The organism is Metabacillus lacus (genome assembly GCF_009674805.1).
Lineage (GTDB): Bacteria > Bacillota > Bacilli > Bacillales > Bacillaceae > Metabacillus_C > Metabacillus_C lacus.
Genome location: NZ_WKKI01000032.1, coordinates 1 through 44,907, shown reverse-complemented (window position 1 = coordinate 44,907; position 44,907 = coordinate 1). Strand labels below are relative to the sequence as shown.

Annotated in this window: 42 protein-coding genes and 1 other annotated feature; of the genes, 3 read left to right on the top strand and 39 right to left on the bottom strand. The window is 43.4% G+C overall.

Going from position 1 to position 44,907, the window contains the following annotated elements:
- The 16 genes from GJU40_RS14665 to GJU40_RS14590 form a co-directional block, all read right to left on the bottom strand.
- Positions 1-72: helix-turn-helix domain-containing protein (locus GJU40_RS14665; protein WP_154306416.1), on the bottom strand; the 72-nt coding region annotated here is incomplete at its 3' end.
- A 481-nt stretch (positions 73-553) separates the two neighbouring features.
- Positions 554-1,198, bottom strand: a complete 645-nt coding sequence (gene rpe, locus GJU40_RS14660) for a ribulose-phosphate 3-epimerase (RefSeq protein ID WP_154308820.1) — start codon at positions 1,196-1,198, stop codon at positions 554-556.
- A gap of 2 nt (positions 1,199-1,200) precedes the next feature.
- Complete coding sequence (gene rsgA, locus GJU40_RS14655) at positions 1,201-2,085, bottom strand: ribosome small subunit-dependent GTPase A (RefSeq protein ID WP_154308819.1); 885 nt, start codon at positions 2,083-2,085, stop codon at positions 1,201-1,203.
- Positions 2,086-2,096: 11 nt separating this feature from the next.
- Positions 2,097-4,070 carry a Stk1 family PASTA domain-containing Ser/Thr kinase gene (pknB, locus tag GJU40_RS14650; protein WP_343031567.1) on the bottom strand — a complete coding sequence of 658 codons (1,974 nt, stop codon included), beginning with the start codon at positions 4,068-4,070 and terminating at the stop codon, positions 2,097-2,099.
- Positions 4,064-4,825, bottom strand: coding sequence for a Stp1/IreP family PP2C-type Ser/Thr phosphatase (locus GJU40_RS14645; RefSeq protein ID WP_343031566.1), 762 nt, complete (start codon positions 4,823-4,825; stop codon positions 4,064-4,066). Before GJU40_RS14645 ends, pknB begins: the two co-directional genes overlap by 7 nt.
- A gap of 4 nt (positions 4,826-4,829) precedes the next feature.
- Positions 4,830-5,927, bottom strand: a complete 1,098-nt coding sequence (gene rlmN / locus GJU40_RS14640; RefSeq protein ID WP_154308818.1) for a dual-specificity RNA methyltransferase RlmN — start codon at positions 5,925-5,927, stop codon at positions 4,830-4,832.
- Positions 5,928-5,934: 7 nt separating this feature from the next.
- A complete protein-coding gene (rsmB, locus tag GJU40_RS14635) occupies positions 5,935-7,281 on the bottom strand; it encodes a 16S rRNA (cytosine(967)-C(5))-methyltransferase RsmB (protein ID WP_154308817.1) in 1,347 nt (448 codons plus the stop codon).
- Complete coding sequence (gene fmt, locus GJU40_RS14630; protein ID WP_154308824.1) at positions 7,274-8,221, bottom strand: methionyl-tRNA formyltransferase; 948 nt, start codon at positions 8,219-8,221, stop codon at positions 7,274-7,276. The genes rsmB and fmt overlap by 8 nt, the downstream gene beginning before the upstream one ends.
- Positions 8,221-8,709, bottom strand: a complete 489-nt coding sequence (gene def, locus GJU40_RS14625) for a peptide deformylase (RefSeq protein WP_154308816.1) — start codon at positions 8,707-8,709, stop codon at positions 8,221-8,223. The genes fmt and def overlap by 1 nt, the downstream gene beginning before the upstream one ends.
- 61 nt (positions 8,710-8,770) lie before the next feature.
- On the bottom strand, positions 8,771-11,188 hold the full coding sequence (gene priA, locus GJU40_RS14620) for a primosomal protein N' (protein ID WP_154308815.1): 2,418 nt from the start codon (positions 11,186-11,188) through the stop codon (positions 8,771-8,773).
- Positions 11,185-12,399: a bifunctional phosphopantothenoylcysteine decarboxylase/phosphopantothenate--cysteine ligase CoaBC gene (coaBC, locus tag GJU40_RS14615; protein ID WP_154308814.1), complete on the bottom strand. Its 1,215-nt coding sequence runs from the start codon at positions 12,397-12,399 to the stop codon at positions 11,185-11,187. The genes priA and coaBC overlap by 4 nt, the downstream gene beginning before the upstream one ends.
- Before the next feature lie 1,226 nt (positions 12,400-13,625).
- Positions 13,626-13,829 carry a DNA-directed RNA polymerase subunit omega gene (gene rpoZ, locus GJU40_RS14610; protein ID WP_154308813.1) on the bottom strand — a complete coding sequence of 68 codons (204 nt, stop codon included), beginning with the start codon at positions 13,827-13,829 and terminating at the stop codon, positions 13,626-13,628.
- Position 13,830: 1 nt separating this feature from the next.
- Complete coding sequence (gene gmk / locus GJU40_RS14605; RefSeq protein WP_154308823.1) at positions 13,831-14,445, bottom strand: guanylate kinase; 615 nt, start codon at positions 14,443-14,445, stop codon at positions 13,831-13,833.
- A gap of 13 nt (positions 14,446-14,458) precedes the next feature.
- Entirely contained in the window at positions 14,459-14,722 is a 264-nt protein-coding gene (gene remA / locus GJU40_RS14600) for an extracellular matrix/biofilm regulator RemA (protein ID WP_154308812.1), read from the bottom strand.
- A 74-nt stretch (positions 14,723-14,796) separates the two neighbouring features.
- A complete protein-coding gene (locus GJU40_RS14595) occupies positions 14,797-15,672 on the bottom strand; it encodes a YicC/YloC family endoribonuclease (RefSeq protein ID WP_154308811.1) in 876 nt (291 codons plus the stop codon).
- Between the two features lie 201 nt (positions 15,673-15,873).
- A complete protein-coding gene (locus GJU40_RS14590) occupies positions 15,874-18,546 on the bottom strand; it encodes a calcium-translocating P-type ATPase, SERCA-type (protein ID WP_343031565.1) in 2,673 nt (890 codons plus the stop codon).
- A gap of 159 nt (positions 18,547-18,705) precedes the next feature.
- Between GJU40_RS14590 and GJU40_RS14585 the strand changes: the two genes are divergently transcribed.
- Together GJU40_RS14585 and GJU40_RS14580 are read left to right on the top strand one after the other, a co-directional pair.
- A complete protein-coding gene (locus tag GJU40_RS14585; protein ID WP_154308810.1) occupies positions 18,706-20,424 on the top strand; it encodes an Rqc2 family fibronectin-binding protein in 1,719 nt (572 codons plus the stop codon).
- Positions 20,424-20,600 (top strand): hypothetical protein, encoded by a 177-nt coding sequence (locus tag GJU40_RS14580; protein ID WP_154308809.1) that lies wholly within the window; start codon positions 20,424-20,426, stop codon positions 20,598-20,600. Before GJU40_RS14585 ends, GJU40_RS14580 begins: the two co-directional genes overlap by 1 nt.
- Positions 20,601-20,631: 31 nt before the next feature.
- Here the strand turns inward: GJU40_RS14580 and GJU40_RS14575 are convergent, their stop codons facing one another.
- On the bottom strand, positions 20,632-20,829 hold the full coding sequence (locus GJU40_RS14575; RefSeq protein WP_154308808.1) for a cold-shock protein: 198 nt from the start codon (positions 20,827-20,829) through the stop codon (positions 20,632-20,634).
- 307 nt (positions 20,830-21,136) lie between these two features.
- Between GJU40_RS14575 and GJU40_RS14570 the strand changes: the two genes are divergently transcribed.
- Positions 21,137-21,811, top strand: coding sequence for a Dph6-related ATP pyrophosphatase (locus tag GJU40_RS14570; protein ID WP_154308807.1), 675 nt, complete (start codon positions 21,137-21,139; stop codon positions 21,809-21,811).
- Positions 21,812-22,105: 294 nt separating this feature from the next.
- Here GJU40_RS14570 and pyrE read toward each other — a convergent pair whose 3' ends face one another.
- The 22 genes from pyrE to sigG form a co-directional block, all read right to left on the bottom strand.
- Complete coding sequence (gene pyrE, locus GJU40_RS14565) at positions 22,106-22,741, bottom strand: orotate phosphoribosyltransferase (protein WP_154308806.1); 636 nt, start codon at positions 22,739-22,741, stop codon at positions 22,106-22,108.
- A complete protein-coding gene (gene pyrF, locus GJU40_RS14560) occupies positions 22,704-23,456 on the bottom strand; it encodes an orotidine-5'-phosphate decarboxylase (RefSeq protein WP_154308805.1) in 753 nt (250 codons plus the stop codon). Before pyrF ends, pyrE begins: the two co-directional genes overlap by 38 nt.
- On the bottom strand, positions 23,425-24,360 hold the full coding sequence (locus GJU40_RS14555; protein WP_154308804.1) for a dihydroorotate dehydrogenase: 936 nt from the start codon (positions 24,358-24,360) through the stop codon (positions 23,425-23,427). Before GJU40_RS14555 ends, pyrF begins: the two co-directional genes overlap by 32 nt.
- The gene (locus GJU40_RS14550; RefSeq protein ID WP_154308803.1) at positions 24,354-25,124 is read right to left on the bottom strand and encodes a dihydroorotate dehydrogenase electron transfer subunit; all 771 of its coding nucleotides are present in this window, start codon (positions 25,122-25,124) and stop codon (positions 24,354-24,356) included. Before GJU40_RS14550 ends, GJU40_RS14555 begins: the two co-directional genes overlap by 7 nt.
- On the bottom strand, positions 25,121-28,333 hold the full coding sequence (carB, locus tag GJU40_RS14545; RefSeq protein ID WP_154308802.1) for a carbamoyl-phosphate synthase large subunit: 3,213 nt from the start codon (positions 28,331-28,333) through the stop codon (positions 25,121-25,123). Before carB ends, GJU40_RS14550 begins: the two co-directional genes overlap by 4 nt.
- On the bottom strand, positions 28,318-29,424 hold the full coding sequence (locus GJU40_RS14540; RefSeq protein ID WP_154308801.1) for a carbamoyl phosphate synthase small subunit: 1,107 nt from the start codon (positions 29,422-29,424) through the stop codon (positions 28,318-28,320). The genes carB and GJU40_RS14540 overlap by 16 nt, the downstream gene beginning before the upstream one ends.
- Positions 29,421-30,707, bottom strand: a complete 1,287-nt coding sequence (locus tag GJU40_RS14535; RefSeq protein ID WP_154308800.1) for a dihydroorotase — start codon at positions 30,705-30,707, stop codon at positions 29,421-29,423. Before GJU40_RS14535 ends, GJU40_RS14540 begins: the two co-directional genes overlap by 4 nt.
- Entirely contained in the window at positions 30,691-31,608 is a 918-nt protein-coding gene (locus tag GJU40_RS14530) for an aspartate carbamoyltransferase catalytic subunit (RefSeq protein ID WP_154308799.1), read from the bottom strand. The genes GJU40_RS14535 and GJU40_RS14530 overlap by 17 nt, the downstream gene beginning before the upstream one ends.
- Positions 31,609-31,792: 184 nt before the next feature.
- Positions 31,793-33,106 carry a solute carrier family 23 protein gene (locus GJU40_RS14525; protein WP_154308798.1) on the bottom strand — a complete coding sequence of 438 codons (1,314 nt, stop codon included), beginning with the start codon at positions 33,104-33,106 and terminating at the stop codon, positions 31,793-31,795.
- Positions 33,107-33,309: 203 nt separating this feature from the next.
- Positions 33,310-33,852 (bottom strand): bifunctional pyr operon transcriptional regulator/uracil phosphoribosyltransferase PyrR, encoded by a 543-nt coding sequence (pyrR, locus tag GJU40_RS14520; RefSeq protein ID WP_154308797.1) that lies wholly within the window; start codon positions 33,850-33,852, stop codon positions 33,310-33,312.
- A 197-nt stretch (positions 33,853-34,049) separates the two neighbouring features.
- Positions 34,050-34,961, bottom strand: coding sequence for an RluA family pseudouridine synthase (locus tag GJU40_RS14515; RefSeq protein WP_154308796.1), 912 nt, complete (start codon positions 34,959-34,961; stop codon positions 34,050-34,052).
- Positions 34,948-35,421, bottom strand: a complete 474-nt coding sequence (lspA, locus tag GJU40_RS14510; protein WP_154308821.1) for a signal peptidase II — start codon at positions 35,419-35,421, stop codon at positions 34,948-34,950. The genes GJU40_RS14515 and lspA overlap by 14 nt, the downstream gene beginning before the upstream one ends.
- A gap of 120 nt (positions 35,422-35,541) precedes the next feature.
- Positions 35,542-35,916, bottom strand: coding sequence for a TraR/DksA family transcriptional regulator (locus GJU40_RS14505; RefSeq protein WP_154308795.1), 375 nt, complete (start codon positions 35,914-35,916; stop codon positions 35,542-35,544).
- Positions 35,917-36,151: 235 nt separating this feature from the next.
- A complete protein-coding gene (ileS, locus tag GJU40_RS14500; RefSeq protein WP_154308794.1) occupies positions 36,152-38,920 on the bottom strand; it encodes an isoleucine--tRNA ligase in 2,769 nt (922 codons plus the stop codon).
- 64 nt (positions 38,921-38,984) lie between these two features.
- Positions 38,985-39,215 (bottom strand) — a binding site (T-box leader).
- A gap of 62 nt (positions 39,216-39,277) precedes the next feature.
- Entirely contained in the window at positions 39,278-39,787 is a 510-nt protein-coding gene (locus GJU40_RS14495; protein WP_343031564.1) for a DivIVA domain-containing protein, read from the bottom strand.
- Positions 39,788-39,882: 95 nt separating this feature from the next.
- On the bottom strand, positions 39,883-40,659 hold the full coding sequence (locus GJU40_RS14490; protein ID WP_154308792.1) for a YlmH family RNA-binding protein: 777 nt from the start codon (positions 40,657-40,659) through the stop codon (positions 39,883-39,885).
- 499 nt (positions 40,660-41,158) lie between these two features.
- Positions 41,159-41,422 (bottom strand): YggT family protein, encoded by a 264-nt coding sequence (locus GJU40_RS14485; protein WP_154308791.1) that lies wholly within the window; start codon positions 41,420-41,422, stop codon positions 41,159-41,161.
- A 6-nt stretch (positions 41,423-41,428) separates the two neighbouring features.
- Positions 41,429-41,866: a cell division protein SepF gene (locus GJU40_RS14480; RefSeq protein WP_154308790.1), complete on the bottom strand. Its 438-nt coding sequence runs from the start codon at positions 41,864-41,866 to the stop codon at positions 41,429-41,431.
- Positions 41,867-41,871: 5 nt separating this feature from the next.
- Entirely contained in the window at positions 41,872-42,558 is a 687-nt protein-coding gene (locus GJU40_RS14475; RefSeq protein ID WP_154308789.1) for a YggS family pyridoxal phosphate-dependent enzyme, read from the bottom strand.
- Entirely contained in the window at positions 42,555-43,406 is an 852-nt protein-coding gene (gene pgeF / locus GJU40_RS14470; RefSeq protein WP_154308788.1) for a peptidoglycan editing factor PgeF, read from the bottom strand. Before pgeF ends, GJU40_RS14475 begins: the two co-directional genes overlap by 4 nt.
- A gap of 96 nt (positions 43,407-43,502) precedes the next feature.
- Positions 43,503-43,760 carry a YlmC/YmxH family sporulation protein gene (locus tag GJU40_RS14465; protein WP_154308787.1) on the bottom strand — a complete coding sequence of 86 codons (258 nt, stop codon included), beginning with the start codon at positions 43,758-43,760 and terminating at the stop codon, positions 43,503-43,505.
- 196 nt (positions 43,761-43,956) lie between these two features.
- On the bottom strand, positions 43,957-44,736 hold the full coding sequence (gene sigG, locus GJU40_RS14460) for an RNA polymerase sporulation sigma factor SigG (RefSeq protein ID WP_154308786.1): 780 nt from the start codon (positions 44,734-44,736) through the stop codon (positions 43,957-43,959).
- Positions 44,737-44,907 lie beyond the last annotated feature (171 nt).

Here is a 44,907-nt window from a genome sequence, read left to right as displayed (position 1 = left end):
CGTCTTATTGATTAACTCCATTTGTTTTTGATTAGGGAAGATACGAAACTTAAACGCCTTTTTAACTAACATGATTTCACCTCGCTTTATAGGAACGCACGTTCTGATTTTACCATGACAGTGAGTGTTTTGGCTATCGCCAACCGCCATTCATCTCCCCCTTATCGCTGAGCTAAAGCTCATCACCCGCTTGAAGAGGGAGTCTTCTGTCGGATAAAGATAAATAATGGGAATAAAATAAGGTAAGCGTTTCCGTTTATCTCATCAACCCCTCATTTTGTGCTGCTTATGGGTCTGAAGACGAAATACCTCAGGTTAATTAGCGCTTTTTTAAGATTTATCCAATATGCGGAATTGTTAAGCCTATTATTTGAGAAAGTGCTTAACCAGGTTTATCGGGTTCTATGCTGTATACAGAAACTGTATGATAAGCATTGGTGCAAGTGAAACATCCCTCCCAGAATTTCATCTTTTGCTCAAAAATGCAACAGAAACTTTCACAACTAAAAGAACCGCCATCATATCGGCGGTTCTTGACTTTACAACTAAAATACTATCCTCTGATTGCTCTTATGGCAGCTGCACGGTCGTTTTGCTGATAAATGGCTGAACCAGCAACCAACACATCAGCTCCGGCTTCTTTGCAGAGTTTAGCTGTTTCCTCATTTACCCCGCCGTCTACTTCTATTTCATAAGACAGATTTCTTTCTTTTTTCCATTGAGACAGAGTGCGCATTTTCTTTAGAGACGACTGAATAAATGTCTGCCCGCCAAATCCGGGATTTACTGACATAATCAGAATAAGATCTACTTCTTCCAAAATACCCTCAATCGTTTCCACAGGTGTGTGTGGATTCAGCACGACACCAGCTTTAATGCCCTTTTGCTTAATCTGCTCAATGGTTCTATGCAAATGTGGAGAAGCTTCCACATGTACAGAGATTATATCAGCCCCTGCTTCCACAAAGGCGTCAATATATGCTTCCGGCTTTTCAATCATCAAATGTACATCTAAAGGAAGCTTTGTAATCGGCCTGACAGCATCTACTACAAGCGGCCCAATTGTGATATTCGGTACAAAGTGCCCGTCCATCACGTCAATATGGATATAATCTGCGCCTCCTGCTTCAACACTTTGTATTTCTTCTTCCAATCTTGCGAAGTTGGCTGCTAATATGGAAGGTGCGATCTTTACCATGTTTAATACCTCGGCTTTCTGTCTTTAATTTCTTCTAAAAAACTAAGGTAGTTTTTATAGCGGTGTTCGGTAATGCCTCCAGTTTCAACAGCTGCTTTTACAGCACATTTAGGTTCAGCTGTATGAGTACAGGCCCGGAATTTGCAATCTGCACTTTTCTTTCTCATTTCAGGAAAGCAATATGAAAGTTCTTCTACTTCAATATCCGTAAAATCCAGCGAACTGAATCCTGGTGTGTCAGCAACCAGGCCATCACCAACGTGAATCAGCTCTACGTGCCTTGTTGTATGTTTTCCCCTGCCAAGATGATTAGAAATATCATTTGTTTTTAACTCCAGTTCAGGTTTCAGTGCGTTCAAAAGGCTTGATTTACCTACACCGGACTGACCTGCAAATACAGATATTCGTTCTTGGAAAAAAGGCAGAAGCGGCTGCAGGCTTTCTTCTTCGAGTGCGGAAGTCAGCACAACATGATAGCCAATGTCCCTGTAATCCCTTATGTAGGATTCCAGGCGGCTTTTTCCCCCCTTATCCTCAAGGAGATCCATTTTGCTGATGCAAATGATCGGTTCTATTTCATTGGCTTCAATTAAAACAAGGAATCGGTCAAGCAGGACAGGACTAAATTCGGGTTCTAATGCAGAAAATACGAGAATCGCCTGATCGACGTTGGAAATGGGCGGTCTAATCAATTCATTTTTCCGATCCTTTACTTCCAATATATAGCCCTCAAGATCATTCTCCGCCTGATAGACTACTTCGTCGCCTACAAGGGGAGTAATCTTATTTTTTCTAAATATTCCCCTGCCTCTGCACTGTACTTTCCTGTTACCGTCCAATACATAATAAAACCCGCTCAATGCTTTCACAATTTTGCCTTCAGGCATAAACTTCCTCCTTATTCCGGGTATGGGATTGTATCAGATTGAATGACCTTATCATTGATCATGACCTGATAGTACGCTTTTTGGTCTGCTCCTATTTTAAACTCAATTGTTCTGCTTGTTGACTCAGTGATTGTAAACTCTTCGAAAGGATCAGAAATGGAATGCTCAGCATCATCGATGGAAATCCTAACTCCAGCTTCCTCCCCGTATTCTTCGTCAAAAGGTATATCAATTGTTTTCACAACGGATTTCACAGGCCGTTCTTGAGGCCCAAGGGAAAAAACAACATTTACCCTGTCTCCAGGCATAACACTTTCTCCAGCTGCAGGGTTTTGGGAAATCACTTGTCCTCTTGGAACAGTATCAGAATACTCTTCACTTTCAATCATGCTGATTCCTTTATCTTCTTCATAAGCATAAACAGCTTCTTTGGAGTATCCTGCAAGATTTCTCAAAGTAACAGCTTCCGGACCTTTACTGACTGTAAACATGATTTCTTCTTCTGAAGGGACAATTTCCGTTCCGCCCGCAGGATCCTGGTCAAGGATGGTTCCCGGTGAGGATTCATCAAAAACCTCTTCTACTTCAATATTGGCAAAACCGCGCCTGTCCAGAATACTTCTGACTCTGTCTATATTCTGTCCCTCATAATCCTCAATCACAGATCTTTTCTTGCCTGAGCTTTTATAAATCTTCACGAGCGAACCTTCTTTAGCCATTGCTCCCCTGACTGGATCAGTTCTTATCACATCTCCTTCAGGGACTTCTTCATCATCAGAAAGGATGGGATCCTCCACGAGAAAACCTGATTCAACGAGCATAGATACAGCCGTTTCATATTGCTGACCTGAGACATCAGGCACCTCAATATCTTTAGGAAGCAATACAGACGGGAGCACGGTGAATGCAGATACTGCTGCAAGAACAAGGATTAAAAAGATAGAAACAAGAATTTTAGCTGTTTTCCCTTTTTTCTTTTTCTTCTTTTTGGATTTCTTCTTTGTTGTGATTTCACTGCTGTTATGAACGGCCTCTTCTTTATCAGGGCTGTGTATTAATGTATCATCGGTAACCTTGTTGGAAAATTTATCATCGGTAATCACAGGAATTGCTTTCGTCACATCGTCATCAACTGGGATCACGAGCTTTTTTTCATCTACCCTGTCTGCTCGAAAAGCAGTGGTTAAATCCTCTTCCAATGCTTCGGCAGACTCATACCGGTAAAAGGGATCTTTTGCTGTTGCCTTCAGTATAATATTCTCTACACTTTGGGGAACAGCACTATTCCATCGTTTGGGAGAAGGCGTTTCAGACTGTAGATGTTTCAGGGCAATGCTGATTGCTGATTCCCCGTCAAATGGGAGCCTTCCTGTAAGCAGCTCAAATAAAACGATTCCCAGTGAGTATATGTCAGATTTCTTTGTCGCAAGCCCGCCTCTCGCCTGCTCGGGTGATAGGTAGTGGACAGTTCCCAGCACTGAATTTGTCTGTGTAATGGTTGTGGAACTTAGCGCCATAGCAATACCAAAATCTGTGACTTTCACATTTCCATGCCCGTCTATCAAAATATTATGAGGTTTAATATCCCGATGGACAATCTGGTTGTCATGGGCATGGGCGATTGCAGAAACAATCTGCTCCATAATGTTGACAGCCTCTCTTGGATGCAAAGGCGCTTTTTGCTGTATGTATTGCTTCAGCGTAGTGCCGTCTACATATTCCATCACGATATAATAAATATCTTTTTCTTCTCCTACATCGTAAATGCTGACAATGTTAGGGTGAGCCAGGCTTGTTGCAGATTGAGCTTCCCGTCTGAACCTTCTGATAAACTCATCATCATTAGCAAAATCAAACCTTAAGACTTTAAGAGCTACTTCTCTTTCAAGTATCACATCTTTGGCCAGATATACATTAGCCATTCCACCGCCGCCGATTACTTCCTTAATCTTGTAACGGCCGTTTATTCTTTTGCCGATTAACACGTCTGCTCACCCTTTTCGGAAGCAGCCGTCTGCTCTGCTATGACAATAGTAATATTATCTTCTCCGCCGTTTTCGTTCGCATGACTGATCAGAGTTTCTGCTTTTTCCTCCAATGGCTGATCTCTTTTTAAAATGGCTGCAATATCTTCATCGCTCACTTTATTTGAGAGTCCGTCTGAACAAAGCAGGAGTGTCTCTGACTCTTCCAGACTTAGTGAGGACACCTCGAGTTCAACATGATCTTCTGTACCCAGTGCTCTAAGCAGGACATTTTTGCGAGGATGCTGTTCGGCAGCTTCTTTTGTAATCTGTCCTGATCTTACTAGCTCATTGACAAGCGAATGATCCTCAGTGATTTGTTTGAACCCGCTGGAATTGAGCAGGTAGCACCTGCTGTCGCCTATATGCCCTATGGTGGCAAATGCTTCCGTACATACAGCAGCTACCAGAGTTGTTCCCATACCCTGGCACTCTGGGTTTTCAAGTGCATGCCTGTATAAGTGTTTATTCACTTTCAGAACATTTTCTTTCAGCCACTCTTCAGCTTGTTCAGGCGTGCTGATGCTGTTTTCCTGCTCCCACAAAGCCTGCAGCTGCTTCACAGCCATTTCACTCGCTACATCTCCTGCAAGGTGGCCTCCCATCCCGTCTGCCACAAGGGCCAGAACAATGCCGGCCTCGTTGAGAAATACACCTGCATTGTCCTCGTTTATCTTTCTTACTCTACCCCTATCTGTTAAAAAGACCGTCTTCACCTTGTCACCTCGTCTCCTCTTTACGCTCCTTCGCTCTCAACTGTCCGCATGCTGCATCTATGTCGTGACCTTGTTCGCGTCGAATAGTAACATTTACTCCGCGTTTTTTTAATGTTTTTTCAAATTCAAAGATCTTCTCTTTCGGTGTTCTTACATAATCCCGCTCAGGAACATAGTTAACAGGAATCAGGTTGATATGGCATTTTACTCCTTTAACAAGCTCCGCAAGTTCTTCTGCATGCTCTACACCGTCATTCACTCCCCCGAACAACCCATATTCAAAGCTGATTCGGCGGCCTGTTTTTTCAATATAATACTTTACAGCTTCCATTAAATCTGTAAGTTTGTAAGCTTTATTAATCGGCATCAGTCTGCTTCTGATTTCATTATTAGGTGCATGGAGGGAAATGGCAAAATTGATTTGCGTTTTTTCATCGGCAAATTTATAGATTTTCGGGATGATGCCGCTTGTGGATACAGTAATGTGGCGGGCTCCTATATTCAGCCCTTTGTCATGGTTGATAATTGTCAAAAATGACATCATAGCATCGTAATTATCAAATGGCTCCCCGATTCCCATAATCACAACACTGCTGACACGCTCGTCCAGTTCATCCAGTGCCTGCTGTACTTTTACAACCTGTGCAACAATTTCTCCTGCTTCCAGATTCCTCTTTAAGCCGCCAAGTGTTGATGCGCAGAAGGTACAGCCGATTCTGCAGCCTACCTGAGTTGTGACACATACAGAGTTTCCATACTCGTGCCTCATTAATACGGTTTCAATAGAATAGCCATCATGCAATTCAAATAAAAACTTCATCGTACCATCAGCGGAGGTTTGCTGTATGAGTGTTTTTAAAGTGGTTAATACGAAATGTTCCTGGAGCAGATCTCTTAAATTCTTAGAAAGATTAGACATTTCTTCAAAAGAAGCCGCCCTTTTTACATACAGCCAGTCAAATACCTGCTCTGCCCTAAAACTCTTCTCTCCGTTGGCAGTAAGCCACTTTTTCAGCTCTTCCAATTTTAGAGAATAGATGGAGGGCTTTTCAGGAGATTTATTTTTCTTTTTTTCAGCTGTTTGTTCTTCTTGTTGTTTCATAGTGGTATTACACCTTCCTTTTTAAACTTGCTATAAAAAATCCGTCCGTGCCAAAGTAGTGGGGCAAAAGCTGAAGCTGACCGTTTTTCACAAAGGGCCTTGCCTTTTCAGGCATTCTTTCAGCGAGATCTGTATCTGCTTCAAACTGCGGATGACTTTCCAGAAATTTGTTAACTACGTCTTTGTTTTCCTCACGTTCAATTGTACAAGTACTATATACAAGTGTACCACCTTTTTTTACAAGTGGTGCTACTGAATTCAAAATCTCCAGCTGAATAGAGGCAAGCTTGCTGATGTCACCAGGCTTTTTTGTATACTTTATATCAGGCTTTCTTCTGATTACCCCGAATCCAGAGCATGGTGCGTCCACCAGAACTTTAGAGAACTCTTCTTTTTGAAAAGCTTCTCCGGCAAGTCTTGCATCCATCGCTTTTGCATCGACGTTTTGTAATCCGAGCCTCTCAGCCTGCTCCTTAATTAGCTTGACTTTGTGTTCATGCAGATCTAAAGAAACGACCTTGCCCTGTCCGTCCATCAATTCCGCAATATGAGAGGTTTTTCCGCCGGGAGCAGCACATGCATCCAGAACCTTATCCTCTTGGGAAGCATTCAAGGCTCTTGCTGTAAGCATTGAGCTTTCATCCTGAATTGTTAATAACCCGTTTTTGAATGCGGCTGTTCTGGCAAGATTTCCTTTTAGTATTTTGATGGAATCCTGAGATAAATCACCTTTTTCTGCGGAAATCCCTTCCTGTTCCAGCAGTACAAGCAAATCAGCCATGGTGGTTCTCATTCTGTTGATTCTGGCTGTCTGAATCGGAGGCTGCAGATTGATTTCACACATTCTTCTGGCTTCCTCAATCCCAGCTTCATCAGCCCATTGTTTAACCAGCCAGTAAGGATGGCTTGTCTCAACCGATATTTTTTCAAGGGGATCTTTTATTGAATCAAAATTTGGAAGACCATTGCGCTGAATTCCGCGAAGAATGCCGTTAACCAAAGAGGATATACCCTTATGGCCTCTTTTTTTGGCAATTTCAACCGCTTCAAAAATAACGGCCCTGTCTGGTATTCTTTCCAAATAAACCATCTGGTAAATAGATAATTTCAATAATGTTTCAACCCACTTTTCCAGCTTTTTATTTTTTGCCGTAAAAGCTGATAAATAATAGGAAAGTGTATCTCTCCGCTGGAGGGTTCCGTATACGAGCTCTGTCAGCAGACCGACATCCTTTTCGTTCAAATGATGCTTATTGATTACAGAATTCAGCAGAAGATTGCTGTAGGCCTGATTTTTTTCTATCGATATAAGTGCATCCAATGCAACTTCTCTTACATTGCTGCTTTTACTCATGGTCATCTCCAAGCTTCGTGCCCGCTGCAAGGGAGGTACCCCTCAGATAATCCTTGCCTGACATTCGTTTTTTCCCTGCAGGCTGAAGGTCGACAACCTTGATGGCAGTACTATCCCCTGTGGCGACAACAAAGCCGTCTGAATCCTGGCCAATGACTGTTCCAGGCTCAGCTTTATTGGAGCTTTCCATTTTTTCTCCCCACCAAATTTTCATCACATCACCATTTAGTTTTGTAAAAGCTACCGGCCATGGGTGCATTCCCCTGATGTGGTTGTAGATGCTCTCTCCATCACGTGTCCAGTCAATCTCTTCCTGTTCTCTTTTAATGTTGGAGGCAAAGGTAACTTTTCCCTCATCCTGCTTTTCTGCCTGCAATCTGCCCTCAATCAGGTCTGGAAGCGTTTTTGACAGTAGATCTGCACCTGCTGTGCTCAGTTTATCGAACATGGAACCGACGTGATCTCTTTCGTCAATTTCAACTTCTGTCTGAGTAAGAATATCTCCAGCATCCAGCTTTTCAGCCATATACATAATGGTGACACCGGTCTTTTTCTTGCCTTCCATAATTGCATAATGAATGGGAGCCCCTCCGCGGAGCTCAGGCAGAAGCGACGCGTGAACATTAATACAGCCGAGCCTAGGTGCATCAAGCAGTTCTTTGGGAAGTATTTGTCCAAAAGCAGCAGTAATTACGAGATCAGGCTCCAGCGCCAGGATCTCTTCCAGTTCACTCGAATTTCTAATCTTTTCCGGCTGATAAACAGGAAGTCCGTGCTTTTCAGCTTCCACCTTTACAGGAGGAGGAGTCAGCACCTTTTTTCTTCCCTTAGGCCTGTCAGGCTGCGTTGCTACGGCTGCCACATCATAGCCTTCTTCTATCAACTGGCGCAGCACCGGTACTGCAAAGTCCGGTGTACCCATAAACACTATTTTTGTCATCATTCTTCACCTTCCATCTCTTCAAGCTCATCTTCCTCAAAATAGCGGGAAACCTTTGAAGTAAATAAAACACCATTCAAATGGTCGATTTCATGCTGAAGAGCTCTAGCCAGGAAACCTGTTGCTTCTATAACAAAAGGTTTTCCCTTCCGGTTCATTGCTGAGACTTTAACAAATTGAGAACGCGCTACTTCTCCAAATAATCCAGGAAAGCTCAAGCAGCCTTCTGGTCCGGTCTGGGTGCCTTTCTCTTCTATTACTTCAGGATTGATTAGTTCTATCGTTCCCGTCTCGTCTCCTATATCAACAATGGCGACCCTTTTGCAAATTCCTACCTGAGGAGCTGCAAGGCCGACTCCATCCTCTTCAATCATCGTGTCATACATATTATTTAAAAGCCGTGCAAGATTTCGATCAAACTCTGTAACCGGCTCACATTTTCTTTCGAGCACTTCAGCCGGATACGTAACAATCTTTAAAATAGACAAAACTGTACCTCCAAAAAAAAATTCAGTAAATCTAGCTTTCCTCAATCAAATTTCTTTTAAACTACATGAGCTGATAAGGGTTCAAATCTATGCTGATGCCAAGGCCATTCTGCTGCATTTCCTGTTGAAACCGTTCATTTACAGCTTTTAAAGCTGCAGCAAGGTTATTTTCCCGTTTGTATTTTATCATGCATTGATAACGATATCTATTGTTAATCCGGGGAATTGGAGATGCAGCAGGACCTAATATCTGAGTAGAAACCTGTAGCTGGGCCTGCAGAAATGACACGATTTTCTCACTTGCAGAGACCGCTCCGAGAAGATCGGGATGAGACACTGTCACGAGAGCCAGGTAATAAAAAGGAGGATAAGCGTATTGTTTTCTGAGCTGCATTTCCTGCTCGTAAAAAGCCAGATAGTTATGCTGCTTTGTCAGTTGAATACTGTAATGTTCAGGCGTATATGTCTGAATGATGACTTCACCCGATAAAAGATGCCGTCCCGCCCTTCCGCTCACCTGGGTCAAGAGCTGAAATGTCTTTTCGGAAGCCCTGAAATCAGGAAGGTGCAGCATCGTATCTGCAGCAAGCACACCTACGAGGGTAACTTTCGGAAAATCCAGCCCCTTGGCAATCATTTGCGTACCAAGGAGAATATCGGCTTCACCAGTTCCAAAGGCAGAAAGAAGTTTTTCATGAGCTCCTTTTCTTCCGGTCGTATCCACGTCCATTCTAATCACACGGGCTTCAGGAAGGACTTTCGCAAGCTCTTCCTCCACTTTTTGAGTCCCTGTTCCAAAAAAGCGTATATGCTCACTGCTGCATTCCGGGCAAACACTCGGCATTGGCTCTTCATGTCCGCAGTAATGGCACTTCAGCTGCTGACCTGAGCGATGATAAGTCAGCGAAATGTCACAATGAGGACATTGAATTGCATAGCCGCAATCCCTGCACATGACAAAAGAAGAATATCCTCTTTTATTTAAAAACAATACAGACTGCTGGCCTTTTTCCACTCTGTTTCTCAACTGCTCTAAAAGCTCCGTGGAAAACATTGTTCTGTTTCCTTTTCGCAGCTCTTCCCGCATATCAACAATGGAGACTTCCGGCATTGGCCTGCTGTTAACCCTTCCCTGCAATGACAGCAGCTCATAATTTCCTTTTTTTGCTCTTGCAAAAGATTCTAGTGTCGGAGTGGCACTTCCAAGAACGACAGGACAATTGTGTTTTCTGGCCCTGAAAATAGCCGCGTCCCTTGCATGATATCTTGGGTTTTCTTCCTGTTTATAGCTGGTTTCATGCTCTTCGTCTATAATAATCATGCCAAGATTTTCAAAAGGAGCAAATATTGCTGATCGGGCTCCTACGACAAGCTTGACTTCTTTTCTTTGAATTTTGCGCCATTCATCATACTTTTCGCCTGTTGACAGGCCGCTGTGCAAAACAGCGACAAGAGAGCCGAATCTCCCCTTGAATCTTTCAACCATCTGGGGTGTCAAAGCTATTTCAGGCACCAGAACGATTGCTTCTTTTCCTTTTTGCAGCACTGCCTCAATTGATTGAAGGTAAACCTCCGTTTTTCCGCTTCCAGTAACACCATACATTAAAAACACATGATGCTGCCCGTCTTCCACCTTTTGAAGGATAGGTTTTATGGCCCCTTCCTGTTCTTCTGTTAAAGAAAGAGGCTCTGTTTGTTCAAAACGTCTATCTGCATAAGGATCACGGTAGCTTTCCACCCACTCTTCTTGAAGAAAGCCCTTTTTCACAAGGCTTCTGATTGTGGAATCTGACGCTGCTGCTGCTGCCTGAAGCTCCTGAGAAGTAAAGGCAGCATCTTCTGTTTCTGAAAAAAACTCCAGCAATTCCTTTTGTTTGCGGGCTTGGGCCGGCATTTCCTCTGCTGCTTCCAACAGCTGCTTTTGGTTTAATGCAGCCTTGATGTACCTGGTGGTTTTCCTGTTTCCTTTTTGGCTTACTTTATAATAGACCTCAAGCAGCCCTTTTTCAATTTCTTTTTGAAGGTTTGGCAGGATACCTGCTTTTTCAGCTTCACTCCAGGCAAAGCTATTGCTGTTAATAAAATAGGGCTGTACGTCTTGAGAAAGAGAGTCTCTGAACTCTTCTTTCACAAGAAGGATTTCCTTTTCATATTTCGCCTTCATGGCTGCCGGCAGCATTGCTCCAAACGCTGTAATTTTAAAGCACAGAGTCGTTTCAGTCAGCCAGTGCCCCACTTCCAGAAGTTCCGGCGTTAATGAAGGTGTCAAATCCAGCACTTCGACTATTTTACGGGTTTTCGGGTAATCAGCTTCTTCCTTGATATCGATAACAAACCCCTGTACTTTTCGAGGCCCAAAAGGCACGACTACCCTCATTCCCGGCTTGATAAGGTTTTTCCAGGCAGCAGGTATTTCATAATCAAACGGCTTATCTGTTTGTTTCGCTGGGACATCCACAATGACACTAGCAAAATTCATTTAGTTTCACTTCCTGAGACTGCCGCAACGGCTGCAAGGAGTCTGTCAGCCACTTCTTTTTTCTGCAGCAGAGGTAGTTCAATGTGTTCGCCGTCTCTCCTATAGATGGTCACAATATTGGTGTCTGTGCCAAAACCCGCGCCTTCTTCTGAAACATTGTTTGCTACTATAAAATCAAGATTTTTCTCCTGTAACTTTCTTTTCGCGTACTCTTCTACCGAATTTGTCTCTGCAGCAAAACCGACCAGGATCTGATTACGTTTTCTCCGACCGAGTTCCTTCAGGATATCCGGTGTTCTTTCCATCTCAATAACCAATGTTCCTTCGCTTTTTTTCATCTTCTGGCTGCTGGAGAATTTAGGTCGGTAATCTGCGACTGCTGCAGTTTTAATGACAATATCTGCTTCATCATACCGCTGCAGCACTCGTTCAAACATTTGTTCCGCTGATTCCACCTGGATGAGTTCTGCTCCTGTTGGTGCTTCTAAAGAAACCGGGCCGGAAATTAACGTAACTCTGGCTCCCATCGCAACTGCTTGTGATGCGATGCTGTACCCCATCTTCCCGGTAGAAGCATTGGAAAAGAACCTGACAGGATCCAGTTCTTCCCTGGTCGGGCCTGCTGTAATCAGCACATGCTTGCCCTTTAAAGGTAATGAATGTACTTCAGCTGAAAAGTAATCATGAACCAACGCTGTAATTTTTTCAGGCTCTTCCAATCTGCCTTTTCCAATATAACCGCATGCCAAATAACCTTCACTTGGCTCAATAAACTGATAGCCGGTGCCGGCAAGGGTACTGATGTTTTTTTGAACAGCGGGGTGGTTGTACATATTCACATTCATCGCAGGAGCCAGCCATACAGGAGCTTGTGACGCCAAAAGAGTCGTTGTAATCATATTATCGGCAATGCCATGCGCAAGCTTTCCGATTACATTGGCGGTTGCAGGTGCTATGATAATCAAATCAGCCCAGTCTGCCAGATCGATATGTGCGATCACTTCGGAATTTTTTTCATCAAAAGTATCAATATAAACATCATTTCTTGAGATAGCCTGAAAGGTAAGCGGCGACACAAACTTTATAGCGGAATCACTCATCATCACCTTTACCTGATAGCCTGCCTGAACCAGCTTGCTGGTAAGAGCAGCTGCTTTATATACTGCAATCCCTCCGCTGACCCCCAGCAGAATCTTCTTCCCGTTTCCCATGATTTCCCTCCGCTCAAACTAGATATGCTTCTATTTTATCAGTGTTTTACATATAAAGAAAACTTGCCGATTGGCAAGCCGCAGGCGCAGACAGAGGCCTAGTTGCACTTATACTCGCTTCCAAAAAATATAATAAAGCGAAGTATAAAGAAAACTTGCCGATTGGCAAGCCGCAGGCGCAGACAGAGGCCTAGTTGCACTTATACTCGCTTCCAAAAAATATAATAAAGCGAAGTATAAAGAAAACTTGCCGATTGGCAAGCCGCAGGCGCAGACAGAGGCCTAGTTGCACTTATACTCGCTTCCAATTAAATATTATAAGCGACGTATAAAGAAAACTTGCCGATTGGCAAGCCGCAGGCGCAGACAGAGGCCTAGTTGCACTTATACTCGCTTCGTTAAATTATTTTCTATAGCGATGTATAAAGAAAACTTGCCGATTGGCAAGCCGTAAGGCGAAGACAGAGGCCTAGTTGCACTTATACTCGCTTCGTTAAATTGGCTTCTGCGTCGATCTTCCCCTTGCTGCCAATTTATCATAGGCGACGTATAAAGAAAACTTGCCGATTGGCAAGCCGCAGGCGAAGACAGAGGCCTAGTTGCACTTATACTCGCTTCGTTAAATTGGCTTCTGCGTCGATCTTCCCCTTGCTGCCAATTTATCATAGGCGAGTATAAAGAAAACTTGCCGATTGGCAAGCCGTAAGGCGAAGACAGAGGCTTAGTTGCACTTATACTCGTTTCCAAAAAATATAATAAAGCGAAGTATAAAGAAAACTTGCCGATTGGCGCAGACAGAGGCTTAGTTGCACTTATACTCGCTTCATTAAATTGGCCTCTGCGTCGATCTTCTCCCTGCTGCCAATTTATTATAAGCGAGTATAAAGAAAACTTGCCGATTGGCAAGCCGTAAGGCGTTAGACAGAGGCTTAGTTGCACTTATACTCGCTTCTTCAAATTGGCCTCTGCAAGAATCTTCTCCCTGCTGCCAATTTATCTACCCAATTCTGTCCTTCATCACCCTTATGAAGGACATTTCACCGGCTTTTCCTCTCAGTCTTGTCCTTCATCGCGCCCCTATTTTTGGAGTTTCATATAAATCCTACCATTCACCCTAATTTAACCCGATACCCCCGACAAAGTCGCTTGAGCAGCTCACACTTTTATTCCATTTCCAATATATTTAGAAAAAAATAACAACCTATATCTAGGTTGTTAAAAGAAAATTAATTATCCTCAACTTTTTCGAACTTCAGCATACCTGCTTCAATTTCCTCCAAAGCCTTTCCAACAAACTTGTGGGATTTGGGCTTAACGATCTGCTGATCTTGCTTGATCTGCATCTCCCTTGCGCGCTTGGCTGCTACGCTTACCAGTGTATATTTTGAATCAAGCTTGTTCATTAGTGAGTCAATTGACGGATCTAACATATTATTCGACCTCCAGCATCTTTTTGTATCTTGGTGACACTCTTTCTCTACGGCAGTGTTCCGCCGTTACAATGGATTTAATACGCTCGCAAGCATGAAGGACAGTATCATTCTCCACAACATAATCATAAGCATCCATCAGCTCTATTTCAGCTTTGGCTGCTTTCATTCTATTTGCGATAACATCATCAGTTTCTGTTCCTCGGGTTACAATTCTGTTCTTCAGCTCTCCAAGGCTTGGCGGTGCGAGAAAAATAAACAATCCTTCCGGGAAAATCTCACGTACCTGAATGGCTCCCTGCACTTCAATTTCAAGGAATACATCTTTGCCTTCGCTTAATGTTTTTTCAACATAATCCACAGGTGTTCCATAATAGTTGCCGACAAATTCGGCCCATTCGAGAAGCTTTTTGTTCTCAATCATTTCTTCAAACTCTTCTCTAGTTCTGAAGAAATAATCAATTCCATCCACCTCGCCTTCCCGTGGTTTTCTTGTGGTAACTGAAATGGAATATTCAAACTTAGTATCAGTCTGTGAAAAAATTTCTTTTCTCACGGTTCCTTTTCCGACTCCTGACGGACCGGAAAGTACAATTAACAATCCTCTTTCCTTCATACTGCTCTGTACCCTACCCTTCATCCGTTAACTCCTCTTTAATTGACAGCCTTTGCGCCACTGTCTCGGGCTGAACCGCAGACAATATAATATGGTCGCTGTCCATTACCACCACAGCTCTGGTTCTGCGGCCGTATGTAGCATCAATCAGCATTCCTCTGTCCCTGGCATCCTGGATCATCCTCTTAATAGGAGCAGACTCAGGGCTGATAATAGATATAATTCTATTTGCGGAGACAATGTTGCCAAAGCCGATATTGATTAGTTTAATTGCCATCCCTTGCTCCCCCTGTATGTATCATGTCTAGTCTAACCCTAAGGCGAACTGCCTAAACAAGGCTGCCTTAAAGTTTATTCAATATTTTGAACTTGTTCCTTTACTTTTTCGATGATGCTTTTCAGATGGACAACCAGGCTTGAAATGCTATTATCATTTGCCTTGGAGCCGATGGTGTTAGCCTCCCTGTTCATTTCTTGAACAATAAAATCAAGCTTTCTGCCGACCGGTTCACTCCAATGCAGAGTTTCTTGAAACTGCTGAACATGGCTCTGCAGCCTGATCAGTTCCTCCGTGATGTCTGCTCTGTCTGCAAAAATTGCCGCCTCTGTAAGCAGCCTGTTCTCATCCACAGCATTTCCCAGGAACTCTTCCAGCCTCCTGCTGAGTCTTTCCCGATAGGCTTCTACTACACGCGGTGCCAGCTCTGCAATGTCTTTGGTGCTTTGTTCCATCTCCGAAAGCCTCAACAGCAAATCTTTTTGAAGCTGTGCTCCTTCTGTTCTCCTCATCAGGACTACAGAGTCTGCTGCCTGTGAAACTGCATTTAAAGTAAGAACTTCAAGTCCTTCATGAACGTCTGCTGCTTCCTTAAATTCAATAATCTGCGGAAACTGAAGAATGTGACTCAGATCCAGAGGAGACTGTATGCCGTATCTCTGTTTCATTTCCTTTAAGGTATCGATATATGAATCTGCCAGCTCCCAGTCTGTTGATACTTTTCTGCTGGCAGGCTGCTCGCCCTCTACGGTTATGTATACTTCTATTCTGCCTCTTTGGATTTTCCCGGCAATTACTTTTTTGATTTTATCCTCAATAGGCATCAATTGTCTAGGTATTCTTAAGCTAATTTCTGAAAATCGGTGATTTACTGTCTTTATTTCTGCAAAAACAGAGATATGATCAGCAGATATATCCGATCTACCGTAGCCTGTCATACTTGAAATCATTCCATCACTTCCATTTCATGTATCCTTTTACTAAGAAAACCGCTGTCTGCATCTCAAAATACAGTCATAGATGCATTGCTGCGAAATGACGTTTTCTGAGGTAAGCAGCATCTTTAGGTCAGCATGCTGATGTTTTCAAAGTGCAGAAAAAGAAAAGGTAATAGACGAATTCTATTACCTTCTGAATTATAGCATAATACATTATGATTTTCTTGTTAAAAGTGAGCCGGCGAGTAAAAAAGTGGGAATGGAAGCCATTCCGAGCACAAGCAGCCAGTCACGGAGTTCAATAGCTACCGTATGAAAGATCGGCTGTAAAGGCGGATAATAAATGACAACAGCCATTAAAACAATTGATGAGGCAACTGCGCCAATCAAATATGGATTGCCAAAGGGGTTCCGTTCAAATATAGAACGCTCGCTCCGGCAGTCGAAAACATGAATCAGCTGGGCCATTACAAGGGTCGCAAAGGCAATTGTTTGTGCATACGCCAATTGTTCGGGCTCTCTATTATAAACAACCAAAAAGGCAATCAGGGTGGCTGCACCAATTAGAAAGCCCCGGGATAACACTTTCCAGGCCAGCCCTCGCGCGAAAACGCCTTCGTTTGGATGGCGCGGCTTTCGGTTCATCAGGTCATCCTCTGGTTTATCCAGTCCCAAGGCCATTGCCGGCAGTCCATCTGTCACAAGATTCACCCAGAGAATTTGAATCGGTACAAGCGGCAGCGGCAGTCCCATAATCATCGCAAACAGCATGACTAGTATCTCTCCAACATTTGATGCAAGCAAATATCTGATGAACTTTCTGATGTTTTCGTAAATATTCCGACCTTCTCTAATTGCCGATTTTATAGTGGCAAAATTATCATCCACCAAAATTAATGCTGAAGCCTCTTTCGCCACATCAGTACCTGTTATTCCCATGGATATACCTATGTCAGCAGCTTTGATGGCCGGGGCATCATTCACCCCGTCTCCCGTCATGGCAACTATATGGCCCTTGCTTTGAAGAGCTTTCACTATTTTCAGTTTATGTTCCGGTGACACCCTTGCGAACACATATACATCGTCTGCAGCATCTTTCAGTTCTTCTTCAGAAAGGGTGGAAAGCTCCTGCCCGTCCATTACCCTTCCTCCGGCTGGAATGAGATCAAGCTGTTTAGCAATAGCTTTTGCTGTAATCACATGATCTCCGGTAATCATAACCGTTTTTATTCCCGCCTGACGACATTCCCTGATGGCCTTTTTCACTTCTGGTCTCGGAGGATCGATCATTGCCTGAAGACCAATGAATATCAAATCACGCTCAGCCTCAAACTGTGTAATCCCTCCCTGCGAAGGCAGCGGTTTAAAGGCGATGGCGATTGTTCTGAGCGCTTGTGAGGCCAGTGAATGAACAGCTTGTGTAATGCTGTTTCTTATAAAAGGCGACAGAATTTGCTGTTTTTGTTCCCAGAGTGCAGCTTTAGACTGCCCAATCAGAACGTCAGGGGCTCCTTTCACCACTGCATATCTTTTTCCTGACGAATCCTCAACAATGACGCTCATCATTTTTCTGGAAGAATCAAAGGGGAATTCTTCAAGAATTCTAAAATTATGCAAAAGCTTGTCTTTCGGAAGACCGCCCTTTGCTGCTGCAGCCAGAAGCGCACCCTCCGTGGGATCACCATCGAGCGCGTAAACTCCTTCTTTTTCAAAGAGCCGGGCACTGTTGCAAAGAGCGCCAAAGGTCAAAATTTGCTGCAGGTATTTGTTTTCAGCCGGTATGATTTTTTTGTCATTGCGGAAAAAACCGCCTTCCGGACTGTAGCCTGTGCCCGTTACATCCCATTCAAGTGCGCTTGCCCAAATTTTCACAACAGTCATTTTGTTTTGAGTCATTGTTCCAGTTTTATCTGAACAGATGACAGAAGCACAGCCTAATGTCTCCACTGCAGGAAGCTTTCTTACAATGGAATTTTGTTTGATCATTCTTTGAACGCCTAGCGACAAGGCAACTGTTACGATTGCCGGAAGCCCCTCAGGTATTGCAGCTACTGCCAGCGAAACACCTGCAAGGAACATTTCATACATTTCATGTCCTTGAAGCACCCCTATACCGACAACGAGGACTGTTAATAACAATGCGACGATAATGAGTATTTTGCCGAGCTGTTCCAGTCTCCTTTGAAGAGGTGTTATCATCGTTTCTGCATTTTGTATTAAATCTGCAATTTTGCCCATCGCTGTCCCCATGCCTGTACCGATTACAACGCCGGTACCGCTCCCTCTGGTCACAAGCGTTCCCATAAATGCCAGGTTAACAAGGTCACCCAAACCTGGATTTCCAGAATAGAGAGGTTCTACAGACTTTACAGCAGGCACCGATTCCCCGGTTAGTGCCGATTCTTCAATTTCAAGACCCCTTGCAGAAAGCAGCCTCACATCTGCACCGATTCTGTCTCCTGCTGCAAATTTCACGACATCTCCGGGTACAAGCTCCTTTGAAGGACACTTCCTCCACTCCCCTTCCCTCAGCACTGCCACCTGAGGTGCAGAAAGCTCTTTAAGGGCCTCCAATGATTTTTCAGCCCTCCTTTCCTGATAGTATCCAAGAATCCCGTTAAGCAGTACAATTGCAATAATAGCAATCGCATCAATGTACTCTCCAAGCAGACCGGATATAAGGGTTGCACCGAGAAGCACAACCACCATAAAATCCTTGAACTGAGCTAAAAAGAGCAAAATAGCTGAGGGCTTTTCTGCTTCTTTTAATTCATTCGTGCCGTATCTGCTTTTCCGTTTTCTTGCTTCTTCCTGACCAAGGCCTTCCCGGTCATTGGAATGAAGCGCCTCGATGGCTTCTTCCGCTCCCATTTCATGCCACTTCACTCAAGCTTCAACCCCTCACACATTAAGTTACTGCTCATAAGCGCAAGCCTGTACTATAAGACAACTTATTCAGCCTTATGCGAAAAAATGCTATAATAATGAGAGTGAATGAAGCCGCATAGAACTCTTTGGCGGCTGTAGAAAGAAGGAGTTTTGATTATGTCTTTTGACGGATTGTTTACATATACGATGGCTGAGGAGTTACGTGCCCAACTCGATAGCGGAAGAATTACAAGAATTCATCAGCCTTATAAGAATGAGCTGATTTTTCAAATTCGAGCAAAAGGAAAAAATGTTAAGCTGCTCATATCAGCTCATCCAAGTTACGCTAGAATGCACCTCACTGAAAAGCCATACGATAACCCGAATGAACCTCCCATGTTCTGCATGCTTCTGCGGAAACATTTAGAAGGTGGTATTATTGAAAAAATTGAACAGGTTGACATGGAGCGCATCATCATTCTTCATATAAGAGGAAGAAATGAAATTGGAGATATTATATACAGAAAACTCATTGTAGAAATTATGGGAAGACACAGCAATATCATTCTTGCTGACAGCGAAAAAAACGTTATTCTCGACAGCATCAAACACGTATCTCCTGCTGTGAACCGGCATAGAACAGTTATGCCTGGCCAAGCGTATGTACTTCCTCCTGAACAGGATAAAATCAATCCGTTTACTGCAGAAGAGGAAACCGTAATCAGAAAGCTCGATTATAATGCGGGGAAGCTGGGCCGGCAGCTTGTTGACCAGTTTGCAGGCGTATCTCCGCTGTTTGCTCAGGAAGCCGTCTACAGAGCCGGCTTAGCCAATCGTGCCACACTGCCAGGTGCGTTTGTTTCTCTCATGAGAGCTGTTAAAGACGGAAGTATTCAGCCCCGGATGCAGATAAGTGGGGGTAAAGAGTATTTTTATATGATAGAGCTGCAGCACATCGGCGGAGAACAGCGGGTTTTTTCTGCCCTCAGCGAACTGCTGGACCGCTACTATCATGGAAAAGCTGAGAGAGACCGGGTTAAGCAGCAGGCAAATGATTTGGAGCGATTTGCCGCCAATGAAAAAAAGAAAAATATCAATAAAATAAAAAAACTTGAAAAAACCCTTGGAGATGCCGAAAAAGCTGATCGTTACCAGCTCTATGGGGAACTTCTTACTGCAAATATGTACGCTTTGACAAAAGGAGATAAAGAAGCGGAAGTCATCAATTATTATGATGAGGAAAACCCTGTTATCAACATAACTTTAAATCCTCTAAAAACACCATCAGAAAATGCGCAGAATTATTTTCAAAGATACCAGAAAGCTAAAAATTCTGTTGCCGTCGTTCAGGAGCAAATTCACCTTGCAGAAAAAGAGGTTGTCTATTTTGACAATATCCTGCAGCAGCTGGAGTCTGCTTCCCCAAAAGATATAGAAGAAATCAGGGAAGAGCTTATGTCAGGAGGTTATATTAAGAAGAAAATAGTTAAAGGCAGCAAAAAAAATAAATCAAAAACACCAGTTCTTGAAAAATACCAATCGACGGATGGTACGGACATTCTGGTTGGCAAAAATAATATTCAAAACGAATACCTGACCAATAAAGCCGCTGCAAGAGATCATATTTGGCTTCACACTAAAGACATTCCCGGCTCGCACGTTGTCATTCGGGATGCGGATCCTTCAGAGGAAACGATTCTACAGGCGGCTCATATTGCAGCTTATTACAGCAAAGCAAAAAGCTCCGGCTCTGTACCTGTGGATTTTACAGCAGTCAGGAACGTTAAAAAGCCTAGCGGAGCCAAGCCGGGATTTGTGATTTATGAAGGACAGCAAACCGTATTCGTGACACCTGACGAAGATCTAGTCATCGCATTAAAAGCAGCTGCAAAATAATGAAAACAGCAGCAGTTGTTCAACAGGAAAAAGCTCTCCAACGCGGAGAGCTTTTTTCTGTTGAGCTTTTGAGAATCTATAATGGACCAAGTTTTTATAACCCTGTTAAATGGAGTCTGCCTAAAGATGATCTGTTAAATGCCTCTGCTAATCACATTTTATATAGGGAGAAATAAAAAAACTCCCTTTTCAGGGAGTTTTGTATAATTACTTCTGTACGTTAGCAGCTTGAGGGCCGCGAGCGCCATCTTGGATTTCGAAAGTAACAGTTTGGCCTTCTTCCAAAGATTTGAAGCCTTCGCCTTGGATAGCGGAGAAGTGAACGAATACATCTTCTTGACCTTCAACTTCGATAAAACCAAAACCTTTTTCAGCGTTGAACCATTTTACTTTTCCTTCTAACATGAAAATTCCTCCTGCAGCAGATAAAAAAATCTGCACTTATATTACTATTCTTGCTCTACAACATTCAAGACGGGGTATCTTAAAAAAGAAATCATCTAACATTACCGAACAAAAATAATTATTATTACCTTATCATAATCCCCCTTTTTATTCAACCCCTTTTTGGTGCAATACCGTTGTCTCTTTCCGCAGAAAAAATATCTTCAAGCATGGCTGCTTCCTCTTTTTTTAAAGAGTTTGAGACAACCCTCTTTCATGTATTTCTCAAGCTGCCAAGCTATAATGTAAGATACATAGGAAGGGACTGATGTTAATGCGGGAAAAAGTGCTGATTTCCTGGAGCGGCGGCAGGGACTCTGCAATGGCACTGCTGTTTGCAGAAACTGTTCTGAAGTATGAGGTTGCCGGATTATTGACCATTGTGAATAATGAATCAAATGCAGTCTCCATGCACGGAATTTCCTCCAAAATTGTCAGGATGCAGGCAGAATCTCTAGGAGTACCTTTAACAACAATAAGCATGCCGGAAGCAGCAAGCAATGTTGAATACGAAAAAGCTCTGTTTGCTGTTCTGCTTACTGCAAAGCAACAAGGAATAACCGGAGTGGTGTATGGAGACATTTTTTTAGAGGAAATCAGGCAATACAGGGAACAGGTCATGAAGCAGATCGGGCTGAAGGCATTTTTCCCCCTATGGGGAAGCAATACAGATCAGCTTTCTCTGCGTTTTATACAGGAGGGATTTCGTGCGATTATCACCTGTATAGATACCAAGAAGCTGAGTGACAGCTATCTTGGAGCACCTTATGATTTCAGCTTGTTAACAAACCTTCCTGCCGAAGTAGACCGCTGCGGGGAGAATGGGGAGTTTCATTCTTTTGTATACGATGGGCCGCTGTTTAAAAAGCCCATTCACTATAGGAGCGGCTGCACAAGGCTTTTGTACGAGCAGTACCGCTGCCTTCTCATAAGCAATTCTTGACTGCTCCCACAGCTGAAGCAATGGGATTCCCACCCCAAAGCAAAAAATTACTCAACTGGAACTGTATTTTTCAGATACTTGAAGCACCTCAAAACTTTGGTTTTAGAGGCACTCCGTATCTGACCTCACTTTCATCCGACACCTGAAGGAGTGGGCTTTCTCGTTCGGGAAATGCTGTAACGAAGACATCATGATTGCTGCAGCAACGGCAGCAGGGTTTTCAGATTTTGCACATGCAAAGTGTATCCGTCCTTATATTTAGGACGGGTTTGATAGTTGTGTGCTTTTGTATAGCTAAAATATTTCCATCCATTCTGAACTTGAGGGATTTTCCCGCCATTTCCTTAATTTTCGAAGTTCCACTTCTGTAATATAGCCAGTTGCCTGCGCTGTTTCAATCAGTGCAGAGTAATCGCATAGTGATACATTTGATACATCTGCACTCTTTAATATTTCTTCAGCTGCTGAGAGTTCATATGTAAATATTGATACAATCCCCAGTACTTCACAGCCGGCTTCTCTTAATGCTTCAGCTGCACTGACAGCGCTGCCCGCTGTTGAAATGAGATCTTCTACTACTACTGCTTTCTGGCCTTTTGTGACGCTTCCTTCTATTTTATTCCCTTTTCCATGCTCTTTCGCCTTGCTCCTGACATAGCACATCGGCAAATCAAGCAAGTCGCTGACCCAGGCTGCATGTGGTATACCTGCTGTTGCCGTTCCTGCAATCACCTGCGCATCGGGATACTTTTCTTTTATCAGCTGGGCCAAACCGTTTGCTATATCCCTGCGTACATTAGGGTAAGACAGTGACAGCCGGTTGTCGCAGTATATAGGTGACTTTAACCCGCTTGACCATGTGAAAGGATCATTCGGCTGGAGAAATACTGCCTTAATGCTTAATAAATGCTGAGCTATTTTTTCTTTCATTGACTGCATCCTCCCATTCTGAAGAAATTCTTTTATATGCCTCAACTGGATGATCCGCTCTTGTGATTGACCTTCCTACTACAATGCCAGACGCCCCAGACTCTCCGGCAAAACGCGGAGTTGCCACTCTTACCTGATCTGCTTTAGCTGCCCCGAATTCCCGGATGCCTGGGGTAACAGTCAAAAAGCTGTGAGGAAGAATAGAATAAATTGCAGGCACTTCAAGAACAGAACTGACAATCCCATCCAGGCCAGCTGCATGAGCTAGTTCTGCATATTTTAATACTGTGTGCTCTAAAGAACCAGGTATGAGCAATTCATGGTGAAGCATTTCTTCAGACGTGCTGGTAAGCTGGGTAACAGCAATGCAGGATGGCCTCTTTGCACCAGGCTTTGTTCCAGCTTCCAGTCCTTCTATTGCTGCCTCCATCATGTTTCTGCCCCCGGCGGCATGAACATTCACCAAGTCAACACCGAGCACAGCAAGATTTTTCATAGCTGACTTTACTGTGTTCGGTATATCGTGGAGCTTTAAATCAAGAAATATGTGATGGCCCTGATGTTTCAGAGTCTCAATCACAGCTGGACCCTCTTTGTAATAAAGCTCCATGCCGACTTTTACATACAGCTGCTCACCGGAGAAATGAGCAAGAAACTCCAATGTTGCTTCGCTATCCGGAAAATCAAGGGCGACTATAAGCGGGTTTTTGTTCATGCTTCCAGCTCCTTCCAACACACTCAGTAATATGTGAAATGCCATATTTCTTCAGGGTATGGGGCAATTCTTCAATGATTTCTGGACATATATAAGGATTTACGAAATTGGCGGTGCCGACTGCGACTGCACTTGCACCAGCATACATGAACTCCAATACATCCTCTGCTGATTGAATTCCTCCCATGCCGATAACAGGAATATCTACCGCCTGACTTACCTCATATACCATTCTCACGGCAACGGGTTTTACTGCAGGGCCTGATAGTCCGCCTGTTTTATTTGCCAGGACGGGTATTCCTGTTTTGAGATCCAGCCTCATGCCAAGAAGCGTATTAATCATCGTTATGCCATCAGCACCTGCTGCTTCTACTGCTCTAGCAATATCGGCAATATTTGTGACATTGGGAGACAGCTTCACGTATATTGGGACACTTGACACTTTTTTAACTGCTGATGTTAATTTTCCTGCTGTTTCAGCGGAGGTGCCAAAAGCAATTCCACCTGTTTTTACATTGGGGCAGGAGATATTTAGTTCCAGAGCATGAACGTTTTGCGCACTGCTGATTTTTTCTGCTACTTCAATATAATCTTCAATTGCAGAGCCGGCTACGTTGGCAATTACCGGCACATCATATTGTTCCAAACGGGGCAGTTCCTCTGAAAGCACTTTTTCAAGGCCTGGATTTTGCAGGCCGATTGCATTCAGCATGCCTCCCGGGGTTTCAGCAACTCTCGGTGTCGGGTTGCCGAATCGTACTTCTGCAGTTGTTGCTTTGATCATGATGGCTCCAAGCTTGCTCAGGTCATATAGCTGTGCAAACTCTTTTCCAAAGCCAAAGCAGCCTGAAGCTGGAATAATTGGGTTTTTGAGTTCCAAACCCGGCAAACTGACATTTAACATGGAATCAACACCTCTCCCGCTTGAAATACCGGCCCATCCACACAGATCTTTTTATAGCTTCCCTCAGCAGTCTTGCATACACATGCAAAGCATGCACCAATACCGCAGCCCATCCGTTCTTCCAGTGATAAAAACATCCTATTGTCAGGAAATGAATTCTCCATTGCCTTCAGCATTACATTCGGGCCTACAGCAAACACACTGTTAAATACCAGATTGTTATTTTTGATAACATCTGTGACAAATCCTTTTTCGCCATAGCTGCCATCAACAGTTGCTACGTATGTTTCTCCCAGTGCTGCAAACTCATTATGATAGAAAACATTTCTTTCATTTTGAAAACCGAGAACATGAATAACATTGACTCCATGGTTCTTCAATCTTTTTGAGAGTTCATATAAGGGAGGGACGCCGATTCCTCCTCCTGCAAGCAGAGCGGTAGTCCCCGGAATTTCCGCATCGGGATCAAAGCCGTTTCCGAGCGGACCCAGCACATCCACTTGATCTCCCTTTCTTAGACCTGAGAGCTGGAGGGTGCCTTCTCCCTCAGCTCTGTAAATCATTGTGAACGTATCTTTTTCATTGTCTATTTCCGCTATGCTGATTGGTCTTCTCAATAACGGAGCGTATGCCCCGCCTGTTTTAACATGAACGAACTGTCCAGGCTTTTGCATTTGTCTGACCAGAGTGCCGGAAAGCTCAAGGCGGAAGATAGATTCTGCGAGCTGCTCCTGTCTTTGAACCTCCATCAACTCCTTCTTCATAGCATAACCGCCTCTTTGCTCTGTTTTGTCTTCGGCATTGCATCTGTTGAAAAGTTCATTGATTCCAAAACTCTTAAAATAGCTCTGGCTGTATCAAGGGATGTCAGGCATGGTACTCCGTTTTCAACTGCTTCTCTTCTGATTCTGAAGCCGTCCCGGGCAGGCTGTTTTCCTTTTGACATCGTATTAATGACAAATTGTGCTTCTCCATTTCTAATCACATCTAATAAATTTGGTTCAGCATCTTCAATTTTATTAACGACCGAAGAAGGAATTCCTTCGCCTTTCAAGTAATCACACGTTCCGCTGGTCGCTAAAATACGATAGCCGATTCTATGAAACCTTCTGGCAATATCGAGCCCCTCCTGCTTATCCTTATCAGCTACTGTCATCAGCACTGCACCATATTTCTGGATAGAAATGCCGGAAGCAACGAGACCTTTATAAAGGGCTTTTTCAAGGGTAACATCCTTCCCCATCACTTCTCCTGTTGATTTCATCTCAGGACCAAGCGTAATGTCCACCCTTCTTAATTTAGCAAAAGAGAATACCGGAACCTTTACATAAACACCCTGTACTTCCTTTTGAATTCCTGTCGAGTAACCGAGATCTCTCAAAGATTCTCCCAGAATTACTTTCGTTGCCAGGCCGGCCATCGGGATATCAGTGATTTTACTTAAAAACGGAACAGTGCGGCTGGATCTAGGGTTCACTTCCAGCACATAAATCTCGTCATTTGAGATAACAAACTGTATATTCAGCAGACCAATGATGTTCAGCCCTTTAGCAAGCTTAATTGTATATTCCTCGATTTTGTTTTTCATAGCTTCACTCAGTGTTTGAGGAGGATATACGGCGATGGAATCTCCAGAGTGAACACCCGCTCTTTCAATATGCTCCATGATCCCCGGAATCACAACAGTGGTGCCGTCTGAGATGGCGTCAACCTCAATTTCTTTGCCTGTGAGATATTTATCAATTAACACAGGATGCTGAGGATTGACTCTTACTGCATTTTCCATATACCTGATTAAATCAGACTCCTGATAAACGATTTCCATTGCGCGGCCGCCCAGTACGTATGAAGGTCTAACGAGAACAGGATAGCCAATTCCTGCCGCAATTCCTGCCGCCTGCGAGATGGAGGTTGCGGTTTTTCCTTCAGGCTGAAGAATTTGAAGTTCCTTCATTGTTTGTTCAAATCTGTCCCTGTTTTCAGCACGATCAAGATCATCCAGAGAAGTGCCAAGAATTTTAACTCCACGGTCTGACAGACCCTCTGCCAGATTGATTGCAGTTTGTCCTCCAAACTGTACAACCACACCCTCAGGCTGTTCCAGATCAATAATATGCATAACATCTTCAATTGTCAGCGGTTCAAAGTACAGTTTATCTGAGATGCTGAAGTCTGTTGAAACTGTTTCCGGGTTGTTATTAATGATGATTGCTTCGTACCCTGCTTCTTTAATAGCCCAGACGGAATGAACAGTTGCATAGTCAAACTCAATTCCCTGTCCAATTCTGATCGGGCCGGAGCCCAGAACAATAACACTCTTCTTATCTGTTTTGATCGACTCATTTTCCTCTTCATATGTTCCATAAAAATAAGGAGTGGCAGACTCAAATTCAGCTGCACATGTATCTACCATTTTATAAACAGGCATAAGCTGCGCCTGTTTTCTAAATTCATAAATTTCTTTTTCAGGTACAGACCACAGGGCTGCAATCTTGCTGTCCGAAAATCCTGACTTTTTTCCTTCCTCAAGAAGCTCTACAGAAAAAGGATGCTGACCAATTTGTTTTTCGAGCTCCACTATTTTCTTAAGTTTTTCAAGGAAAAAGCGATCAATTGCACTCCAATTATGAATTTCTTCAACACTTCTGCCTCTCTTTAGTGCCTCACCGATATAAAACAAGCGTTCATCTCCAGCTTTTCTGATTCTTTTCTCAATCAGTGCATCTTCAAATTTATCTGCATGTTTCAAATCGATATGATCAACGTCTGCCTCCAGTGACCTGACTGCTTTTAAAAGAGACTCCTCAAATGTTCTTCCAATTGCCATCACTTCGCCAGTCGCTTTCATCTGCGTGCCAAGATGTCTGTTTGCAGACTCGAACTTGTCAAAAGGCCAGCGCGGGATTTTGCTCACAATATAATCGAGAGCAGGCTCAAAGCATGCATAAGAGGTGCCGGTTACCGGGTTTTTCATTTCATCTAGTGTAAGACCGACAGCGATTTTTGCCGCCAGCTTCGCAATTGGATAACCAGTTGCTTTAGAGGCTAAAGCAGAAGATCTGCTGACACGCGGATTTACTTCAATAATATAATACTGAAAGCTGTCAGGATCCATCGCAAGCTGAACATTGCAGCCTCCCTCAATTTTAAGAGCGCGGATAATTTTCAAAGATACATTCCGCAAAAGCTGATATTCACGGTCGCTTAACGTTTGGCTTGGGGCAACTACAATGGAATCTCCTGTATGAACGCCTACCGGATCAAAGTTTTCCATATTGCAGACCACAATAGCATGATCGCTTGAATCTCTCATCACTTCATATTCTATTTCTTTAAAGCCGGAAATCGACTTTTCCAACAAACATTGAGTAACCGGGCTGCTCTTCAGACCGCTCACAACGATTTCCTTCAGCTCTTCCTCGTTGCTGCAAATGCCTCCTCCTGTTCCTCCAAGCGTATAAGCTGGACGGACAATTACCGGATAGCCAACTTCTTCTACAAAGGCAGCTGCTTCCGCCAGATTATGAATAATCTCACTTTGAGGAACAGGTTCCCCAAGCTCATTCATAAGGGTGCGGAAAAGGTCCCGGTCTTCAGCCTGCTGAATAGCGGACAGCTTAGTGCCCAATATTTCTACATTGCACTCTTCAAGAACACCGGCATTTGATAGTTCTACTGCGAGATTTAAAGCAGTTTGGCCGCCAAGAGTAGGGAGCAGAGCGTCAGGGCGCTCTTTGCGTATAATATTTGTCAAAAACTCCACCGTGAGAGGTTCGATGTAAACTTTATCTGCCATTTCGGAATCTGTCATGATGGTAGCGGGGTTTGAGTTTACCAGGATGACTTCATAACCTTCTTCTTTCAGTGCTATACATGCTTGTGTGCCTGCATAGTCAAACTCTGCAGCCTGTCCGATGATAATCGGGCCTGAACCGATGACAAGTATCTTTTGTATATCTATACGCTTTGGCATAATGTTAGTCCCTCTTTTCTAAGCTTGTTTTCTGTCATCATCGTGATGAAGTCGTTGAAAAGGCCATTTGCATCTTCCGGGCCTGGTGATGCTTCAGGATGATACTGCACTGTAAATGCAGGAAAATCCTTATGTGAAAGACCTTCGATAGAACTGTCATTCAATGCGGTATGTGTCACTTGCAGCCTGGTTGTTTCCAAAGAATGCTGCGTAACAGTATAACCATGGTTTTGAGAGGTAATCGCAACTTTTCCTGTCTTCAATTCCTTAACGGGATGATTGGAGCCCCTGTGGCCGAATTTCATTTTTTCAGTGTCAGCCCCGCAAGCAAGAGCAAAAAGCTGATGTCCAAGGCATATACCGAACAATGGCAGTTTACCGAGGATATTTTTGATCATTTCTGCTGCTTGTGGAACATCTTTTGGATCTCCAGGTCCGTTTGAGAGCATCACGCCGTCTGGGCGCAATTGAAGAATTTCCTCCGCACTCGTATCATAAGGAACAACAATGACATCGCAGTCCCGTTTATTCAATTCTCTTAATATGCCATGCTTCATTCCATAGTCCACCAGTACGACCCGGTGTCCTCTTCCAGGGCTAGGGTAAGCCGCAGCAGTTGAAACCATGCTGACTTGATTCCGCGGAAGAACTTTTTTTCGAAGATCTTCCAGTACCTGGTCCAATTTGCTTTCATCAGTGGTGAAAGCTCCTTTTAATGTGCCATGCTCCCTGATCAGCCTGGTAAGCTTACGGGTATCAATCCCACACAGTCCTGGTATGTTTTTCAAGGTAAGATAATCATTCAGTGTGTATTCGCTTCTCCAGTTTGAAGGAAGCTCACACAATTCCTTAACGATCAAACCTGATATGAATGGAGAAATGGTTTCAAAATCATCTCTATTGATGCCGTAATTCCCGATGAGGGGATACGTAAGTGTTACGATCTGTCCGCAGTAAGATGGGTCAGAAAGCACTTCCTGATAGCCTGTCATACCTGTTTGAAAAACGACCTCTCCCATCGTATCTTCAAGGCTGCCGAACGCTTTTCCCTCAAATATTGTTCCATCTTCTAACACCAGAAATCGTTTCATTGTACAGTTCCCCTTTCTTCCCAGACAATTTTTCCTTCCGCAAACGTCAGAACCGGCCAGCCTTTACAGGTCCACCCTGCAAATGGTGTATTTTTACCCTTTGATAGAAACTCGCCGGGATCAATTTCTTTTTCAAGCTCCAGATCGATGATTGTCATGTCAGCAGGTGATCCTGCTTCAAGCTTACCGTACGGAAGCTGAAATGCCTCTGCCGGCTTTGTGGTCAGCAGACTCAGCAGAGTATGCAGTTCAAGCTTATTCTTTAAGACCAGATTGGTATAAAGTAAAGGAAAAGCTGTTTCTAGACCCGTAATTCCAAAAGGTGCAAGCTGCATTCCCTGATTCTTTTCTTCCTGTGTATGAGGAGCATGATCGGTTGCAATAAAGTCTATCGTCCCGTCAAGCAGTCCTTCTAATAAAGCCATTTGGTCGTCAAGCCCTCTTAATGGGGGATTCATTTTAAAATTTGGATTCGTATCCGGAATATCTTCCTCACTTAACAGCAGGTGATGCGGCGTTACTTCTGCTGTCACATGGATGCCTGCCGCTTTTGCGTCTCTTACAGCACGGACAGACTCCTTTGTGCTGATATGGCAAACGTGATAGTGACATCCTGCTGCTTCGGCCAGCAGAACATCCCTCGCTATATGTACTGATTCACAAACGGATGGAATTCCGTTCAGTCCATGTTTCTCCGAAAACTTTCCTTCATGGACTGAACCACGGTTGATCAATGTATTGTCTTCACAATGTGCAACAATTGCTGCTCCATGTTCCGCTGCTGACTTCATTGCCTGCAGCATCATTCCTGCAGATTGAATCCCGACTCCATCGTCTGTAAAAGCAAATGCTCCTTCTTTCAGCAAACCAGCAAAGTCAGTCATCTCCTTGCCCGCCTGTCTGCTCGTAATCGCTGCATATGGAAGCACCCTGACTGAGCCCTTTTCATTTATCCTCTTATTCAGCCATTTCATTTGATCTGCATTGTCTGGAACGGGTTTGGTGTTGGGCATTGCCGCAATCGTTGTAAACCCGCCCTTTGCTGCTGCTTTTGTTCCGCTTTCTATCGTTTCTTTATGTTCACCGCCAGGCTCGCGAAGATGAACATGCAAATCAATCAGCCCTGGCGCTACCAGTTTATTTTGCAGATCAATCACTTTAGCATCTGCTGCATCAACTTTTTCCGCTGCTTCAGAAATGATGCCGTTTTGAATTTTGTACTCCATAGGCACCAGTTTTCCGTTTTCTCCGAAGGACATTCCATTTTTAAGCACGTACAACATGCAAACCAGCTCCTATATTTGAATTTTCCAGTGATCTCTTCAATACTGCCATTCTGGCATAAACGCCATTTTCCATTTGCTTGAAAATACGTGATTTTTCACACTCAACCAGGTCGCTGTCTATTTCTGTACCTCTGTTCACTGGAGCAGGGTGCATGATAATTGCAGAACTTTTCATTCTGTTTTCCCTGCTTCTTGTCAGGCCGTATTCTTCAAGATAACTTTTAACAGAGGAAGATTTCTGCTCATGTCTTTCATGCTGAATACGCAGCAGCATAACTACGTCAGATACCCTGATTGCTTCTTCGGTATCAGCATAAACGCCAGAGGTATTCAGGGGATCCTGCCATTCCTGTGGACCGCTGAAAAGAACATCGGCACCAAGACGGCTCAGTACCTCTGCGTTAGACCTGGCTACACGGCTGTGTTTTATATCTCCATGTATCGAGATCGTCAGGTTGTGAAAGCTTCCAAATTCCTCTTTTATGGTAAGTAAGTCCAAAAGAGACTGTGTTGGATGATTTCCCGATCCATCTCCTGCATTGATAATTGGAATTCCCACTTTATCAGCCAGCTGGTCATAAAATTCATTATCAGTGTGTCTGATGACTGCTGCATCAGCGCCAATTGCCTGAAAGGTTTTCACAGTGTCATATAGGGACTCTCCTTTTTGAACACTGGAACCTTCACTTTCAAAATTCAATACATGGCAGCCAAGCCTTTTTTCTGCCACTTCAAAGCTGAAGCGGGTTCTTGTACTCGGCTCAAAAAATGCATTCGCTATAAATAACTGCCTGTTGGGCTGCCAGTAAAATTCATTTTTTTTAAATGCTGCTGCATCTGCAAGGATTTGCTCAATTTCTTGAATGGACAATTCACTTAACGATGTAAGATTTCTCATCTTCATTCTCCTCCTTAATAGAAAAGCGCATGTTCTGCTTAGTTTTAAGCTTACTTCCTATAAAAAAAACCCTGTGCGGGAGCACAGGGTGAGTATACCAAAGTCTTGTATCAGCACATGTCATGCTGAAACAAGCTTTCAGTTCTGCACCCTTGCTGCCTCTCTGGACAGTATTAAAAGGTGTTTAAGCTGCTGAATTGTCATTATCATTTTTCGTTATCAGAATGCTGTCCTGCACTTTCGGACGTCCAGGAAGGATCAAGTTTAGCGCGATGCCTATGATTGCTGCAAGTGCCATACCATGCAGTTCAAAGCTTTCTGAAATTCTCAGGATTGCACCGCCGATACCGATTACAAGGATTACAGATGAGATAATCAGGTTTCTCTTATCTCCCAGGTCCACTTTATGTTCAACCATCATTCTAAGCCCTGATGAAGCAATAATTCCGAACAGCAGGATTGATACGCCGCCCATCACAGGGGTAGGAATTGAGCTGATAAGTGCTGAAATGGTTCCTATAAATCCGAAGAAAACCGCGAAGACTGCTGCACCTGCAAGAATGTAAATGCTATAGACGCGGGTAATTGCCAGTACACCGATGTTTTCTCCGTAAGTGGTATTAGGAGGCCCGCCCAGAAGAGCGGCAATCATTGTTGCTGCTCCATCTCCAAGAATACTTTTGTGCAGCCCCGGCTTTTTAATAAAGTCCCTGTTGGTCACGTTGCTCAGTACCATTTGGTGGCCGATATGTTCTGATATTGTCACCACTGCTACTGGAACCATCAGAAACGCGATCTGCCACGAAAAAGCAGGTGTGTAGTTGACAAACGGAATCACAAAGTCCGGAACCTTCAGGAAATCTGCCTCAATTACCTGCTGAAAATTGACGATGCCAATCATGAGGGAGTACAGGTACCCTGTTACAATTCCAATTAAGATTGGAATCAGGCTGAAAAATCCTTTAAAAAAGACAGATGCAATAATCGTAGCTGCCAGTGTAACGAGGGCAGCCGAGAAATAGAGTGTGCTGTATTCTTCCTGCGGGTTATTCATCGCCATGCTGACCGCTACATTGGCAAGGCCCAATCCGATTACAATAATAACCGGCCCAACCACCACAGGAGGAAGAATGTTCAGTATCCATTTATGGCCTGCAGCTTTAATAATCAGCGCTACAATTCCGTATACCAGTCCTGCCAGAAAACTTCCGACCATAGCGCCTCCTGGCCCGCCGACTGCCTGCGCAGCAATAAGGGGAACAATAAAAGCGAATGATGAACCCAGATAAGCGGGTACCTGCCCCCTAGTGATCAGCAGGAATGCGATGGTGCCAAGCCCGCTTGACACAAGAGCAACCGCCGGGTCCAGCCCAACCAGGAACGGGACAAGGATGGTAGCGCCAAACATTGCAAATAAGTGCTGAAAACTGAGTGTGATCCACATAAAGGGATTTGGTTTTTCATTTATATCAAGTACAACTGCTGAATCTTTGCTCATGGTGATATCCTCCTTTGATTAAGAAAAAGTGCAGTGCTTTTTTTACTGTTCTAAGCTGGTGCAGGGCCAATTACTGTATAAAAAAAACCTCTTTGCAGGAGCAAAGAGGTTCATAAAGACAGAATGTACCCTGCAGAAAACAGGAATGCCTTTAGTTCCCCCTTTGCAGCCTCACTGGACTGAATTTAAAAGGGTGTATTAAATTACTTATGAAAGATGGAAACCTGATCTTGCTGATCCACTTCCTCAAGTTCAACTGTGATTTTTTCCGAACTTGAGGTAGGGACATTCTTACCCACATAATCCGCTCTGATCGGAAGCTCTCTATGGCCCCGATCAACCAGAACAGCAAGCTGTATTTGCGCGGGTCTGCCTGCGTCAACCAGTGCATCCATAGCAGCCCTGACTGTCCTGCCTGTATACAGAACATCATCAATCAGAATGACCTTTTTGTCAGTAATCTGATGAGGAATGTCGGAACCCTTTACCAGCGGTTCTTGACTTTGTGTTTTCTTAGTCAAATCATCTCTGTATAAAGTGATGTCAAGCTCGCCAACATTGATCTCTTTTCCTTCAATAGCCTGAATGCGCTCGGCAAGCCGCTTAGCCAGGTGAATACCCCTGGTTTTGATGCCAATCAGCAGGCAGTCGCTGACACCTTTATTTCTTTCAATAATTTCATGTGCAATTCTAGTAAGAGCTCTTCTGATTGCTTGTTCGTCAAGTACAATAGCTTTTTGTTCCATCTGCTCTTTCCTCCTGTTTGCGAAGGTATTTCCTTTAAATGAAGAAAGCCCTCTCCCGGTCAGGGAGAGGGCATGGATGTACACTTCTAACAGAGCAGGTTATGCATCTGCTGTATCCGGTTCCTTCTCAGCCTCACGGGACTGTTTTAAAGGTTCATATTCAACTTCATTCATTATGCCATTACCTTCTGCTGCTGTCAACGGTTATTTCTCAGGTTATCCAAAACGCTCAAAAACTCTGTTGGCAGGGGAGCTTCAAACTCGAGATACTCACCGCTTTTCGGATGTTGAAACCCGAGAACTCCGGCATGAAGTGCCTGCCCCTCTAAATTCAATGTTTTCTTCGGACCATATTTTGGATCCCCTGCAAGCGGATAGCCAATATATTTCATATGTACACGAATTTGATGTGTACGGCCTGTTTCCAGCTGACATTCTACATAGGAAAACTGGTCAAAGCGTTCCAGCACTTTAAAATGGGTGACTGCATTTTTGCTTCCTTGATCGGTCACAGTCATGCTCTGTCTGTCCTGCTTGTCTCTGCCAATCGGTGCATCTACAGTCCCTTGATCATGCGGAATCACGCCATGCACGACAGCTTTATATTTGCGTGTAACTGTTTTAGCTACAAGCTGATTGACAAGAGATTCATGAGCTGCATCGTTTTTGGCAACCATTAAAAGGCCTGATGTATCTTTATCAATTCTGTGAACGATTCCAGGGCGCAATACCCCATTTATACCTGAAAGATCTTTACAATGGGCCATTAAGCCGTTCACTAAAGTTCCCGACAGATGGCCTGGGGCAGGATGTACGACCATTCCTTTTGGCTTGTTAACAACAAGCACATCTTCGTCTTCATAATAGATCTCCAGATTCATTTCTTCAGGTATAACATCCAATAACTCAGGTTCAGGAATACTCACTTTCACAACATCATCAATTTGGCTTTTATAGTTGGCTTTAACGGGCTTTCCATTTACCTGAATTCTGTTCTCCTTGATCCATTGCTGAACCTGGCTTCTTGACCACTCATTTCTTACCGAGAGTATCTTATCTATTCTTTCTCCCTGTTCTTCTTCGGTGATGTGCAATTCAATTATTTCCATTCATGTTCTCCTTTTCTTTCCGGCCTTCCAGCAGCATTTGTATCAGAAGAAGACCCACTCCGACACAAAGAGCTGCATCCGCTACGTTAAATATAGGAAAGTCATAAGTAAATATGTATGTATTCACAAAATCGACCACTTCCTTGCGGAAAACCCTGTCTATAAAGTTCCCTATGGCTCCGCCAAGCAAAAGTCCGAGCGCTATACCAAGCAAACGCTGATCTTTAGCATATTTCTCTATATAATAGACGATCCCGATAATTACCATAACCGTTATAATATAAAAAAACCACATTTGTCCCTGTAGAATTCCCCAGGCTGCTCCCGCATTTCTATGGGAGGTAATATACAAAAATCCTTCTATCACAGTTCTTTGTTCACCCAGTTCAAAATTGCGAATAATCCACCATTTAGTTAATTGATCTGCTGCAATAATCAGCAGGGCTATTATATAGTACAAAAAGCGCAAGAGTGTTCCCCCAATTTATCAAAGTCTGTTTCTTAGAATTTTATCACAATAAAATAAACAGAGTAAAGAAAATGGAGGAACTTATCAACAAAATGCATAACTCAAAAGATTTTACATACTATAAATGTGTTCTTTTTGTGGTTCATCTTCAGAGAAGGCAATCACATTGTATTCATAAAATGGAAGAGACTTTCTCTCATATGCCTCTTGATACGAAAAATCTTTAATGGTTCTGGCGGTGGGAATGACACGCAGCTTTTCAACAGGAATACTTCTGCCAGTTTCTTCGCACATCCCAAACTGTCCTGCTTCCATCTTCTGAAGCGCATTTTCCACATCGTACAGCTCTTCTTTTACTGAATGAATGAGCGATGCTTTTCGAGGATCCATCGGACTATGAAATGCACAGTGTTCAAAGAGCCTTGAACGTAATTCTTCCCTCATCAGTTGAAGCTCATAAAAGATCTCCATCAAGTGTTCCGCCATATAGTGAACAGCTCCTCATGCATTCTTATTGTACAGATAGTGTAACCATACAGAGGATTTCAAGCCTGATAACTTTTTCCTAAAGAGGGAGGGAAACGTTCAAATAACAGTACCCGTCGATAGTTGGACAGAGCATCAAAAAAACCGCCATGGGGCGGTTTTTTAGGATGACGCTGTGTATGTTGAGTAATTTCAGCTGAGACTACCTTCACAGGGACTGCAGAACAAATAATGATTAAGCTGTATAGTGTTCTGTTACAATTGACGCACAACGGCCGCATAAAGCTGGATGCGCTTCGTCAGTTCCTACATCTGTTGTGACAGTCCAGCAGCGGTCACACGTATCTCCTTCTGCTGTTTGTATGACTATCTTAACTCCGTCAAAAGCTTGAGCACTCTCAGGGGCTTCCTCGATCCCTCCAGCTATTTCAAAGCCAGATACGATAAATATTTGCTGTAGATTTTCCTCTACAGATTCCAGCAGTGCTTTTGTATGAGCATCAGGATATAGAGAAATGCTCGCGGTGAGAGATTTTCCAATCAATTTTTCATTACGAGCCACTTCGAGTGCTTTCAACACATTATCGCGAAGTTCCATGAAGCTATCCCATTTTTCTTCGAGCTTTTCGGCATCTGAATATTTTACAGCTTCCGGCATATCTGTCAGTTGAACACTTTCCCCTTCAACGGAAGAAATATGAGTCCATACTTCATCTGCCGTATGCGGAAGAATAGGTGCAACAAGCTTTACAAGTGTCATGAGCGTTTCATGAAGAACTGTCTGAATAGCACGTCTTTCTTTATTATCAGCAGCCTCAATGTATAAAACGTCCTTAGCAAAGTCCAGGTAGAAAGAGCTTAGTTCTATCGTACAGAAGTTATGAACTGCATGATAAATACCTGCAAATTCATAAGAATCGTAAGAGCGTTTTACTTTTTCAGTCAGATTATTGAGCTTGACAAGCATGTAACGGTCAACCTCACGCAGCTCCTCAAAGCTGAGCGCATCCTTTTCAACGGTAAAATCAGCAAGATTTCCGAGAAGAAATCTGAAAGTATTGCGGATCTTTCTGTACACCTCAGCAACCTGTTTCAGGATGGCGTCTGAAACACGGACATCGGACTGATAATCTACTGAAGCAACCCACAGCCTCAGGATATCTGCACCCAGCTGGTTAATGACCTTAGCAGGAATCACGACATTGCCCAGTGATTTACTCATCTTTCTGCCCTGACCGTCCAGAGCAAATCCATGACTCAAAACACCCTTATATGGCGCCTTGCCTGTAACTGCTACACCTGTAGACAGGGAGGAGTTAAACCAGCCTCTATATTGATCTGAACCCTCTAGATAAAGGTCAGCAGGGCGGACAAGGTCATCCCTTTCTTCCAATACAGCTTGATGTGATGAACCGGAATCAAACCAAACGTCCATAATGTCCTGTTCTTTCGTAAATCTGCCGTTCGGGCTTCCCTCATGGGTAAATCCTTCCGGAAGAAGGTCTTTCGCTTCTTTTTCAAACCAAATATTAGAACCATTCTCTCTGAATAGTGCAGAAACATGATCAATTGTTTCATCGGTTATGATTGGCTCGCCAGATTCAGCATAAAATACCGGAATCGGAACACCCCACGCTCTCTGTCTTGAAATACACCAGTCTCCACGGTCGCGCACCATGTTGAACAAGCGTGTTTCTCCCCAGGCAGGGACCCACTTTGTATCTTTAACAGCTTGAAGAAGATCTTCCCTAAAATCTTTAATGGATGCAAACCATTGTGCAGTTGCCCGGAAGATCGTCGGCTTTTTCGTTCTCCAGTCATGAGGATAGGAGTGAGTAATAAAGGTCAATTTCAACAATGCTCCAGCTTGCTGAAGAGCCTCAGTAATCGGCTTATTAGCTTCATCATAAAACAGGCCTTCAAAGCCTGCCGCTTCTCTGGTCATTACGCCTTTTTCGTCAACCGGGCACAGAACATCCAGTCCATACTTTTGCCCAACAATAAAGTCGTCTTCCCCATGCCCTGGAGCAGTATGAACACAACCTGTTCCCGCATCTGTCGTAACATGCTCTCCAAGCATTACAAGAGATTCCCTGTCATATAACGGATGCTTTGCTTTTACATTTTCCAGCTGGCTGCCTTTCAGCGTCTTCTCAACTTCATAGGACTCCCAGCCGAGCGTTTCGGCTGCTTCTTTTAGCAGGGCAGACGCTACAATAAACTTGTCTTCGTTCACTTTTGCAACTGAATATTCCAGATCAGGATGAACTGAGATGCCAAGGTTCGCAGGAATTGTCCACGGAGTTGTTGTCCAGATGATGATTTTTTCCCCGCCGTTTAAAGCATCTCTCCCATCACTTACTGAAAATGCAACATAGATAGAAGGAGATTTTTTGTCATAATATTCAATTTCAGCTTCTGCTAGTGCTGATTCACTGGAAGGAGACCAATAGACAGGTTTAAGGCCTTTATAAATATAACCCTTTCTGGCCATTTCACCGAACACTTTAATTTGCTGTGCTTCATATTCGGGCTTTAAAGTTACATAAGGGTTTTCCCAGTCTCCACGGACGCCAAGACGCTTAAATTGCTCGCGCTGGTTGTCAATTTGCTCCCAGGCATATTCTTCACAGAGCCTGCGGAATTCAGCGACACTCATTTCTTTTCTTTTGACTTTTTTGTTCTTTGTAAGAGCTGTTTCAATTGGAAGACCATGCGTATCCCAGCCGGGAACATATGGTGCATGAAAGCCATTCATGGATTTATAACGCACGATAAAATCCTTGAGGACTTTATTCATCGCATGCCCCATATGGATGTCACCGTTGGCATACGGCGGCCCGTCATGAAGAATAAAAAACGGACGGTTACTTGTACGTTCCTGTACTTTTTGATAAATATCAAGGTCATTCCATTTTTCTTGTACCTGCGGCTCTCTGTTCGGCAGATTTCCTCTCATCGGAAATTCTGTCTTCGGCATTAATAATGTGTCTTTATAATCCATGTTCTTCCTCCTGTACGGGGCTAATTATACTTTTTTGGACAAAATAAAAAACCTTCTCATCCCTTAAAGGGACGAGAAGGTTTATCTCGCGGTACCACCCTTTTAGACAAGCATCTTTTTTAGATTCCTGTCCTCTCAGATGTTCGTAACGTGAACAAACGCCGCAGCTTACTGAATGGTTCAGCCGGGAACTCAAGGGTGATGTTCATTCTTTCTCCTGCACCAGGCTTGCACCGGCCCTGATTCGCTAAAAAGCAGGAATGTAAAGAGCTACTGTCCCTTTCATCGTTTCATTGCATTCTAATCAATCATTATTATGATTCAGTATTATAGCGGAAAAGAAGCTTCCCCGTCAACCTACACCTTTGCTTCTTCACGCTCTTCATCATAAATGGACTCAGGCTGATACTCCATCAAGTGATCCCAGTCATCATTTTTCAGAAGGTCGAGCTGAGCTTCAATCAGCATTTGAAAGCGAGTTCTGAATACTTTAGACTGCTTCTTCAATTCTTCAATTTCCATAGCGATTTTCCGAGACTTTGATAGAGATTCGTTAATGATTCTGTCGGCATTTTTTTCTGCTTCTTTTATAATCAGCTTGGACTCTTTCTGAGCTCCCCTTCTCACATCTTCCGCTGCTTCCTGAGCAATCAGAATGGATTTATTGAGCGTCTCTTCTATTGAAGAAAAGTGTCCCAGCTTGTCTGTTAATTCCATTACCCTTGTTTCCAGTTCCTTCTTTTCCCTTATAACCATTTCATAATCTTTGATAACCTGATCAAGAAACTCATTTACTTCATCTTCATCATAACCGCGGAATCCTTTGCCGAATTCTTTGTTATGTATATCAAGCGGTGTTAAAGCCACTGTTTCCACCTCCATATGTAATCAAGCAATTTATCTGTAGTTATATTATAAAGCATATTTCGACAGTTTCCATTGAAATCCTGCTAATACTTTATTTATTTTTGCTTGGCAACGGTTATTCTCCACTTATCTTTTTTCGTTTTTCCATCAATTGCAGTCAGTTTCGACCGGCCAAATCCCCTGACAGATATGGTATCCCCTTCGCGGCATTCAAAAGAATTCTGATCTACAATCCTCCAGTTAACTTTTACAAGCCCGTTGCTGATATATGGCTGGATTTTCTGCCTGGATTGTTTATATACAGCAGCAGCTACGGCGTCGATACGGAGGGACGAGACAGTAGCAGAGAATGTCTCTTCTTCACTTTGCTGTTGAACGATGTCAGTCATCTCAATCTTTCTTACACTAACCTTAGATCGCCCGATTTCAGTCAAATTCATCATAATGTAGTCTTCTGCTTCTTTGGCAGCAATGATTTGAACTGATTCACTGCCAACAAGAATGTCACCGAACTTGGGTCTTTTCAGCCCTAGAGACATTAATGCGCCGAGAACATTCCGGTGATCCAGTGACACAAATTTGGCGGGATAGCGAACTTCGAGGAAAGACAAATGAAAATCATCCTGCCGGGGTTCCAGATAAGAGGGATAGAACAGTGCTCTTTTTCTTTCTGCTGAATCCCCGCCTCCGGAAAATTGAAGAAGCACTTCTTCTCCAGCCCCGGCTACGCTCTGGACGATATCCTGTTCCCTGGGATCAAGAAAGTCTGTCAGTTTAGGAGCATAGTTTGCTTCAGCCTGATCCTTCCACTCCTGAACCTTTTCAATAAACTGCCGCTCCTCAGGTCTGAAATGCTGATAAATATGGTTCATAATGACAACTCCGAATTAATATTAGAAAAGCGTATGCGCCCGTTCAGCGGCGTATGGACTGGAGCACCTGATCAAGCTGCGGCTCCTAGTCCCTTGAGTCATAAGATGTACTGCTATGCGGCAAAAACCGCCGCGCCGCAGTACATCTTATGCTTGTCGGGACTGGGCAGTCGCCTCCGCTTTTTGCATCTGAGATAAAGGAAACACGAAGAGCGAAGCAATTACATGTTGACTTATCGCAGGGAAGGGAGCGAAGTCCACTAGACGCTGGGCGATGGCCGGCTAAGAACGGCACGTCCTGTGCCAACGCCGGCACTAGGACGTCCTGTCCGTCGTAGCTAGACAATGAAAAGCGTATGCGCCCGTTCAGCGGCGTATGGACTGGTGCCCCTATAACTAGGAAGAGAGCGAGATCCATGTCTGCAGGGTTTGCAGTGGAAAACACTCTAAGTTCTGCTTATTTTCTTTCCTAATCAAAAAGGGACAGAACATGTCCCTTTTACATAAGCATTCTGAAAATGGCAGCAAGGCCGCCCTGTGCAAGCCGCAATGAAAAAATCGCGACAATCGGCGAAATATCAATCATGCCAAGCGGAGGAATAAATCTCCGGAACGGCTCAAGGAAGGGCTCGCAAATTGAAGTAAGAAATTGGCCAACACTTGATTCACGAGCGTTGGGAAACCAGGACATTAGAATATAAATAATCAATGCCCAGGAATAAATTGATAAAGCAGTACTTAAAACATTAAACAATAGGACCATTAAAATCTACCACCTCTGCTGATCTTCTTCAGGTGCTAACTCTGAAATTGTACCTGAAACATCTACATTGTCAGGCGTGCATAAGAAAATATTCATGCCAACCCGCTGAATATCCCCGCCTAACGCATAAACCGTTCCGCTCAGGAAATCGACAATCCGCTTTGCCTGGTCATGTTGAATTCTTTGGAGATTCACCAGGACGGCACGGCGGTTTTTAATTTCATCTGCAATGCCCTGTGCCTCTGAATATGCACGCGGTTCACACAGTATAACTTTAGAGGATTTATTCACACTTTGCAAACTTACTACATTTTGTTTTGACCCGGATCTGGCCGAACCTGATTCCTTCAAAGGCTCATCCTCCTGATAAGGCTGCTCTGCGTATTCATATTCTTCCTCTTCATCCAGGGCAAAAAAGCTTTTAAAGCGGTTTTTCATACTCATGTTTTTTATCCACCTCCATTTGAATTACCTACTAGTGCGGAGCCAATTCTTACAAAAGTGGCTCCTTCTTCCACTGCAATTTTATAATCATTAGACATCCCCATTGACAACTCGGTGCAAGGAGCATGTTTAAGTTGAAGTGCATTAACAGCATCTCTGAGCTTTCTCAATGAGGAAAAGCAGTTTCTCAATACTTCCTCATCATCTGTAAGAGGTGCCATTGTCATCAGACCGGCCACTTCTATATGTTCATACTCTTGTAACGACTCAATAAAGCTGACAGTTTCATCCGGCTGCAAACCTGATTTTGATTCCTCGCCGGAGGTGTTCACCTGGACGAAACATTTGATCGGCTTCGCAGCTCTTTTAGAAATTTCCCTTGCAAGCGACAGCCTGTCCACAGAATGTATGTAAGTAACCTTATCTATAATTTCCTTCACTTTTCTGGTTTGAAGAGAACCGATAAAGTGCCATTGAGCTTCGCTGCCTAAAGCTTCATATTTTTCCAGCAGACCCTCTGCCCGGTTTTCTCCCAAGGCTGTTATTCCGGCTGCAGCTGCTTCTTTTGCGCGTTCCACTGAAACATATTTTGTTACTGCAATAATCGTAATTTCAGAAGGATCACGACCTGTTTTTGCACATACTATCTTGATGTTGTTCTTAATTTCTTCAGCTGAATTCTTGACGTTCAATTTTCCTTGTCCTCCTTACTGATGCCGATAAAACTCATCATTCTCCCAGTATGTCCATTATCTCTTCTGTGTGAGAAAAACAAATTGTCTTCACAGCTGGTACAGAGAGAAGAAGTAATAATATGCTCTTTCTTAACGCCGCTCGCAATCAGCAGCTGTCTGTTTAATTCCTTTAAGTCCAGAGCATATTTTCCGGAGTCTTTTTCCAGATAAGGAGGATTCGTTATTTTTTTATCGAACAGCACGCTGTCTGCCTTGCTTTTAACGTAATCGTCTACCTCGTAGCAGCAGCTGCCTATTGAGGGGCCAATGATGACAAACACTGTTTCAGGAGATATATTTTCCTCTTCTCTCCATATGTCAACCATTTTTCCGCCTATATTCCCTACACTGCCCTTCCAGCCTGCATGTGCTGCACCAATCATATTTCTATCCCCTGCGAAAAAATACAGCGGCACGCAGTCTGCATAACAAAGTGCCAGCAGGAGGCCCTCCTGATCCGTGTAAAGTCCGTCAGCACCCTTTATAGCATGATCATAAGATGTAAAACCCAAATCCTGATTTTTACGCTGCCCTACTTTTTGAATATGGTGATCATGAACCTGTTCTGCACAGACCCATGAGTCTCCTGAAAAGCCGAGCAGAGCTGCAGCTTTTTCCCGGTTCTTTAACACAAGCTCCGTGCTGTCGCCAACGTGAAGCCCGAGATTCAGCGTATTCTTCTGCACTCTGCTTTCCCCTTCAAGTTTAGTTGAGAAACCCGCAATCAGACGGGGATGTAGACTGGTCCATGATTCAGTTATTAAAATTGGCTTTTCTTTGTGAAGAAAAGGCTCTGTAAAAGCCATGCTCATTCATTCCCTTTTCGACAAGATTATTAAGTCATTCAGGTTCATCCCTATTTTACCACATATATCCCTGGTGCTTCATCAGGAATCCTGCAATTATTCACTGATTTCATCAGGGTTTTTCTGAACTCGAACGAGAATGACATCTTCTCCTATCTTTACAATATTTCGCCATGGGATGACAAATTCCTCTTCTTTTCCGAAAAAGCCCAGTACCTTTCCCGAACCATTAATAATCACTGCCTGAATTTTTCCGGTTGTTACATTAATATCAAAGTCGCTAACGTTGCCAAGCCTTTTTCCGTCTGAAACGTTTACGATATCCTTCATTTGAAAATCCGAAATATTCATCATTGATGCTGCCCTCCATCTCAATTATCCTTATAACAATCTATGTTGGCAAAACTGAAAACTATGCCTACTTCTATACTTGCTTTGCCAACAAGAAAGCTATGAAATAAGCAATGGTGCTGGACGGCTCTGCTTCAGCTTTTTTTCATCTCATTCAAAAGGCTGCCGTCAGTTGCACGGCAGCCTTTTTCGAATTTTATTAATGCTGTATATTTTTGTTCATTTGTTTAATGGCCGCTTTTTCAAGCCTGGATACCTGTGCCTGGGAAATGCCTATTTCATCGGCAACTTCCATTTGTGTTTTACCCTGAAAGAACCGTTTTCTTAAAATAAGTTTTTCCCTGTCATTCAATCTTCTCATGCCTTCCTTTAAGGCGATTTCCTCAATCCAGTGAATGTCCCTGTTTTTTTCATCGCTCAGCTGATCCATAACAAAAATGGGATCTCCTCCATCATTATAAATGGGTTCAAATAATGAAACAGGATCTTGAATCGCATCGAGTGCGAACACGATTTCTTCATGAGGAACTTCAAGTACTTTAGCAATTTCTTCAGCAGTAGGCTCGCGGGATGTTTCACTCATTAGTCTCTCCCGTACCTGAAGCGCCTTATAAGCAATGTCACGAAGAGATCTTGATACTCTGATTGGATTGTTGTCTCTCAAGTATCTTCTTATTTCTCCAATAATCATTGGTACCGCATAGGTGGAAAATTTCACATTCTGTCCCAAATCAAAATTATCAATAGATTTCATTAAACCAATACAGCCAACCTGAAAGAGATCGTCCACATATTCTCCCCGGTTGTTAAATCGCTGAATGACACTCAAGACAAGCCGCAGGTTGCCGTTGACCAATTTTTCTCTTGAAGATGTTTCTCCGCTTTGCATCTGCCTAAACAGCTTTCTCATTTCATCATTTTTCAGGACAGGGAGTTTTGAAGTATCTACTCCGCAGATTTCGACTTTGTTCCTTGTCATATCTTTCCCTCCTAACAGGGGCTGCTGTACAAAGTTCATTATTTCCTGCAGTTGGAAAAATATGCACAAAAAAAAGGACAAGGTATTCCCTTGTCCTCAGCTTGTGGAGAAAGGTACTATATGTTTCTTCCACAAGCTTTTTTATTCTTTGTAATTTCTCTTTTTTCATCG

What these genes read in the sequence shown, in the direction of transcription:
- pyrE (WP_154308806.1), bottom strand. Translation starts at nt 22,741, where the DNA reads ATGAAAGAAAAAATAGCTCAGCATTTATTAAGCATTAAGGCAGTATTT.
- gmk (WP_154308823.1), bottom strand. Translation starts at nt 14,445, where the DNA reads ATGAAGGAAAGAGGATTGTTAATTGTACTTTCCGGTCCGTCAGGAGTC.
- rsmB (WP_154308817.1), bottom strand. Translation starts at nt 7,281, where the DNA reads ATGAGTAAAAGCAGCAATGTAAGAGAAGTTGCATTGGATGCACTTATA.
- GJU40_RS14480 (WP_154308790.1), bottom strand. Translation starts at nt 41,866, where the DNA reads ATGAGTATGAAAAACCGCTTTAAAAGCTTTTTTGCCCTGGATGAAGAG.
- GJU40_RS14595 (WP_154308811.1), bottom strand. Translation starts at nt 15,672, where the DNA reads ATGATTTCAAGTATGACAGGCTACGGTAGATCGGATATATCTGCTGAT.
- GJU40_RS14535 (WP_154308800.1), bottom strand. Translation starts at nt 30,707, where the DNA reads ATGTTGTACGTGCTTAAAAATGGAATGTCCTTCGGAGAAAACGGAAAA.
- GJU40_RS14505 (WP_154308795.1), bottom strand. Translation starts at nt 35,916, where the DNA reads ATGGCGGAACACTTGATGGAGATCTTTTATGAGCTTCAACTGATGAGG.
- GJU40_RS14550 (WP_154308803.1), bottom strand. Translation starts at nt 25,124, where the DNA reads ATGAAGAAGGAGTTGATGGAGGTTCAAAGACAGGAGCAGCTCGCAGAA.
- pgeF (WP_154308788.1), bottom strand. Translation starts at nt 43,406, where the DNA reads ATGGCTTTTACAGAGCCTTTTCTTCACAAAGAAAAGCCAATTTTAATA.
- priA (WP_154308815.1), bottom strand. Translation starts at nt 11,188, where the DNA reads ATGAATTTTGCTAGTGTCATTGTGGATGTCCCAGCGAAACAAACAGAT.
- GJU40_RS14570 (WP_154308807.1), top strand. Translation starts at nt 21,137, where the DNA reads ATGTTAATGCGGGAAAAAGTGCTGATTTCCTGGAGCGGCGGCAGGGAC.
- pyrF (WP_154308805.1), bottom strand. Translation starts at nt 23,456, where the DNA reads ATGAACAAAAACCCGCTTATAGTCGCCCTTGATTTTCCGGATAGCGAA.
- GJU40_RS14580 (WP_154308809.1), top strand. Translation starts at nt 20,424, where the DNA reads ATGAAAACAGCAGCAGTTGTTCAACAGGAAAAAGCTCTCCAACGCGGA.
- carB (WP_154308802.1), bottom strand. Translation starts at nt 28,333, where the DNA reads ATGCCAAAGCGTATAGATATACAAAAGATACTTGTCATCGGTTCAGGC.
- rpoZ (WP_154308813.1), bottom strand. Translation starts at nt 13,829, where the DNA reads ATGTTAGATCCGTCAATTGACTCACTAATGAACAAGCTTGATTCAAAA.
- GJU40_RS14465 (WP_154308787.1), bottom strand. Translation starts at nt 43,760, where the DNA reads ATGATGAATATTTCGGATTTTCAAATGAAGGATATCGTAAACGTTTCA.
- GJU40_RS14525 (WP_154308798.1), bottom strand. Translation starts at nt 33,106, where the DNA reads ATGAGCAAAGATTCAGCAGTTGTACTTGATATAAATGAAAAACCAAAT.
- sigG (WP_154308786.1), bottom strand. Translation starts at nt 44,736, where the DNA reads ATGACAAGGAACAAAGTCGAAATCTGCGGAGTAGATACTTCAAAACTC.
- rlmN (WP_154308818.1), bottom strand. Translation starts at nt 5,927, where the DNA reads ATGAAACAACAAGAAGAACAAACAGCTGAAAAAAAGAAAAATAAATCT.
- GJU40_RS14485 (WP_154308791.1), bottom strand. Translation starts at nt 41,422, where the DNA reads ATGGTCCTATTGTTTAATGTTTTAAGTACTGCTTTATCAATTTATTCC.
- GJU40_RS14530 (WP_154308799.1), bottom strand. Translation starts at nt 31,608, where the DNA reads ATGAGAAATCTTACATCGTTAAGTGAATTGTCCATTCAAGAAATTGAG.
- ileS (WP_154308794.1), bottom strand. Translation starts at nt 38,920, where the DNA reads ATGGATTATAAAGACACATTATTAATGCCGAAGACAGAATTTCCGATG.
- GJU40_RS14575 (WP_154308808.1), bottom strand. Translation starts at nt 20,829, where the DNA reads ATGTTAGAAGGAAAAGTAAAATGGTTCAACGCTGAAAAAGGTTTTGGT.
- pyrR (WP_154308797.1), bottom strand. Translation starts at nt 33,852, where the DNA reads ATGGAACAAAAAGCTATTGTACTTGACGAACAAGCAATCAGAAGAGCT.
- rpe (WP_154308820.1), bottom strand. Translation starts at nt 1,198, where the DNA reads ATGGTAAAGATCGCACCTTCCATATTAGCAGCCAACTTCGCAAGATTG.
- coaBC (WP_154308814.1), bottom strand. Translation starts at nt 12,399, where the DNA reads ATGGGAAACGGGAAGAAGATTCTGCTGGGGGTCAGCGGAGGGATTGCA.
- GJU40_RS14540 (WP_154308801.1), bottom strand. Translation starts at nt 29,424, where the DNA reads ATGAAACGATTTCTGGTGTTAGAAGATGGAACAATATTTGAGGGAAAA.
- GJU40_RS14515 (WP_154308796.1), bottom strand. Translation starts at nt 34,961, where the DNA reads ATGGAAATAATTGAATTGCACATCACCGAAGAAGAACAGGGAGAAAGA.
- GJU40_RS14555 (WP_154308804.1), bottom strand. Translation starts at nt 24,360, where the DNA reads ATGTTAAATGTCAGTTTGCCGGGTTTGGAACTCAAAAACCCAATTATT.
- rsgA (WP_154308819.1), bottom strand. Translation starts at nt 2,085, where the DNA reads ATGCCTGAAGGCAAAATTGTGAAAGCATTGAGCGGGTTTTATTATGTA.
- GJU40_RS14585 (WP_154308810.1), top strand. Translation starts at nt 18,706, where the DNA reads ATGTCTTTTGACGGATTGTTTACATATACGATGGCTGAGGAGTTACGT.
- GJU40_RS14490 (WP_154308792.1), bottom strand. Translation starts at nt 40,659, where the DNA reads ATGAACCATATTTATCAGCATTTCAGACCTGAGGAGCGGCAGTTTATT.
- fmt (WP_154308824.1), bottom strand. Translation starts at nt 8,221, where the DNA reads ATGACAAAAATAGTGTTTATGGGTACACCGGACTTTGCAGTACCGGTG.
- remA (WP_154308812.1), bottom strand. Translation starts at nt 14,722, where the DNA reads ATGGCAATTAAACTAATCAATATCGGCTTTGGCAACATTGTCTCCGCA.